Consider the following 57,126-nt stretch of genomic DNA (forward strand, 5'->3'; position numbering starts at 1 on the left):
GACCACTTCACCCGCCTGGACCCGATCAAAGCCAAGAACAACGCCATCAAGAAGCTCAACAGCCTCGGCTTCAGTGTCACCATCACCCCGGCCACCGCAGCCTGACGAACCCTACTTTCGTATTAGGTTGGGATTAAGCGGGGGAATCAGCTGCCGGGCGTGAAGGTCCAAGTCCCGGCGTGCACCCTGAAGTCCCGCGTAGGGTGCGCTGCCGGGGCGTTCCCGGCGGCAGCAGCCCCGCCTTCCGCAGCGGAAAGAACGACGGCGGCATCCGGCGTCGGTCCCTTGATTCCGTAGGTGCCGGCCTGCAGCCGGACGACGGCAGTAACTCCGGCCGGGACCGTGCAATCCAGGCGCACCAGCCCGCTGTCCCGGCTCCAGCTGACTGCCACGTCGCCGTTGCCTGCCGGAACGGTGCCGCGGGCATGCTCCAGCCGGCACCGCGGCGGTTCGATCAGGAGTTCACGGCCGCCGGCCGAGGCGTAGCGGACGCCGAGCAGGTGCTCGAGAATCTCCTTGGCCACCGAGGCAGACCAAGCATGCGACTGGCTGTAGTCCGTGCCTTCCGCCAGGTCCCAGGCCTCCCACGTGAAGGTGGCGCCGCGCTCCAGGAGCTGCGCCCATCCGGGCTGGTCCTTGGTGGTGAGCAGGTTCAGGACGGCGTCGGTGAGGCCTTGGGACAGCAGCGCCCGGACCAGCCGGTGCACCGTCAGGGGTCCCTGCCGCATGCCCATGCCGGCAATGCGCAGGGCATCGGTCCTGGCGTGGTCCGTGCCGGTGATCCCGAGCGAGAGCGGGAAGGAGGTGGCGTGCTGGGAGGCGTGGGAGCTGGGTGTGCCGTCGGCGTGGATGCCGTCCACCATCACACCGTCCACGCGGAGGCGGCTACGGATGGCCCCTGCCAGGGTGCGGGCCTGCCGGGCGTACTCGACAGCGGCATCCTCCTGCCCGGCCAGGGCGCAGAGCCGGGAGGTTGAGATGAGGGCGGAGTAGGCCTGGGCGTTGACGGTGGTCTTGGCGGCGCAGTCCATGTCGTAGCCGAAACGGCCCGGGGCCGGCCAGTCCACGATGCCGTGGAGGTAGGGGCCGGAGCCGCCGCCCAGTTGGGTGACCAGTCCCGCCGTCGGGCCCTCTGCCGGGATGTATCGCAAGGCGTAGTCCGCCGTGTCACAGAGATGCGGCAGCAGCTCCCTGACCAGTGCCAGGTCTCCCGTGCGGTGGTGGTACTCCTCGGCCCACTCCGGGATCATCAGCGAGAAGTCGGGGATGTCCCGTTTTCCGTCACCGTTGGGGTAGACGGCGTTGTAGCGGCCTTTGTCTGCTCCGTCGGTCCAGTAGCGGGCGGCCGACCAGCCGAACTCCCGGAGCGCCTGGGCGGTGTAGGCGTGTTCGCCGAAGAGGGACATGGTGGCGTAGGAGATGTTGACGGCGTCGGCCAGGAACTGGCCCTTCTCCCGGGTGGGCGTGTCCACGAACTGCTCCTGCACTCCGTAGAGCGCCGAATCCCGCAGGAGCCGGAACACGTCATTCAGTGTGGCATCGGAACTGGTGAACGTCCCCTCGCCGGGGTGCCGGCCGTGGACCACCACAGTACCCACCCTGGACAGGTCCGCGGCATCCACGCCGGGCAGCTCAAGGTACCGGAACCCCAGGTGCACCGTGGCCCGGTACTGCTGCGGCCCAGCGGCCTGGGTGTAGGGGAAGGACATGTCAGTGTTCTGGCTGGCGGTCTTGCCGGTGTCCACCCTGCCGTTGGCGCAAAGGACGTAACCCGCCCGGATCATGACGGTCCGGCCGGGGATGCCGCTGAGGAAGTCCACCTCGGGGCGGCCGGGAATGACCTGGCCGAAGTCCGCCACCAGCGTTCCGTCGTCGGCTGTCAGGAACGCCTGCGGCGCTACGAACTCTTCCGCCAGCACAGTCCGCCGCGGGTGAAGGGCCGGGAAATCGGGGCAAGGGTGGCTGCCGTAGCTCAAGGCGGGAGGCATCTGTTCGACGGCGGGCAGGGCGGCCGCGGCCAGGCCGTCCAGGTGCTCCACGGGGTCGCCCTCGTCATTGCGGTAGCCCGACTGGCGGTAGGGCGCCTCGGACGCCAGCCAATCCGGGCCGGACGCAAAGACCTCGCGCCGGCCGTCAGCATAGTCAGCACTGAGGCGGACCAGGAGGCCCGGGAGGCCGGCGGCGCGGCCCTGCCCGGGTCCGTACCAGTGCAGCAGCGCTGTCAGCGGCACCTCTACGTCCTGCGGCCCCGCCGCGGTGCCCGGCGCGCCGTCCGCAAGCCCGGTGAGCAGTCCGGTGACGTCCGCGGCGTCGTAATACCCTTCCCCGGGGTAGCCAAAGGACGTGGTGCTCAGGCATTTGATGCCGCCCAGGGAGAGCTCTGCGTGATGGTTTGCCGCCATAAAGAGACGGGCCCTGGCCACCGTGCCGGTGAGCCTGATGGTGCTGCTGAACAGCGTCCATTCGTCCGGCTGGCGGTGTGCTGTGGTGCCGGCCCAGTGGGCGAGGTTCGCACGGGCCAGGTCGGTGCCGGCGCCGAACTGATGGTCGAGCAGCAGCTCGCCGGGTTGCCCGCTGGAGGTGTCCGTGACGTGAAGCGACAGGTATTCGGCCTGGCTGCGGGGCCCCTGGTGAAGGGCCAGCCGGCCCTGCCCGCCGGGCGCTGCCGGCTCCTGCCAGGCCAGGAGCTCGATGCCGTCGACGGCCACGGTGATGGCGTCGCCGTCGTCCGTAACGTCCAGGTCCCGCCATTCCTTGGTGGACGGGCCCGCCTGGGCAGTGGCGAGGACCTCGGTGGCGGGGGCCGAAGGTACGGGAATCTCCCACTCGGCGGCCCGGCGAAGCACCAGGCCGCCGACGGCATCGAGTTCCAGCAGCAGCCCTGTCCCGGGGCCGGAGCTCCGGATGATGACACCGGCCCTGCCCATCATGGGCCGGATGCGCGCCTGCAGGCGGAAAGCGCGAAGCGGAGGGCAGGGGATGGGCAGGAATGGCGTGCCGGCTACGCGCAGCGCCCCGTCAAGGACCTCCAAAGGAGCGCGGCCGCCCGGAGCGCGGTGCAGCCAGTCCGCTCCCCAGCCGGCGTCCGAGAGGCCGGTGCTGAACTGCTGCGGTTTCGACCAGGCTCCCGGCAGGCCCGCCGCGTCCCACACCCGGACCCGCCACACGTAGTCCGCATCGTCGTCGAGCGCGGGTCCCTCATAGGCAGCAGAGACGGGGCACTCTGAAGCAATGTGGCCCGAATTCCACACCGGAGACCCTGCGGAGTCCTGCACCACGATTTCGTAGCCGGTCTGCCGGGCACGGGACGGATCCGATTCCTCGGGCTGCACAAGCTGCCAGCTGAACGAGGGGCGTGCCCCCGCCGTAAGGCAGGGGGAGAGCCCGTCCGTCAGCAGGTGGTTGGCCTGCAACTGCCCTCGTGCAGTCACGGAAGTCGCCGGCTGTGCAGTTGGGGTGCGGGGCATTCAGGAAACCGGCAGCGTGAAGACGTGCGGGGCGGTACCGGCCCAGGGGAGCCCGAGTTCGCTGAAGGTGGCGTGCTGCGCGGCGGCACGTGCCAGGGCATCCTCGATGCCGGTGAGCACAGCGTGCGCCGCATCTCCCTCGCCCTCCCACCGGAGGTACGCCTCGTCGATGGGCGCCGGCAGCGGAGCGGTCCGGATGGCTTCCAGGACGAGCATAAAAGCGCCGCTGTCCAGGAGCGGGCTGATGAGCGGAGCTCCGCTGTTGCGGTTGGCCAGCAGGTTTTCGGTCAGGTCGTCCCGGCCGAAGACTTCCTCGGAGCGGCCCCCGGCGGTTTCCACAGTGAGCCGGTCCTCCGTGTAGTGGAAGACGGCGGTGCCCTTCGATCCTTGCAGGGTCACGTAGGGTTCCACGGATTCGGTGGCGCACAGCGTCAGGGCGCAGGTGATGGGCAGCCCTGAGCTGGTGCGGATCCGGATCACCGAGGTGTCATCGGACTCGATGTCGTTTGCACGGTAAAGCTCGGTTTCAAGCGAAGCGATGTCCGCAGTAGTGCGTGCTCCCGCAATGCGAAGGGCTGTTGCGACCGCGTGCGCAAGAGGGTTGGTGGTCACGCCGTCCACCACGTCCACACCGTCGATGGTACGTTTGCCGGCCCAGCGTGACCGCTTGTAGTAAGCCCGGTCCCGAACCCAGCGGCCGGTTGCCGAGATACCCTCCAGCCTGCCGATGGTTCCGTCGGCGAGCAGCTTCCCGATCGCCTGCAGTGCGTGGGAACCCAGGCTCTGGAAACCGATCTGGACGCTGCGTCCATTGGTTTCGGCAGCGTCGCAAAGCGTGGTGAAGTCAGCGAGTGACGCGACCGGCGGCTTCTCCAGGTAGAGGTCGGCGGCGGTGGCCAGTGCTGCGAGGCCCAGCGGGGCATGGGTCTGGATGGGGGTGGCGACAATAATGAGGTCAAGCCCGCCGGTCTCCAAAAGCAATTCCGCCAGCCCCGGAAAAACGTGCGTTGTTGCGGGAACCGAACCCGGCGCAGGGGGATTGGGGTCTGCAACGGCAACAAGGTCGACGACGCCGGCCGCCTGGAGGCGCTCAAGGTTCCGCAGGTGGTGGGTGCCGAAGCCGTGGACACCTACCAGCGCCACCTTGGAAGCGGGGCCGCTGGACTGCTCCGACCCAGGCTCGCCGGCTGGCTGCGCGCTGGCTGCTGCGGAGGTAGTGAGGTCCCGGGGCTGGGTCCCGGCGACGGTGCCGGCTGGCGTTCCCATGGTGCTCCATTCCGCCCGGACAGGGCATGTGTTCCTGCAAGCGCCTTTGGGGCAAGCGCTTTCCGCTTTCCAGTGTGCGCCACGGGCAGGGCCTCAGTCCAGTTATGTAACGATTCAAAAATTAGCTTGACCTGCCCCGCGCCGGGGGTCTAGATTTTCGAGAAACCGATTACTTCCGTGATGCGGGCCACTCCGTTCCCGTTTCTGCAACGATGGAGAACCGAAGGGAGGCGTGCCATGTCAACGTCGTCGTGGAGCGCCCGCGCATACTCGTTCTTTGACACCCTCCTGTGGGTCGCTTGCCTCAATATGCTCTGGCTCGCCTTCACCGTCCTGGGACTCGGTGTCCTGGGCGTGGGCCCGGCCACGGCAGCAGCGCAGATCCTTATCCGCAAGAGGGCCAGGGGCGACACCGCACGCCTGCTGCCCGGTTTCGCCCGCGAGTACTGCCGCAATTTTGTCCGCGGCAACGCGCTGGCCCTCCCCGTCATGGGGGTCGCGGTTGCCCTCGCGATGAACTGGAACTACTTTTCCGGCTCGGGCGGCTTCCTGTCCCAACTGGCTGCCGCTGCAACCTTTGTCGGAGCCATCTTTGTTGCGGGCGCGGTGTGCTACCTGTTCCCCATGTTTGCCCGGTACGAGCTTCCCTTGGGCCAGTACTTCCTGATGTCGTCACGGTTCGCCCTCCGGCACCTCGCGGGGACAGTCATCCTGCTGTTCGTCTCCGCAGCCGCGGTGTACGCCAGCGGTGCAGTCCCTGGCCTGATCCCGTTCTTCAGCATCGGAGCCTGGCTGTACCTGACCGGGTGGCTGTGCGACCGCTTCTTTACCGCCAACGATGACTCTATGGCCGCCGTCATGGAGCAACAGCAGGCCGCGGCCACCGGCCTAACCCATAACCATGCGCTGATAGCGCGCTGAACGCCCGCCCTTAACCAAAAACTGACCTCATGCTGCCCGGGCTCAACGCTGCCCGGTGACAGCAAAAACCGACCCCGAAGAAGTGGAATAGGAACAACATGATCCGCAGAAGAATGTCCCTGGCCGCCGCCGTCGTCACTGCCACGGCGCTCACCCTGACGGCCTGCGGCGGAGGTGAAACCCAGTCCGCAGACATTTCCACCGTAAACGTTATGGCTCCCTTCCTCGAGGCGCAGCCGCCTTCCGCAGACGGCGCCGTCCAGAAGAAGCTCGAGGAGCTGACGGGCAAGGACGTCAACATCACATGGGCTCCCAACGCCTCCTACGAGGACAAGACCAACATCACGCTGGCCTCCTCCGAGATCCCGCACGTGATGGTCATCCAGGGCAAGACGCCCGGCTTCGTCAAGAACGCCGAAGCCGGTGCCTTCTGGGACCTGACGGACAAACTGGGTGAGTACCCCAACCTGAAGACCACCTTCCCGGACATCCAGCAGAACGCGAGCATCAACGGCAAGGTGTACGGCGTCTACCGCGGCCGCGCCCCCATGCGTGCTGCCGTCATGTTCCGCCAGGACTGGCTGGACAAGCTGGGGCTTGAGGCTCCCAAGACCACCGAGGACCTGTATGAGGTAGCGAAGGCATTCACCGAAAAGGATCCGGACGGCAACGGCCAGAACGACACCTGGGGCATCACCATCCCCAAGTGGGGCGCCCTGGGAACCAACAGCCCGTACGACTTCATCGAGACCTGGTACGGCGCAGGCAACCGCTGGACCGAAAAGGACGGGAAACTGATCCCGAGCTTCGAAACCGAGGAATTCCTGGAAGCCAACCGGTTCGTCAAGAAGATGGTGGACGAGAAGCTCATCAACCCGGACTTTGCCACGTTCGACCCCACCAAGTGGAACGAGCCGTTCCTGAACGGCAAGGGCGGCATCATTGTCGACGTCGACTCCCGGGTGAGCGTCCTCATCAACCTGTTCAAGCAGGCAGACCCGAGCAACTTCGAAAACAAGGTGGGCTTCGTCGGCAACCTTGAAGGCCCGGACGGCGAGCTCAACGCCCACCCCACCGACGGCTACTCCGGCTTCCTGGCAATCCCCAAGTCCAGCGTCCGGACCGAGGCTGAATTGAAGACCGTGCTGGAGTTCCTGAACACCATGAACGGCAAGGACGTGGCCGTGCTGCTCAACAACGGCATCGAAGGCGTGAACTTCAAACTGGAGGATGGCAAGGCTGCCACCATCAAGCCCGAAACCGAGGAAGCCAAAGCCGTCAACACGGACATCAAGAGCTACGCACAGCTGGGCATGAACGTTGCCGGAAACACCTTCCACCCGGTCAAGCAGGCCAGCGACTACGAACAGCAGGTTTTCGACAAGCGGACCGAAGTGATGGCCGAAGACCTCAAGAGCGCCGTCTACAACCCCGCCGCCCCGTACGTGTCCGCCACCTACGTTTCCAAGGGTGCGCAGCTGGACAACATCGTTGCCGATGCCCGGATCAAGTACCTCGCCGGCCAGATCGACGAGCAGGGCCTGAAGGACGCCATCAAGCTGTGGAACACCAGCGGCGGCGACAAGGTCAAGGAAGAGATCAACAAACTCTGGCAGGACAACAAGTAAATGACAGCCCCTGTCATTGCCACCAAAGCCGGGGAGCGGGCGCAGCCTCCTGCGTCCGCCCCCCGGAAGCGGGGCAGGTTCTCCGTCCACTTCGCGCACTACAAGTGGCTGTACCTGCTGCTGCTGCCCGGCGTGGTGTACTTCGCCATCTTCCGTTACGGCCCCATGTACGGGGTCAGCATCGCCTTCAAGGATTACGTTCCGTTCCTGGGCGTGAACGACAGCCCGTGGGTGGCGTTCCAGCATTTCCAGGACTTCTTCTCCAACCCGGACTTCCCGCGGCTGCTGGGCAACACGCTGATCCTGGCGTTCCTTAACCTTGGGATCGCGTTCCCGTTGACCATCGTCCTGGCGCTGCTGCTCAACGAGGTCCGGCTCTCGATCCTCAAGCGCACCGTGCAGACCCTCGTGTACATCCCGCACTTCCTGTCCTGGACCATTGTTGCCTCGTTGAGCTTCCTGCTTTTTGCCCTGGACTTCGGCCCGCTGTTCCTGTTCCTGAACTCGGTGATGGGCACGAACATCGACTTCCTGTCGGACCCAAACTGGTTCCGGCCGCTGATTGTGCTGCAGGAGATCTGGAAGAACACCGGCTGGGGAACCATCATCTTCCTCGCCGCGCTCGCCACCGTTGACCAGGACCAGTACGAGGCCGCCATCATCGACGGCGCCGGCCGGTTCCGCCGCGTCTGGCACATCACGCTGCCCGGCATCCGGTCCACCATCATCGTGATGCTGATCCTGGCCATCGGGCAGATGCTGAACACCGGCTTCGAGCAGATCTACCTGATGACCAACGCCCTGAACCGCTCAGCGGCCGACGTTTTCGATACCTACGTGTACTTCGTGGGCATTACCCAGGGCGCCTACAGCTACTCCACCGCCGTCGGGCTCTTCAAATCCCTGGTGGGCCTCGTGCTGATCTTCGGCACCAACGCCCTGGCCAAACGCTTCAACCAGAGCGGACTGTTCTAGCCATGAAAATCCACAACACCACCGGCGGGCGGATCTTCGACGCCGCGAACTACGTGTTCCTGTCCCTGGTCGGCATCATCACCCTGCTGCCGTTCGTCTACGTGATCGCAGGATCCTTCGCCACGGAAGCGGAAATCACCCGGCGGGCGTTCTTCGTCTGGCCGGAGCAGTTCACCCTGGGCTCCTACGAGTACATCTTCTCCACCCCCGCGTTCATCAGGGCTCTGGTCACCACTGTCCTGGTCACCGCCGTCGGCACCCTGGTCCAGCTCGCGTTCACCGTGACCATGGCCTACCCGCTGGCCAAAAAGACCCTCCGCGGACGCAAGGTCATCCTGTCCCTGGTGGTCTTCGCCATGGTGTTCTCCGGCGGCATGATCCCCACCTTCCTGCTGGTCAAGGACCTGGGCCTGCTGAACTCCTACTGGGCCCTGATCCTGCCCGCGGCGATCAACCCGTTCAGCCTGATCATCATCAAGAACTTCTTCCAGGAACTCCCGCAGGAGCTGGAGGAATCGGCCAAGATGGACGGCGCCACCGAGATCGGGATCCTCTGGCGGATCCTGCTGCCGCTGTCCAAGCCCGTCCTTGCCACATTCGCGCTGTTCTACGCCGTGGGCATCTGGAACGACTTCATGTCACCCCTGCTCTACCTCTCGGATAACTCCAAATGGACCCTGCAGATGTACCTGCGCCAGGTCACGGCAGCGTCCGACCTCCTGGGCACCGGCAACGTGGATCCCGCCTACATCCCGCCGGAGCAGGGCATCAAGTTCGCCGTCATCGTGGTGGCAACCCTGCCCATCCTGATCTTCTACCCGTTCCTGCAAAAACACTTCGCCAAAGGCATGCTCATCGGTTCCGTCAAGGGCTGACCCGCGCCCGCTTACAGAAAGCACACCATGAAAGTCCTGCTTGCCGGAGATTCCACGGTCGCCAACTGCCCCACGCACGAGTACCCCATGAGCGGCTGGGGAGCCAGACTGCCCCCGCATAGTTACACCTGGGCTGCCGTGCACAATTTCGCCAAAGGCGGCGCCAGCACTGAGTCCTTCCGCGAGGAGGGGCTCTGGGGCCAGCTTCTGGCGGAGGCAGACCATGGCGACCTGGTACTGATCCAGTTCGGCCATAACGACCAGAAGAAGCCGCACCTGGCGGCACGTACGGGCTATGCCGCCAACCTGCGCAGTATGGTGGCCGAGGTCCGTGCCCTGGGAGCGCTGCCCGTGCTGTGCACGTCGGTGGAGCGGCGGCACTTCCTGGCCGGCCCGTCGTCGGACGCTTCCTTAGAGGAGAGCCTGGAGGACTATCCGGAGGTGGTGCGGGAGATCGGCCTGGAGCTGGGGCTGCCGGTCATCGACCTGAACTCGTGGACCCGCGCGCTGTACATGCGGCTGGGGCGGGAGGAGTCGGCATCCCTCTTCTGCCACTTCGCACCGGGTGAACATGCACACTGGCCCGACGGACTGACGGACAACACCCACTTCTCCCAGCAGGGTGCAGCCGTGGTGGCTGAGCACGTTGCGGGGCAGCTTCAGGAGTTGGGGCTGGCCCCGTTGGGTTTGGCACCTACGACGGCGGGGCGCGGCTAGGTGGGAGCGGCCAGCCTGGGAACGAAGGTGCTCTACAGCAACCCGCTCAACGGTCCTGGGGACGTGGCGGACTGGGTAGGCGAAGGGCCCTTGAGCCTGGGCAACCACCGAGGGGCCCTGGAGCTGTCCGGCTCGCTGGACGACGAGGAGTTCGGCGACCACGCGCACTGGACGTTCTGGTGCCCCGAGGAGTTCCCCGACGGCATCCGGGTCAGCTGGGAATTCCTCCCCCTTGAGGAACCGGGGCTGGCCATGGTGTTTTTCGCTGCGAACGGGCATGGCGGGCGGGATCTGTTCTCCCCTGAACTCACGCCGCGTACGGGCTACTACCCGCAATACCACTCGGGGGACCTGGACGCCCTGCATGTTTCGTATTTCCGGCACAAGTACCAGTCGGAGCGGGCCTTCCGGACCTGCAACCTCCGCAAAAGCGCCGGCTTCGAGCTGGTGGCCCAGGGCGCGGACCCATTGCCGCCCACAGAGGACGCCGTGGATTTCTACCGGATGGAAGTGGTGAAGGACGGCCGTAAGGTGGCCTTCTCCATCAACGGGCTGCCGCTCCTTGACTGGCAGGATCCATCGGACAGGGTGCTGGGCGGAGGCTACTTCGGGTTCCGGCAGATGGCACCGCTCCGCGCGGCCTACCGGAACCTCGCCGTGGAAAAGATCTAGCGCCCCGTTTCGTTACTTCTGCCAGCCCAGCCAGTCGATGGCTTCCTGGGCAATAGCTGCGGGTACCGGATGCGGGCCCTAACCTAGGCGATGGCTTCCAGCGACAGCTCCTCCACGGCCGACTGAAGGGCATCCAGGTCGAACCACGCGACAGGCAGCACCTCATGGATAAAGGCATCAAAATCGAAGGGATGGCAGTGCCCGCCGTGGTTCCAGTAGAGGATCCAGAGATCGATCAGGCCAAGGTCCTTGCGCTGCAGCAGGTGTCTGGCTCTGTGCCGCAGGTCATCCATAACCAATCCTTGCTTCTGCTACCCCCGCCCCACAAGAGCAGTAAGTGTGTTTGGCGCAGACGATTTCCGGCGTGGTGTCACACGGGCAGTGAGGCGGAGGATTCCAAGGCTTTGGCGATGACCCGCTGCAGCTGCAGGGCGCTGTTTTCGGTGGATCCGCCCGCATCAATCACAGTAAATGCGGGATACCAGGGCAGCTCCGCGTAGGCCTGCCGGAACCTCTGGAGATCCTCCAGGCTTTCCTGGTCCTCGCCCCGAAGGGCAATGCGTTCATACGCCTGCTCAGCCGGGATGTCGAAGTAGACCACAGCCTGGGCCTTCGGCAGCATTCCCAGCAGGGCTTCCAGCATCCGGCGGCGGCGGATGCCCCGGGTTTTCCGCAGAGCCAGCTGGCAGTACAGATGCCGGTCCATGATGACCAGGCCGTCAAAGCGCCGTGCGCGCAGGTGGTTGAGCACGACGTTGAGAACCCTCACAGTGGTTTCGAGGATATCCGCGACCTGCACGGGAAGGGGTAGCGCGAAGCGCCGGGCCAGGCCGGCGATGGTTTTCCTCCCCGAATAATTGCCGAGCACCAGCACTGGCGTGCCGGGCAGAAGCTCCGCCACCTCGCGCGCGGCGGTGGATTTACCGGCACCATCAACTCCCAGCACAACAATGAGGGCTGATGGTCGTCTCGCGTGAAGTGTCATGTCTCTTTCATACTGGGGCGCACTGTGCCTGCGGTTCGGGAAGCCTGTGGGGAGGCTGTGAAAGCAGGGGACAGCGCCGCCAGGTCAAAGTTGGAGCAGAATAGGAGAGTCTGCACTGGGAGGGAGGCTGGGCATGGAGCCTGTAATGGTTGATGGTGGCAAAGGCACGGTGGAGTTGCGTTCCGACGGTGTCATCCACCTTATCTGGGAGCCGCGGGTCCGTATAGAACAGCATGATGCCCAGGCGGCGATGGCGGCCGTCAACGCGGTAGCAGGGGACAAGACCTACCCGATGCTCGTGGACATGGCTTCTACCGAAAATGTCACCAGGGCGGCCCGTTCGGTGTTTTCCATCCCCTGCGCCGCCAACCGGATCGCGCTGCTCGGTTCCAGTCCGGTGGACCGGATCCTGGCGAACTTCTTCCTGGGCGTCCACATCCCGCCCTGCCCCACGCGTTTCTTTACGTCCAGGACTGAATCCATGGCCTGGCTGCTGCAGGCCGGGTGATCCTTCCGGTGCAGACGCCGGTCAGTCAGCGGACGGCGCCCCCGGTGCTCTGACGGACCACCAGTTCCGGGGTGAAGACGACTGCGCGGTGCCGGGTGTGCTGGGCTTCAACCTCTTCGGCCAGGAGTTCGATGGCCGTCCTGCCCAGGGCCTCGGTTGGCTGCCGGATGGAGGAGAGGGGCACCACGGCGGAGACTGCGAAGTCGATGTCGTCATAGCCGATCAGTGCGATGTCCTCCGGGATCCGGTAGGTGTGCGTCATGGTGAGCGACTGCATCACGCCGAGCGCCAGGAGGTCGTTGGCGCAGAAGATCCCGTCGGGCAGCCCGCCGCGGTCCCGTTCCACCAGCATGTTGCCGACGCTGCGGCCGGCCAGGACAGTCTGGCCTTCCGAAACCAGCACCTCAAGAGTGGCGTCCGGTTCTTCCTTCACTGCCCGCTGGGCTCCCTGGAGGCGGTCAGCCACCTGGCGGATGGAGGTGGAGCCACCCACAAAGGCCAGCCGACGGCGGCCGGTGTCCAGCAGGTGCCTGGCAGCCAGGTAACCGCCGGCGTCGTCGTCAACGGCCACTGAGCTGAACTTCTCCTCGTCAGCCAGCCGGTCCACGAGGACCGTGGGCACGCCGCGCTCGCGGAGGAGGTCCAGCCGCTCGGTCACGTCACCCACGGGCGAAATGAGGAGGCCCTGGACGCGCTGCTCCTGGAACAGGTCGATGTAATTGGCCTCCCGGCCGGCGTCGTGGCCGCTGTCGCCCAGCAGCACGGCGCTGCCCTGGAGCGCCGCCGCATCCTCGGCGGCGCGCACCACCGAGGTGAAGAAGGGGTTTCCCACGTCCAGGACGATGAGCCCTATGGTGCGGCTGTGGCCGGCGCGGAGCTGGCGTGCCGCATCATTGCGGACGAAACCGAGTTCATCAATGGCGCGCAGTACCCGATCCTTGGTCCGCTGCGAGACTCTGTCCGGGTAGTTCAGCACATTCGAAACAGTGCCCACCGCCACGCTGGCGTGGTTGGCTACGTCCTTGATGCTGGCTGAGCGGTTCATGATTCTCCGTGCTGCTGGGCCGAGTGCAGATGCCTCCCGGTCTTGGTGAGGAACAGGTCCCGGAATGCTTGACACCTGCTCACGTTCAAGAGTACTTTGAATCGTAACAATGAAACGATTCAAAGATTTGCGAGTTCAGGAGAGTTCCAAATGAGGGTGTGCTTCCGTTCTTCGGTCCAGCCGGCGCTGATCGACGAATACCGGCGGCGGCACGCTGCCGTGTGGCCGGAGATGCTCCGGGCCCTCAAGGATGCCGGCTGGAACAACTACTCACTTTTCCTCGGCGGGGACGGGCTTCTGATCGGCTACCTGGAGTGCGACGATTTCGACGCAGCCCGGGCGCGGATGGCCCTCGCGGACGTAAACGCCCGCTGGCAGGCGGAAATGGCCAAGCTTTTCGAGGATACGGACCAGGCGCCCGATGAGGGGTTCCAGGTACTTGAGGAAGTCTTCAACCTCGACAGCCAGCTTGCGGCGGCAGAATCCGCTGCAAGCTGACACTGCAGGCCAGGCATCGTGCGCTCCAGCAGCGGGGCCACGCCGGACACTGCAACACCAACCAGACCACAGCAAGACAAGACACCGGAAAGAACCATCATGAATGACGTAGCAACGGCGCTGGGCAGGCTCGAGGAGCTTGCCATCGAGGTCCCCTCGTGGGCTTATGGAAATTCCGGTACGCGGTTCAAGGTGTTCGGCACGCCCGGCACCCCGCGCACCGTGCAGGAAAAGCTTGCGGATGCGGCGAAGGTCCACGAACTGACCGGCCTGGCTCCCACCGTTGCGCTGCACATCCCGTGGGACAAGGTTGATGACTACGCCGCCCTGAAGGAGTACGCCGCCGGGCTGGGTGTTGGCCTGGGCACCATCAACTCCAACACCTTCCAGGATGACGAATACAAGTTCGGCTCCCTGACCTCCTCCAACGAGACGGTGCGCCGCCGCGCGATCGACCACCACCTGGACTGCATCGGGATCATGCATGCCACGGGGTCGAAGGACCTGAAGATCTGGCTGGCCGACGGCACCAACTACCCCGGCCAGGATGATATCCGCGGCCGCCAGGACCGCCTCGCCGAATCCCTGCAGGAGATCTACGCCGCCCTGGGCGACGAGCAGCGCCTGGTCCTGGAGTACAAGTTCTTCGAGCCCGCTTTCTACCACACCGATGTTCCGGACTGGGGCACTTCCTACGCCCAGACCCTGGCCTTGGGTGAGAAGGCGTTTGTTTGCCTGGACACCGGCCACCACGCCCCGGGCACCAACATCGAGTTCATCGTGATGCAGTTGCTGCGCCTGGGCAAGCTTGGCTCCTTCGATTTCAACTCGCGCTTCTACGCCGACGACGACCTGATCGTGGGTGCCGCGGATCCGTTCCAGCTCTTCCGCATCATGTACGAGGTCATCCGCGGCGGCGGCTACGGCAAGGAATCGGGCGTGGCCCTCATGCTGGACCAGTGCCACAACCTGGAAGAGAAGATCCCGGGCCAGATCCGCTCGGTCCTGAACGTCCAGGAAATGACCGCCCGCGCCCTGCTGGTGGACACCGAAGCCCTCGCCGAAGCCCAGCGGACCGGCGACGTGCTGGCAGCGAACGGCATTTTCAACGATGCGTTCTACACCGACGTCCGGCCGGTCCTGGCCGAGTGGCGCGAATCCCGCGGCCTGCCCGCGGACCCGATGGCCGCCTTCAAGGCCAGCGGATACCAGAAGAAGATCAACGAGGACCGCGTTGGCGGCCAGCAAGCCGGATGGGGCGCCTAACAGCCATGAGCACGCAGAACACAGCCAACAAGACTGTTGCAGACCTGATTTCCCGTTCCAACCGCCTGGGTGCGGACAAGCGGAACACCAACTTCGCCGGCGGCAACACCTCCGCAAAGGGCACCGAGAAGGACCCGGTCACGGGCGAGGACGTCCAGCTGCTCTGGGTCAAGGGCTCCGGCGGGGACCTCGGCACGCTGAAGGCCGAAAACCTCGCGGTGCTCCGCCTGGACCGCCTGACTGCGCTGAAGAACGTCTACCCGGGCGTTGAGCGTGAAGACGAGATGGTGGCCGCGTTCGATTACTGCCTGCACGGCAAGGGCGGCGCAGCCCCGTCGATCGACACGGCCATGCACGGCCTGGTGGACGCCGCGCACGTTGACCACCTGCACCCGGACTCCGGCATCGCCATTGCGACGGCGGCGGACGGCGAGGCGCTGACCACCAAGATTTTCGGCAACAAGGTGGTCTGGGTGCCGTGGCGCCGCCCCGGGTTCCAGCTGGGTCTGGACATCGCCGCGATCAAGGAAGCGAACCCGCAGGCCATCGGCACCATCCTGGGCGGGCACGGCATTACTGCCTGGGGTGCCACCAGCGAAGAAGCAGAGCAGAACTCGCTGTGGATCATCGAACAGGCCGAGAAGTACATCAAGGACAACGGCAAGGGTGAACCCTTCGGACCCAAGCTGCCCGGCTACGCAGCCCTGCCCGAAGCAGAGCGCCGCGCCAAGGCCGCAGCCCTGGCACCGGTGATCCGCGGCCTGGCATCCACAGACAAGCCGCAGCTGGGGCACTTCAGCGATGACGCCGTCGTCCTTGACTTCCTCGAAGCCGCCGAGCACCCGCGCCTGGGAGCCCTGGGCACGTCCTGCCCGGACCACTTCCTGCGCACCAAGGTCAAGCCGCTGATCCTGGACCTGCCCGCGGACGCCTCAATCGAGGACTCCATTGCCCGGCTGCACGAACTGCACGCGGACTACCGCGAGGACTACCAGGCCTACTACGACCGCCACGCGGACGAAAACAGCCCGGCACTGCGCGGCGCGGACCCGGCCATTGTGCTGGTTCCCGGCGTGGGCATGTTCTCCTTCGGCGCCAACAAGCAGACCGCCCGGGTTGCCGGCGAGTTCTACATCAACGCCATCAACGTGATGCGCGGCGCCGAGGCGATCTCCACCTACGCCCCGATCGAGGAATCCGAGAAGTTCCGGATCGAGTACTGGGCTCTGGAGGAAGCCAAGCTGGCCCGGATGCCCAAGCCCAAGTCGCACGCCACCCGCATCGCGCTGGTCACCGGCGCCGCCTCCGGCATTGGCAAGGCCATTGCCACCCGCCTGGCCGCGGAAGGCGCCTGCGTTGTCATCGCCGACCTCAACCTGGAGAACGCCGAAAAGGTGGCCGAAGAGCTCGGCGGCCCGGACGTCGCCATCGGCGTCCAGGCAGACGTGACGGACGAAGCGCAGGTCGCAGCCGCGATCGACGCCGCTGTCCTGGCGTTCGGCGGTGTGGACCTGGTGGTCAACAACGCCGGCCTGTCCATCTCCAAGCCGCTGCTGGAAACCACCGAGAAGGACTGGGACCTGCAGCACAACGTGATGGCCAAGGGCTCCTTCCTGGTGGCCAAGGCCGCGGCGAAGGTCATGATTGCCCAGGGCCTGGGCGGGGACATCATCTACATCTCCTCGAAGAACTCCGTGTTCGCCGGACCGAACAACATCGCCTACTCCGCCACCAAGGCAGACCAGGCCCACCAGGTCCGCCTGCTCGCCGCGGAACTCGGTGAGCACGGGATCCGCGTCAACGGCATCAACCCCGACGGCGTGGTCCGCGGCTCCGGCATCTTCGCCGGCGGCTGGGGCGCCAAGCGCGCCGCCGTGTACGGCGTGGACGAGGAGAAACTGGGCGAGTACTACGCCCAGCGCACCCTGCTCAAGCGCGAAGTCCTGCCCGAGCACGTGGCCAACGCCGCCGCCGTCCTCACCAGCAACGAACTGTCCCACACCACCGGCCTGCACATCCCCGTGGACGCCGGAGTGGCCGCAGCCTTCCTGCGATGAGCACCGAACGCACCAACGAAACTGCCCCGGCCCAGGCCGGGGCAGTTTCCGCAGGCCCCGCAAAGGTTTTCGCCGCGGTCGATATTGGCGCCTCGTCCGGCCGGGTCATCCTGGGCCGGGTTAATGCCGGCGGCGAAAACGGCGTGGAGCTGGAAGTTGTCCACCGCTTTCCCAACGGCGTGGTGGAGATCGACGGCGGGCTGCGCTGGGACTTCAACGCCCTCTTCGCCGAGGTGCTCAAGGGACTCTCAGCAGCGGCCACGGTTGCCGCCGTGCAAGGTGAGCGGGTGGCCAGCATCGGCATCGACACCTGGGCCGTGGACTACGGCCTGGTCAACGCCGCCGGGGAATTGACCGCCCAGCCGTTCAGCTACCGCGACGATCGCAGCCGGACCGCTGTGGAGCCGGTGCACCGGAAGCTGGACCCTGCACGGCTGTACGGGACCACGGGTCTGCAGTTCCTGCAGTTCAACACGATCTACCAGCTGGCCAGCGAGCCGGACCTTGATGGCCTCCAGGCGCTCCTGATTCCGGACCTGATCGCGTTCCTCCTGACGGGGCAGCGAAGGACCGAGGCCACCAACGCCTCCACCACGGGCTTGTTCGACGCCGTGGCAGGGGAGTGGGCCACCGAGTTCCTCACGGCCCTGGGTTTGCGGAAGGACCTGTTCCCGCCGCTGGTCCAGCCCGGTGAAACTGTTGGCACCCTCCTGCCGGCCATTGCCGCCCAGGTGGGCCTTCCGCGGGAAACCCAAGTGGTGGCTGTCGGCTCGCACGACACAGCCTCCGCCGTCGCAGCCGTCCCCGCGAAAGCAGACGACGGAGAGGAGGATTTTGCCTATATCTCCTCCGGCACATGGTCCCTCGTGGGGCTTGAGCTGAAGCACCCGGTCCTCACCGAGGCCAGCCGGGAGGCGAACTTCACCAATGAGCGCGGTGTTGACGGCACCATCCGCTACCTCCGCAACATGGGCGGTCTGTGGCTCCTCAGTGAATGCCAGCGCACCTGGGCGGCCGAAGGATTCCAGCCCGAGCTTCCGGCTTTGCTGGAAGCCGCAGCCGCGCTGCCCCCCGGCGGGCCACAGATCAACCCGGACGACCCCTACTTCATTGCCCCGGACAACATGCCGGACCGCATCCGCTCCGCGGTCCGCCGCACCGGAGAGGTACTGTCGGACGATCCTGCCGCGATCACCCGCTGCATCATGGACAGCCTGGCCGCCGGCTACGCCCGCACCATCCGCGACGCCGAGCGGCTCGCGGACCGGTCAGTGGAGGTGGTGCATGTGGTGGGCGGCGGTTCCCAGAACCGGCTGCTCTGCCAGCTCACCGCCGATGCCACCGGCAGGAAAGTTGTTGCTGGGCCGGTGGAAGCCACTGCGCTGGGCAACGTCCTGGTGCAGGCACGTGCTGCGGGTTCCGTCACCGGCAGCCTGGGAGAACTCCGCGCCCTGGTGGTGGCCAGCAGTCCGCTACAGGTTTTTGTACCGGAGCTCTCGCGGCTGTAGGTCCTGCGCAGGCAAAGATCCAGATCCATGCCCACTACCTGACAGGACCGGATAGCCCATGCCACTCTTCGACCTTCCCCTGGCCCAGCTCCGCGGCTACGCGTCCCAGGTGACGCCGCCGGACGACTTCCGCGAATTCTGGGACACCACCATTGCGGAGGCACGGGCGCTTCCGTTGGACGCGTCCTTCGAACCGGTGGAGAACTACCTGTCGGTCATCGACACCTTCGATGTGACGTTCGCCGGTTATGGGGGCGCCGCCATCAAGGGCTGGCTGCACCTTCCCGCCAACCGGGCCGCCGGAACAAGGTTGCCGGTAGTGGTGCAGTATGTGGGCTACTCCGGCGGCCGGGGCCTGGTGAACCAGGACACGAAGTGGGCGCAGGCAGGCTACGCGCACTTCATCATGGACACCCGGGGCCAGGGCTACGGCGGCACCCTGGGGGAGACCGCCGATCCCCACGCCTCCGCCGGAGAAGTGGCCCATGCGGGCCTCATGACCAGGGGCATCGCAAGCCGGGAAGACTACTACTACCGCCGGGTGTACGTGGACGCCTTCCGGGCGGTGGAAGCCGTCCAAAGCCACCCGGAGATCGACCCGGCACAGGTGGTGCTCGCCGGCGTCAGCCAGGGCGGGGGCATCGTGGTAGCCGTTGCCGGGCTGGCGGCGGGCAGGCTCGACGGCGTGGTGGCCGCACTGCCGGACGTTCCGTTCCTGCAGGACTTCCCCCGCGCCATCGACATCACGCCGCGCGGTCCGTACCCGGAGATCGCCCAGTTCCTGGCACGCCACCGGGACCGCTGCGAGCCCGTGCTTGATGTCCTGCGTTATTTCGACGGCGTCAACCTCGCCCGCTGGGCCACGGCACCGGCCTTGTACTCCGCAGCCCAGATGGACGATATCTGCCCGCCGTCCACCGTCTTTGCCAGCTTCAATGCCTACGGCTCCGGCACCCCGGATTCATCCGGCACCGGAGCGGCCAAGGAGATTGAGGTCTACCGGTTTAACAACCACGAAGGCGGCCAGGAACACCACTGGATCCGGCAGCTGCTGTTTCTCCGCAAAATTTTGGGGTAAGTTTCTTCTGCGGGTGTGAGAAAGCGGTTTCTCACCCCGGCGGACAAGGAATCAATGAAGAAACTCAGCAGGCTCAGCGTTCTCGGCTATGGGGCCGGCGATGCGGCCAACAGCATGATCATCAGTACCGGAAACATGTTCCTGCTTGTCTATTACACCGATGTAGCGGGGATCGGCGCAGCGGCGGCAGGGACACTGCTGCTCGTTGCGCGGGTCTTCAACGCCTTCACCGACATAGCGGCCGGCCGCATCGTGGACCGTGTGCCAAGCAAGCGGTGGGGAAAATTCCGCCCTTTCCTGATGTTCGGCTTCATTCCCCTGCTGCTGAGCGTGGCGGTGTTCCACGTTCCGGACGTCGACCCGTCCCTGAAACTGCTGTACGCCTATTGCACCTACGCCTTGGTGTGTGTCGCCTACAGCATGGTCAATGTGCCCTACGGGTGCCTGGTGGGGGCCATGACCCAGGACGCCAAGGAACGCGCCAGGCTCGGTGGTGCCCGAACCATCGGCGGCCTCTCGGTGGGGGCCACCCTCGGCTTTTTCATCGCACCGCTCCTCGGTGCGGGCCAGGACATGCAGCAGATCTTTACCTGGCTGACCATCACCTTTGCCGTCGTTGGCTCACTGCTCTATTGCTTCACGGGCATAGTGTGCGTTGAGCAGGTCCCCGGCAGCGTCCCCAAAATCACCCTTCGCCAGAGCGTGGCAGCCCTCAAGGCAAACTCACCGCTGGTGATCCTTTGCGTGAGTTCCGTCCTTTTCGTTACCGGAACTTCTGCCACCGGCGCCTCCCAGTTCTACTACCTCCGGGACGTCCTGTCCCGGGTGGACCTCTTTCCCGTCATGGCCGCAGCCCAAGTGGTGATCACGCTGACGCTGGCTGTGCTGATGCCCCTTCCCGTGGCCCGATGGGGCAAGCGGGCCGTCTACAGCGTGGGCGGCGGATTCGGGGCGGTGGGCGGAGCGCTGGTCTTCCTGGCCCCCGCGGACATGCCATTGCTCGGCCTGGCGGGCCTCGTGCTGGGGCTCCTTGCTTCGGCGTCCGTCAGCATCGTAACCTGGGCCCTGATCGCCGACACCGTGGAATACGGTGAGTGGAAAACGGGAGTCCGGGTCCAGGGAATCAACTACGCGCTCCTGGCCGCCACCCGGAAGCTCGGCATGGGATTCGGGGCCGCCGTCGTCGCCTTCTCACTCGCTTGGGGCGGCTACGTTTCGGGTACTGCGGAGCAGTCTCATGCTGCCACCCTCGCCATCAGGGCCGCGGCAGGGCTGCTGCCGGGGGCCCTGGTGCTTGCCTCCGTCGGGATCATGTACTGGTACCGCCTGACCGACCAGAAGCACGCGGAGCTGGTGGCAAGCCTGTCGCGGGATGCGACGTAACAGTTTGCGGTCGCGGCGGCCCGCGGTTATGGTTCATGGCATGACAAACCGTTGGTATGCGTATTTTTCGTTGGCTCTGGAGGGGCCCGCGTCTAACTGACACGCATCCAACTTTCCTTCAGAGCCAACAGGGCAGAGATCATTCTCTGCCCTTCGCCGTTTCTCCGGCGGGTTCTGATCTGGGCCCGCTTCCCATCTGGAACAGGACCCGAACATGAGCACCGCAACAGCCCCCGCAAACTCCACCGCATCCAGCCCCCGCGGTGAAGCCACGGCCAAATCCACATCGAACCTGCGTGTCAGCGAATTCACCGCGCTGCCCACGCCGCAGGAACTCATCGCGGAACTGCCGCTGGACGCCCGGGTGGCGGACGTCGTCGAACGCGGGCGTGACGAAGTCCGCGCCATCATGGACGGTGTGGATGACCGCCTGCTGGTGATCGTGGGACCGTGCTCCATCCACGATCCCAAGGCCGGGCTGGAGTACGCGCGGCGGCTGGTCAGCCAGGCCGAGAAGCACAAGGAAGACCTGCTGATCGTGATGCGCGCCTACTTCGAAAAGCCCCGCACCACAGTGGGCTGGAAGGGCCTGATCAACGATCCGCGGCTGGACGGCAGCCACGACATGGTGACAGGCCTTCGAACGGCACGGCACTTCCTGCAGCAGGTCACCGCGCTCGGGCTCCCCACCGCCACCGAATTCCTGGAGCCCATCAGCCCGCAGTACATGGCGGACCTCATCTCCTGGGGCGCCATCGGGGCCCGCACCACCGAAAGCCAGATCCACCGGCAGCTCGCCTCCGGCCTCTCCATGCCCATCGGCTTCAAGAACGGGACCGACGGCGACCTCCAGGTTGCCATCGACGCCTGCGGTGCTGCCGCGGCGGCCCAGGCCTTCCTTGGCATTGACGGCGACGGCCGGGCCGCGCTCGTGGCCACCGCCGGAAACCCTGACACCCACGTCATCCTCCGCGGCGGACGCAAGGGGCCCAATTACTCTGCTGCCGACGTCGAGGCTGCAACAGCCAAGCTCGCCGGCAAGCAGCTGAACCCGCGCCTCATCGTTGATGCCAGCCACGCCAACAGCGGAAAGAGCCACCACCGCCAGGCAGAAGTGGCGCTGGAGATCGGGGCGCAGCTCGAGGACGGCGGCGCTTCCGCGCAGGCCATTGCCGGCATCATGCTGGAAAGCTTCCTGGTAGGCGGCGCGCAGAACCTCGATGTCGCCGAGCACGCTGCCGGCCGGTCGGAGCTGGTGTACGGGCAGAGCGTGACGGATGCCTGCATGGACTGGGACGTTTCCGTCTCGGTACTGGACCAGCTCGCCGCTTCCGCCCGCAAGCGCAGAAGGTAGGCGCCCCCCTGTGTAGTGGGGGAGCAAATAGGGGGACCGTACTACTTTCACATTGGCCACAGGAACATCTAGAGTATCTAGAAGGTGGTTGGTGGATGGCTCAGCATCGTAACACCGCATTGGCACGTACCTGGGGTCACTGTTGTCCATCCGTCAGCAAAGGAAAATAGGGAAATGTCGGCAGAACAGAACTTCTCCAACGCGAAGTTCCTGACCGTGGCAGAAGTAGCCCAGGTCATGCGCGTCTCCAAAATGACTGTCTACCGGCTGGTGCACTCCGGCGAGATGCCGGCAGTGCGGTTCGGCCGCTCCTACCGGGTACCCGAAGCCGCCGTTGAGCAGTACCTCAAGGGTGCCGTGGTGGACGGCCACACCGAAACCGCCTGATTCCTTTCGTCCCTTCGCCGTGTTTTCGCCGGTCGAAGCCGCACCGGTCAGAAGCGGCTCCGGATAAGCGGTACCCTGTTAAGGAACGTTTTACGTCATTGTAAGAATCTGTCAGTTGTTCAGTTCGTAGCTCTGTCCACGAACACTTTCCATCAGACAGGTACTGCATCTAGTTTGTAAGGAACTTTCGTGGGTTCAGTTATTAAGAAGCGTCGCAAGCGTATGGCCAAGAAGAAGCACCGCAAGCTGCTTCGCAAGACTCGTCACCAGCGCCGCAACAAGAAGTAGAGATACTTCGAACAGCGTAGAAATGCCCGTCGCCTTCCGAGGTGGCGGGCATTTTGTTTTTGCCCGGTGCCTGGTGGGCCCGGCGTCGGTTATGCCCGGGGGCCCCGGATGCGGGCGAAGCCTTTCCAGAGTCCGTAGACCGCGCCGCCGGCGGTGGCTGCCTTGAGGCCGAAGGTGGCGGCGCGGCGGCCGGCCCGGAAGTCGTAGACCGGCCAGTTGTTGTCGCGGGCGTGGCGGCGGAGGCGGGCGTCCGGGTTGATGGCCACCGGATGGCCCACCAGGGTAAGCAGCGGAATGTCGTTAAAGGAGTCGCTGTAGGCCCAGCAACGCTTCAGGTCCAGCTCCTCGGCATCCGCCACTGCCTGGACAGCCACTGCTTTGGCGGAGCCATGCAGGATGTCTCCCACCAGGCGGCCGGTGTACATGCCTTCCGAGATCTCCCCGACAGTCCCCAGCGCTCCCGTGAGTCCCAGCCGGGTGGAGATCACGGTGGCAACTTCTATGGGGGTCGCAGTGACCAGCCACACCCGGCGGCCCACCCGCAGGTGCTGCTCGGCCAAGGCTTTGGCGCCCGGCCAGATCCGTGAGGCGATCATCTCGTCGTAGACCTCTTCACCGAGGGCCTTGACGTCGTCAACCGTGATGCCTGCGGCCAGGGTCAGCGCGGAGTCGCGGACAGCGTGGACGTCGTCCATGTTTTCACCGCGGGCCACGAATTTGAACTGCTTCCAGGCGAACCCGGCAGCCTGGCCCATGGTGAAGGCTCCGCGCTGGTGCATCTTGCGGGCAACATGGAAGAGGCTGGCACCGCGCATGAGGGTGTTGTCCACATCGAAGAAGGCCGCCTCGCCGGGTTGCGGGGCCGCAACCGGCTTGGTGACTACGGCGACGTACTTCTCCTCGGGCATGATGTTGAGTCTAGTCAATCCAGTCAGTGGACACGGTCGGCGTCGCGGGGCACAGTCAACGGGGCTACGGTTAAGTCATGGCAACACCGCACGTCGTCCTGATCACCAAAGCTGACTGCCACCTGTGCGAAGAGGCGCGCGACGCCGTCGGCCGGGTTACTGCCTCCCTGGGCCTTGAGTGGACGGAAGAGCTGGTGGATCACCAGCCGGAACTGCGGGACCGCTATGCCGAGGAGATTCCGGTGGTTTTGGTGGATGGCGTGCAGCGCGACTTCTGGAAGATCGATGAGGTCCGGCTGGAACGGGTGCTTCAGCGGGCCATGGCAGAGTAGGGGAGCAGCACCGGTGACCGCGCTTGCTTTGTGGCCGGCTGCTTTGTTGGCATCGGCCGGAGGGCTCTAGAGTGGAGTCACAACGCGATGCGAGGGAGGGGCTGGTGGCTTCGCTGGATTCAACTCCCCAGGCTGTCCCGGATCTTCCGGGTACCACTGGCACGCCAGCCAAGCAGATTCCGCCCGCAGCGGTGGCCCGGCTGACGCTCTATCTGCGTGCCCTGAACACTCTGCTAGCCGAGGGAGTGGAGCGGGTTTCCTCCGAATCCCTCGCCGAAGCCTCAGGCGTCAGTTCCGCCACACTGCGCAAGGACCTGTCCCATGTGGGCTCCTACGGTACCCGCGGTGTTGGCTACGAAGTGCAGTACTTGAGCCGCCACATCGCTGCAGCACTCGGGCTGACGCACGACTGGAAGGTTGCCATCGTCGGTGCCGGCAACCTCGGCAAGGCCCTGGCGCGGTACGGCGGATTCGAATCCCGCGGGTTCGACGTCGTGGCCATTTTCGACGCCGACCAGATGGTGGTGGGCAACGAGGTGGGGTGGCTGCGCGTCAGCGATGTAGCCGACCTGGAAACAGTGCTGCACCGGACCGGAGCGAACATGGTGGTGCTGGCGCTTCCGGCGGCCGTGGCACAGGAGGTCTGCGACCGCGTGGTGGCCGCGGGCGTCCGCAGCGTCCTGAGCTTCGCCCCCGTGATGCTCCAGGTGCCGGAGGGAGTCAACCTCCGCAAGGTGGACATGGCCACCGAACTGCAGATCCTGGCCTACCACGCACAGCGGGCGCAGGCCCCGGGGCAGACCGCCTAGATTTCTCCGGCGGTTCCGGGACCCACGCCCGCAAGTGTGGGAAGTGCGTAAATCTACCGGCCGTAGGGGTTGCCCATGCCGCCACCGTAAGGGTTGGCGAAGGGCTGCTGCTTCCGGAAGTACGGGGCAGCAGCCGGCAGGTACAGCAGGACGATGGCGGCGATCCCCAGGAGGGTGCCGATGGTTCCAATGCTGGGAGGACCGAAGAGGCCGAAGATGGACAGTGCAGCGAACACGGTACCCAGGATGCGCGCCCAGTTCTTGCCCTTGCGGACAAAGAATGCCACCAGTAGGTAGAGCCCTGCGCCGAGGATGGCGAAAACCACCAGGGTGCCGGCGATGACGCCCTTGATGTCCTCGTACGTGACGCCCGCTCCGCTGCCCTCCATCTGCTGCTCAAAGGTCTGGCGGAATACCGGATCGTCCAGCTGCGTGAGCCCGGTGAGCATGGAGATGACGAAGATGGCGGCCGAGGCGATCAGCAGCCAGAACGAGATGTTGACCAGCTGCGGCACCCCGTTGCTGCCCGTGGGCTGCGGCTGCTCCGAAGGGTACTGCGCGTACGGGGACTGGCCGTAAGGCTGCTGACCGTACGGCTGCTGGCCAAAGCCAGGAGCCTGCGGCGCGTTCTGGCCATACTGTGGAGTGTTTTGCCCGTACTGCGGAGCGCCGGACTGGCCGTACTGCGGCGGGTTCTGCCCGTACTGCGGCGGGTTCTGTCCGTACTGCGGGGCGTTTTCCCCGTAGCGCGGCTGCTGGTTGCCCTGCTCGGGATCGTTGGGCACGGGAGGCGGGACGGGAGGATTACTCATGAGCTGTCCTTTGGCATGTCGGGTTCTGGTAGGCTGCCGGGTTTCGGTCCTGTGCCCTACCCCCAGCATGGCTTAAGTCCACCGTACCCCCGGACCGGCGGCAGATGGGTCATTCCAGGGAGGTATTCCGCCCCCGGTTCGGCGGTTGCCCGGCGATGCCTTGCTAACCCTTGTTCCCCCGCGCCGCAAACCACGCCTGCGAGTTCGGCAGCCAGAGCAGGACCGTTGCCGCGAGGCTGATCAGGAAGCCCGCCCAGTTGCCGCCCTGGCCAACACGCATGGCCAGGTTGACCAAAGCGAGGACCAGGGTGACGCCCGTCAGGACTGTGAGGGCCAGCCGTGCCCACTGCCTGCCCTCTTTCATCTTGAGGGCAAAGACGATCTGGGCAGCTCCGACGGCCGCCGCCAGCAGCATCAGCAACAGAACCAGCGCAGCCGCACCGGGCGCCGCCGCGAAAAGCACCAGTGAGGCCAGCATGCCCAGCAGCCCGCCCAGGAGGCCAAGGATGCCGCCCAGGAACCAAATCCAGAACGAGACCTTGAGCTCGGTGGGAAGTCCCGCCACCGAGAACATGCCGGCAAAACCGTTGCGGGGCCTCGTGCTGTCAAAGTTGCTCATGGCCATCACTGTAGCCCTGCACTGGCGCCGGCACGGCGAGGCTCAGTGCGCAGGGACTGCCCCGGCGCACTGAGCTACGGATTCACTGCGCAGGCCGGACGGCGAACGCCAATTACGACAGAACCCCGGCTCCGACGTGAAAGCCGGTGCCGGGGTTCCGGCGGAAAGGATGGTTACGCTGCGGGGGCGATGAAGGCGAGTTCGAGGTTGATGGCAACCTTGTCGCTCACCAGGACGCCGCCGGTCTCGAGGACAGCGTTCCAGGTCAGGCCGAAGTCCTTGCGGCTGATGGTGGTTTCAGCGGAGACACCGGCGCGGGTGTTGCCGAACGGGTCCACGGCCACACCGTTGAACTCGGTGTCCAGGGTGACCGGGCGGGTGACACCCTTAATGGTCAGGTCGCCCGTCAGTTCGTAGCTGTTGCCCTTGGCCACCAGGCCGTTGGAGACGAAGGACATCTCGGGGAACTTCTCCACGTCGAAGAAGTCCTCGCCCTTGACGTGGCCGTCGCGGTTGGCATCGCCGGAGTCGAAGCTGGCGGTGTTGATGGTGGCGTTGATCCGGGAATCCGCCACGTCCTCGCTCAGTTCCAGGGTTGCTGCCGCTTCCTTGAACTGGCCGCGGACCTTGCTGATGCCTGCGTGGCGAACGGTGAAGCCGATCTCGCTGTGGGAGTTGTCGAGGGTCCAGGTGCCGGTGGTGACGTCTGCGGGAAGTGCCATGATGTTGCTCCTTTGGGGTATTACCTGTTGACGGTGGTGCCGTTGAACCTTCATCGGTTGAAGTCTCAACTAACTGCTGCATCTACTATAAACATGCATATGCATCTTTTGTTCCCGGCTTCGGAACATTTCTTCATAAATTTAAGTTCTACTGGATGTAGAAGATTTCGGATCGAACGCCATCTTTGAGAAACTGGTAAACATGCCCCAAGCCACTGTCCATCTGCTCCGCCACGGCGAGGTCCATAATCCTGACGGCGTTTTGTACGGAAGGCTGCCCGAATTCCACCTCTCCGAGCTGGGACAGGAGATGGCACAAACGCTCGCTGAGCACTTCCGGCAGCGCGCCGAAAACGGGGCCCGTATCACCTACCTGGCCGCCTCCCCACTGGACCGTGCGCAGGAAACCGCGCGGCCGACGTCGGAAGCCCTGCACCTGCAAATCCACACGGAAGAGCGGATCATCGAGGCAGAGAACTACTTCGAGGGCATGAAGGTCAGCAAGGCGGAACTGCGCAGGCCCAAGCACTGGCCGCGGCTGGTCAACCCCCTCCGTCCATCCTGGGGCGAGCCGTACAAGCAGCAGGCGGCAAGGGTTATGGCAGCGGCGCAGGAGGCACGTCTCCGCGCCATCGAGCTGGCCGACGGCGACTTCGGACCAGAGGGGCCCGAAGCGATTATGGTCAGCCACCAGCTTCCCATCTGGGCCACCCGCCTGAGCGCGGAAGGCAGGCCCCTGTGGCACGATCCGCGAAAGCGCGAGTGCACACTCACCTCCATTACGTCGCTGGTGTTCGACGACGACGGCACACTGGTGCGCGTCGCGTACAGCGAACCTGCGGCGTCCCTTCTTCCCGGTGCAGCCAGCACCCCTGGAGCCTGAAAGTGACTGACAGTTTGATCGAAAAGGGCCGGCCCGACATGCCCATCACCTCCCGCCGAAGCGCCCTTGCTGCCGGTGGCCTGGCGCTGGCCGCGATCACCCTTGGCCTTTCGGCCTGCGCCCAGGAGGATGACCTGGCTCGACAAGCGAGGGCAGGGGACAACAAGAACTACATTGCCGGGGATGGTTCAGTTACGGAGTTTGCGGCGAACGACCGCAAGGAGCCTGTGGAGATCAGCGGCGCGCTCTTCAATGGTGGCGCAGTGACGCCTGCCGATTTCGTGGGCAAAGTCACAGTCGTTAATTTCTGGTACGCGGCCTGCGCACCGTGCCGTGTTGAGGCCCCCATCCTCGAAGAACTTCACCAGGAATTCAAGCCCCAGGGCGTCCAGTTCTACGGCGTTAACCTGCGGGACGAAAAAGCTGCGGCCGAAGCCTTTGAGAAGTCCTTCGGCCTGACCTACCCGAGCCTCGATGACAAGGACGGCGGGGTCCTGTTGTCCGTTGCCGGGCTGGTACCGCCCGGCGCCGTCCCTACTACTTTGGTGCTGGACAAGCAGGCCCGGGTCGCCGCCCGTGTTCTAGGCGAGGTCCAGAAGGGCACCCTCAAAGCCCTCATCGCTGCCGCCGTGGCAGAGTAGCGCGGACCCGTGAACAGCCCCTTCGCCGAAGCCATCCTCAACGGCTCGCTCCTCCTCGCCATTCCGGTGGCGCTGCTGGCCGGACTGGTCTCCTTCCTGTCCCCATGCGTCCTGCCGCTGGTTCCCGGCTACCTGGGATACGTCACTGGGTTGTCAGGGGTTGACCTGCAGAAGCAGAAGCGCGGCCGGATGCTGGTGGGAATTGGGCTGTTCGTGCTGGGCTTCTCCGTGATTTTCGTCCTCCTCGGCGGAGCGTTCGGCCAGCTGGGCACCCTGATCACCGGCTCGCAGAATGCCTGGATTACCCAGGTCCTGGGCATCCCGGTCATCATCATGGGCGTGGTGTTTATGGGCGCCTTCAGCTGGTTGCAGCGGGACGCCAAGATCCATGCCAAGCCGCCGCCGGGCCTGTGGGGGGCGCCGCTCCTGGGCCTCACTTTCGGCCTCGGCTGGGCGCCCTGCATCGGGCCCACCTACTCGGCGGTCCAGCTCCTGAGCCTTTCCGGTGGCTCGTCCGCGGCCAAGGGCGCATTCCTGGCCTTCGTGTACAGCCTGGGTCTGGGCATCCCCTTCCTCCTGATCGCCCTGGCACTGCGCCGGGGAATGGGCGTGATGGCTTTCTTCCGCAAGCACCGCCTGGCCATCCAGCGCACCGGCGGCGGCGTCCTGGTGGTCCTCGGGCTGCTGATGGCCAGTGGCGTCTGGGGCGCCTGGGTGACCGGGCTGCAGTACTGGTTCCAAAACGATGTGAAGTTGCCGATCTGATGAGCGAGCGCGTGAACGTAGACAAGAAATCGTCCGATCCGGTCGCTGCAGCCAAGGCGGAAGCTACGCTGCCTGCGCTGGGGCCGATAGGCATGCTCCGTTGGGCCTGGACCCAACTGACCAGCATGCGTACCGCACTGTTCCTGCTGCTGCTCCTCGCCGTCGCGGCGGTCCCGGGCTCGCTGTTCCCGCAGCGCCCGGCCAACCCGTCCGTGGTCACCCAGTACATCAAGGACAACCCGAATTACGGCAAGCTGCTGGACACCCTGCAGCTGTACGATGTCTACTCCTCGGCCTGGTTCTCGGCCATCTACCTGCTGCTGTTCATCTCCCTTATCGGCTGTGTGGTGCCGAGGGCCATCGCCCACTACAAGGCGATGCGCTCCCAGCCTCCGCGCACCCCCAAACGGCTGTCCCGGCTCCCCGAATACGGCACCCTGGTCATTCCGGCCGACGCCGGGATCCCGGCGTCGGAGGCCATCACCGGTGCCGCCGGGGTGCTGAAGAAGCGCGGCTACCGCGTGGAGGTTCGAGACAGCGGGGGCGGGCGTCCCTCTTTGGGTGCTGAGCGGGGGTTCCTCAAGGAGTTGGGAAACCTCCTCTTCCACGTCTCCCTGATCGGGGTGCTGGTGTGCGTCGCCATAGGTGGGCTGTTTGGTTTCCGCGGACAGAAAATTCTGGTCGAGGGTGACACTTTCGTTAACACCTTGGTGGGTTACGATAATTTTTCCCCCGGAACAAACTTCCAGCCCTCCTGGTTGGAGCCGTTCACGATCACGCTGGACAAGTTCGAGGTGCGTTTTGACCGCGAGTCCACGAGGCAGTTCGGCCAGCCCATCGATTTTACAGCGAGGATGACGACCCGTGAGGGCCCGGGAGCCGCACCGGAATCGAAAGTACTTAAGGTCAACGAACCGCTGTACTTTGGTGAAGCCGGCATCTTCCTGGTTGGAAACGGATACGCGCCGGTCATCACAGTTCGGGACGGAAACGGTGACACGGCCTTCAGCGGCCCCGTTGTCTCCATTCCCAATGATGCTGTTTACACCTCCAGCGTCGTCCTCAAGGTTCCCGACGCGCGCCCGCAGCAGCTTGGCTTCGCAGGATTCTTCCTCCCATCGGCAGTGAAGAACGACCAAGGAGTCTCGTATAGCTTCGACCCCGACCCCTTTAATCCGCAACTGAGCCTGAACTCCTATATGGGGGATCTGGGGCTCGACGGCGGTGTGCCGCAGAACGTCTATAACCTGGATGTAAGCAACCTGACCCAACTTAACGGCCGCGAGCTGCCGGCCGGAGGCATCACTCTCTCCCCCGGAGGCACGTATACGCTGCCTGACGGAAAAGGAACGGTCAGCTTCGACGGGCTTAAGCGCTATGTCGGAGTGGATATCAGAACGACGCCGGGGCAGTCCGGAGTGTTGGTCTTTTCCCTCCTTGCGGTGGCCGGGCTCATGCTGTCCCTGTACGTTAACCGTCGTCGGGTGTGGGTACGCACAGGAACCCACGAGGACGGCCGCACCATGGTGGAGTACGGGCTCCTGGCTCGGGGCGAAGACCACCGGCTCGCGGGTGAAGCGGAGGCCGTGCGGAAGCTGCTGTCCGCGGAATGGCAGCTCACCGCAGATGCCGCCGCAGGACATCACGTCTCCGGCCGCAGCAGATCACAGCAAACTCCCAGCAGCCCCCGGGATAATGACCCAGTCCCTGCCACAACTTCAGTGAGCACCCCAGCCGGCCCCTCAGGGCCCGAAAAGGACCAGTAATGCAGTTTGGACTCAACGAAACCATGGGGCAGTACAGCGAGCTCTTTATGCTGCTCGCTGCAGGCACGTACACGGTGGCCTTCATAGCTTTCGCCTGGGACCTGGCCAAGAGCAGCAAGGCCCTGCGCGCCATCGACCTCAAGGCCGCGCAGGCGGAAGACCCGGCCCGGGTGCCGGTGGGTGCCCGGGCGGGAGCCCGCAGCGAGTCCCACCTCCCCGGGCCGGCGGGCAGGGCTGAACGGCCGTCGTCGTCCGCCTCCCCGTCAGCAGGGAACGGGGCCGGGGGAGCCATCACCGCCGACGGCGACATGAAGTACGCTGCCGGAACGCGCGCTCCCGCCCGGGTGGCCGTAGCCCTGACGGTCCTGGGTGCGCTGATCCATGGCGCCGGGGTGCTGACTCGCGCGCTGGGCGCGGGCCGGGTGCCCTGGGGCAACATGTACGAGTTCCTCACTACCGGCGCCTTCGTTGCCGCTGCCGTGTTCCTGCTGGTGCTGATCCGCCGCGACCTGCGCTTCCTCGGCACGTTCGTAGTGGGCCTGGTCATTGTTATGCTGGTGGCCGCTTCCGTGGCGTACTGGACGCCCGTTGGCCACCTGGTTCCGGCCCTGCAGAGTTACTGGCTGATCATCCATGTGTCCATCGCCGTGCTCTCCTCGGCCCTGTTCACGCTGACGTTCGCGATGTCGGCGTTGCAGCTGGTCCAGGCGCGCCGGCTGAAGACCGTTGCCGCCGGCGGTACGGACAGGCTCGGCTTTATGCGCCTGGTGCCGTCAGCGCTGAGCCTGGAGAACCTTTCCTACCGCATCAACGCCATCGCGTTCATCGGATGGACCTTCACCCTGATGTTCGGTGCCATCTGGGCTGAGAAAGCCTGGGGCCGGTTCTGGGGCTGGGACACCAAGGAAGTGTGGACGTTCGTCATCTGGGTTGTCTATGCAGGCTACCTGCACGCCCGCGCAACCCGGGGCTGGACCGGAACGCGGGCCGCGTGGTTGTCGATCGTTGGCTATCTTTGCGTGGTCTTCAACTTCACCATCGTGAACCAGTTCTTTAACGGGCTTCACTCGTATTCGGGCCTCTGAGCAGGGGTTTCTCCCTAATACCCGCGGCACCGCGGGCAAATAACAAATCGGTGTAGCAATGGGGGTGTTCGCGGTCCCGGCCGTGATGCTACCTTGGTGACGTGCGCCCGTGATGAAGCTTGCAGGCGACCACGAGTTTTACCGAGGTACCCATGAGCTACGTTCTCGCCATTGATGTGGGGACCAGTTTCACGGCGGCCGCTGTTGTCCGGTTTCATGACGGAGCCACGCCGGTTCCGGAGTGCCTGCCGCTGGGCCTTCGTGGATCAGCTGTGCCATCTGTGGTGTACTACCCGGAGGAAGGCCCCGTCCTCGTGGGGGAGGCCGCGGAGCGCCGGGGGCTCGATTCCCCTGGGCGCGTAGTTCGTGAGTTCAAGCGGCGGGTGGGCGATGCCGTGCCCATCTCGGTAGGCATGCGGTCCCTCCCGGCCGAGGACGTCTTCGCCACCATGGCCCGCTGGGTGGCAGACCGGGCAACTGAGCGCGAGGCTGAGCCGCCGTCGGAAATCATCCTGACCCATCCCGCCGCATGGGGCACCCACCGGACCTCCCTCATAAAGGATGCCCTTGCCGCAACCGGCCTTGGGAAAGTCACACTGCTGACCGAACCGGAAGCAGCCGCCCTGCACTACGCCTCGCAGGTGCGGGTGGAGGCCGGCAGCACCATCGCCGTCTACGACCTCGGTGGCGGGACCTTCGATACTGCTGTCCTTCGCAAGACTGCCAGCAACCGCTTCGAACTGCTGGGGCGGCCGGAGGGCTTTGAAGACCTGGGCGGCGCCGACTTTGATGCCGCCCTTTTCCGTTTCGTAGCTGAAAACACAGGTGGGGCCCTGGCAGAGCTGGACACTGCCGAGCCTGGAGTGCTCGCCGCGCTGGCCCGGCTGCGGCGGGAGTGCGTGGAAGCCAAGGAAGCGCTCTCCTCCGACAGCGAGGCGAACATCTCCGTGCTCCTGCCGGGCATCCAGCAGCAGGTCCGCCTGGTCCGCCCCGAATTCGAAGCACTGATCGAGGACCACATTCGGGACACGGTGGACGCGCTGGAACAATCGCTGGGGCAGCTGGAGCTGGAGCCCCCGGATCTCACCGCTGTGTTGCTCATCGGCGGATCATCCCGGATCCCCCTCGTTGCACAGCTGATCTCAGAGCAGCTTGACAGGCCCATCGCCGTGGATGCCGACCCCAAATCGTCAATCTGCCTGGGCGCCGCCGTTTCCGCAGTGCTGGGGCAACCAGCCCCCACTGAGGCTTCTGCCACGGTGGATCCCGGTTTAGCCGGCACACGCGGCGAAAGCCCACAAAGTCCTGCCCAGAAAAGTGGGCACATTCCTGTTCGGGTGATCCCCTGGTCACGAAACGACACGACGGCGCCACGTTCCGCCACGGCAGCGGCCCGCGGGCCAGGCTCCAGGGAGAGGGGAGGAGCGCACGCGCCGAAACCGAGGGTGCGGCTCACTGCTATCGCGGCTACCGCTGCCTTATTCACGGTTCTTAGCGCCACCGCTGCCCAAAGCCCGGAAGGCTTCAGCGGCCTGACCTCCGTGTTCGTCCCGCCGGCCGGAGCTTCGGACTCCTTGGAGACACTTCCGCCCACAGGAACCGGTGGCAGTGGGACCGGCCCCGCAGCCGCAGCTGCGGGGGATGCCCGGCTGCCAGTGACAGGCATCGAGGCCAGCACGAAGCAGGGTGGTTCCTCCCAGGCGGCGGCTCTCGGGTTGGAGGCCGGGCCCACCAGCAGGTTGTCGGCTGTTGCGGCTATTGACAATGGTGTTTCCGCGGAAACCTCAGCCGGCGGCGCAGCGCCGGCTGCCGTCGCCGAGGGCAACGGGGCAACGGTAACTGCGCCAGAGGCCGGAGGTACAACGACCACACCCTCGGGCACGGTGACCGCCGGCGAAACGCCGCCCGGCAGCCCGTCCGAAACGCTGCCCGGCAGCCCGCCCGAAACGCTGCCCGGCAGCCCGTCCGAAACGCTGCCCGGCAGCCCGTCCGGAACGCCGTCCGAAAACTCATCCGGCAGCCAGACCGGAACGCCGACCGGCAGCCAGACCGGAACGGCCGGCAGCCAGACCGGAACGGCGTCCGGCAGCCCGACCGGAACGGCGACCGGAACGCCGACCGGCACCTCGACCGGAACGGCAAGTGCGACTTCTACAGACAAAGCAATGACGGCGCCGCCGGTAACGGACGGTTCGCCTTCGCCGACGGTTCAGAATTCGCCCTCGCCAACGGTTGGCGAGTCCCCGTCGCCATTGTTGGAGGGGTTCCCGGACGCCGATCAGTCCTTCACGGCCTCGGCCACTACCACGACGCCGGCGGCCTAAGATGGTCAGCTATCAGTCGCACGTACAAAAGCCCGCTTTTCGTCATCCGGAGCAGGAGCCCCAAGGACCTGCACCCCACAGTGCAGAGCTCATGGCCAGCCAACTCGAGGGCGAGAATGGGGCCGTCCGGGAACTGCTGTTGGCGTTGTCGGTAGGTTTTGCCCTGCCGGGACCGCTGCCCGCCGAGCTGCAGCGCAGGATCGACGGCGACGGGGCGGGCAGCCTTGATGCCCTGATACAACGGGCAGAGTCCTCTGGTCTCCTGACTCCTGACGGAACTGTCGCAGGCCCTGTGCAGCACGAGTTGCTCACTGTCGCCCCCACAACCAAGGTGCACGCCCTTCAGCGGGAGCTCGTGACGGTATACGCGGCGAACGGCCAGCCGTTGGGAGATCTCGCCCGGGAGTTAGCCCGAGCCGGACTTGCCGATACGCGCGTGGCAGCGGAACTGGAGCGTTCCGGCGACAAGGCCCTTGAGCACGATCCCGGATTGGCGTACCAGCTTTACGATGAAGCCCTGCTGGCCGGCAGCGACGAGAAAGCCACCGCGGCGCGGCGTGCCCAGGCCGCCGCAGCCAACGGCGACCTTGACGCCGCCGCCCGCATTGTGGACACCCTCCTGGTACAAAAGGATCCCCCGGACGTGCGCCGTGCCGCCGACGTTGCTGCCGCCGTCTGGGCCCAGAGGGGCATGCTGGGCCGTGGGGCCGACGTCTACCGTTGGCTGGGACCCTCCCGGCTGGGCCCATCCGGACCCCTTGCTGCCGTTGCCCTGATTGGCTCCGGCAACCGGGCCGACGCGGAAGCTTTGTTCCGCGCCGACGCACCACCGGCGTCCCCGACGCTGCTCGCAACCACCCTTGCGCAAACCGGCAAAGGCATCCTCCAATCGCTTGCCGGCGACTCCCATCAGGGCCTTCAGATGCTCATCCATGCCTCGGACATGCTCAACGCAGCGGGTACTGTACTTCCCCTGCCCGAGACGCCGGCTGCGCTGGCAGCCCTCATGGCCCTGCACAACGGGGAGCCGAACCTGGCGGAAACAATTTGCCGGTCAGCAGCTGCCTCTGGTCAGGGGGGCGATGCAGCCAAGCCAAGGCTGTTCCTGCTGAAAGCATGGTCAGCGATGATGCAGGACCGGCTCGACGACGCCCGGCTCTCCATCAATGAGGCATCGAAGGCGAACCACTGGCCGCTGGTGCCGCGGGACGAGTTCCTTTGTTCGGCATTGGAAGTGGGCATTGCCCGCCGTAACGGTGATGTTCCCGGGCTCATCAAAGCCTGGGAACGGGCGCGTGAAGCGACGCTCCACACAGCCGTAGACCTGTACAGCCTTCTCCCGTGGGGCGAGCTGATGATTGCAGCCGCCCGCCTTCGGGAGGGCCGCAGGGTCAGCCCTTACCTTGATGAGGCATGGAACTTGCTGGAGCGCCTCGGAGATCCGCCGCTGTGGGCCGTACCATTCCACTGGTCCGCAGTCCAGGCAGCCCTTCTGAACGAACGGCCCGCCGACCTGGCACCGCATGCCGCGGCTTTGGCCCGCGCCGCAGGGCAAAGCCACCTCGCCGCCGTGTTCGCGGCGGCCGGGAGAGCCTGGGTAACCGTGCTGGCCGAGCGGTTCCATCCTGACGATGTCGAGACGGCGGCACGGGGCCTGGGCGGCGTGGGAATGCGTTGGGAAGGAGCCAGGCTTGCCGGCCACGCGGCAGCCCGGTCCGATGACCGCAAAGACATGGTGCGCCTGCTGTCCTGCGCCCGGGATCTTCACCCGCAGGCCAGTTCGGCTGGCACGGGTGCATCCGTGCCGGCCGAATCCCGCAATGCTCCCCCCGCTGATACGGGTAACGCGATGCACCCGGATGGCGCAGGGCTTAGCGAGCGGGAAAAGGAAGTCGCCAGGCTGGTACTTGACGGCAAGACGTACCGTGAAATTGGCGAAGCCATCTACATCTCCCCCCGGACCGCGGAGCACCACATCGCCCGGATGCGGCGCCGGCTGGGTGCTGAAAACCGCTCGGATCTGCTGGCTAAGCTGCGGGTTGCCTTGGGCCCGGAAAGTCAAGCCCATGACTAGCCCCTAACGCCCCAAAGAGGGTCGGCGCCGGTTCCCCACCAAGGCGGCCACCGGTTAGGGGAACCCCCCGATGCCCCGTCCCCGGCAGCAACAGTACGTTTGATCCAGGCTCGACATCCAGGCCGGAGAATCGGACACCAGAAAAGATTTGAGGACCAGCACATGACAGTCGCAAAGGATGTCGTCCAGTTCCTAATGAACCTCTTCGGCGACCGCCAGGCGGCGCAGGACTTCCTGGATGATCCCGAAGGCGTTCTGGAGACCCACGGCCTGGGGGGTGTCCGCTCCGCGGATGTTGATGCCGCAATGCCAGTCGTCCTGGACTACGCTCCCATCAGCGTCAATGCATCCCGCTTCGACCAGCACTACAACGCCGGCGGCAACGACGCCAGTACGGGCCATGCCGGCGGTGGCTGGACCCCGCCTCCCGGTGCCGGCGGGCACGACGACCACGGACACGCGGTCGAGCAGCTTCAGCACGTAGTAGCCAATTACGCCTACCCTTCGGCAGGAGATGACCGCAGCGCCGTCCTGGACCAGTCCGTGAGCCAAAACATCTGGGCGGATGGCGACGTTGAGCAATGGTTCGACAGCGGATCGCTTGCCTTCGACGGCCCTGCCCCCGGTGTTGGAGGCGACATGGGCTTCGCCGATGCCAGGATCGACAACCTGTTCGACTTTGACGTTGCCACTGATGCCCCTGTGGAGAATGCGGGCCCCCCCACCAACCCATCCATCGCCATCAGCGATTCCTTTAGCGAGGACACGGCCGCATACTTCGATAACGAGCCCAACTTCACCCACGAAGACCCGGTCCTGGGTGATGTCGACGACGCCGCTGACGCTGAGGAGGCGGAGGACCACTTGGAGTTTGATTCCTAGGAACCCGTCAAGGTGCTATAACCGATCTGAGGCATAACGCAAAGGACAGGCTGTGGCAGAAACTGGACCGGCAAACCCATCAACACCGGTGACGGGTGGGCAGCTGATCCAACTTGTGGAGCACGGCCTTCAACTCGTCGGCACTGGAGACCGGGAGGATCTGCGGAAACGCCTGGACCTGACCTTGGGGAGGCTCAAGGATCCCAGCATCCGGGTCATCGTGGTGGGCGAGTTTAAGCAGGGCAAGAGCAAGCTCATCAATGCCTTGGTCGGCGCACCGGCCTGCCCTGTCGATGACGACATTGCTACCTCCGTGCCCACCGTTGTTCGCTACGGGGATCCGGCGTCGGCCGCGGTCCTAACCCCCAAAGCAGACGCGGACCCTGGCGACAACGGCAACGCCGAACGCCAGCCAATCCCCATCGCCGAGCTCCCGGCCTATGTTTCCGAAAAGGGAAACCCCGGGAACAGCAGGAAACTCCTGGCTGCCGAAATATGCCTGCCCCGCAAGATCCTGGCCGGTGGGCTTAGTGTCATCGATTCACCCGGTGTGGGGGGCATGGGGTCCGCCCACACCCTGGCCACCCTCACGGCGCTGCCCACGGCTGATGCGTTGCTCCTGGTTTCTGACGCCTCGCAGGAGTACACCGAACCGGAGCTGCGCTTCCTCCGCCAGGCCATGCGGATCACCCCCAACGTTGTGGGGGTCCTGACCAAAACCGACCTTTACCCGGACTGGCGGCGGGTGGAAGAGACAGACCGGTTCCACCTCGGCACGGTCGCCCCCGATATTCCGCTGTTTCCCGTGTCCTCCGACCTCCGCCTCGAAGCAGCACGCCTGCAGGACAGTGAACTGAACGTTGAATCGGGCTTTCCTGAATTGATTGCCTACCTTCGCAACGGGATCGTGGGGCAGGCGCAGCGCCTCCAGCGCCGCTCGGTCAGCCAGGACCTGCTGGGTGTCACTGTAAACCTGCGCCTTTCCCTGCAATCTGAGCTTGCAGCACTCGAGAACCCTGAAGGCACGCCCCAGATGATAGCGGAGCTGGAGCTGGCAAAGGCAGAGGCGGATGACCTGAGGAAACGCTCTGCACGCTGGCAAATCACGCTCAACGACGGCGTCAGCGACCTTATCGCGGACATGGAGTACGATCTCCGAAACCGCCTTCGCCAGGTCCAACGGGAAGCCGAAACCGCCATTGAGCAGGAGGACCCGGGACCCGTCTGGGCCGATTTTTCACAGTGGCTGGAGGAATGTGTTGCCGCCGCCATTTCTGACACCTTCGTCTTGACCAGCGAGCGGGCGGAATGGCTGGCTGCCCAGGTGGCTGAGCACTTCGCGGCAGAGGAAGCGCGGTTGCCGGTGATGCACGCTTCCAATTCGGCAGACCTGCTAATTCCCATGGATGCGATGCCGGGGATGGATTCAGGACACGTGAATCCGGTGCAAAAGGTGCTGATCGGCATGCGCGGGTCCTACGGCGGGGTGCTTATGTTCGGGCTCCTGACCGGGATCTTCGGTATGGCACTGATCAACCCGCTCTCTTTGGGCGCCGGCCTACTGCTGGGACGCAAGGCCTACCGCGAAGACAAGGAAGCGCGGCTCAAACGCCGTCAGGTTGAAGCGAAGGCCCTGGTCAGGCGGCAGCTCGACGACGTTACCTTCCAGGTTGGCAAGCAACTGAAGGACCGGCTGCGTCTGGTGCAGCGCACCATCCGCGACCACTTCACCGAGATAGCGGACGAGCATCACCGCTCCCTCGCCGATTCTGTGTCGGCGGCACAGAAGGCCGCCAACACCTACGCCTTGGAAAAGGACGCCCGCATCAGGGCTATCAAGGCCGAGCTCAAGAAGGTGGATGCCCTCTACCGCGCCGCGGAGGCAGTTGCTGCAGAAGTATCGGACGCCGCCAACAGGACTCCTGAGGGCGCACAATGAATCGCTCAACTATTGCCGGAGCCGTGGACCTGGTTCAGGAGGCGTTGAAAGTCTACGGCGATGATCCCGCAAGCGCCGCCGTTCTCGAAGGATTTGCCCGCAGGCTCGCGGAGCCGCTGCGCATTGCGATTGCCGGCATGGTGAAAGCCGGCAAGTCCACCCTGCTCAACGCGATTATCGGCGAGGAGATAGCGCCCACAGACACGGGCGAGTGTACCCGGATCATCACCTGGTATCGGCACGGGCACACTCCCCGGATCACCTTGTATCCCCTGGACGGCAAGCCCCGGACTTTGCCGCTCAAACGCGTGGACGGCCGGCTTGTGTTCGTGCTGGGGGAGGTGCAGGCCAGGGATGTGGAACGGCTGGACGTGGAATGGCCGTCGCCGGCGCTGCGGAACATGACCCTGATCGATACCCCCGGCATCGCTTCGCTGTCTGAAGATGTGTCTGCCCGATCCACCACCTTCCTGGCCCCTGGGGATTCGCAGTCGGAAGCGGACGCGATCATTTACCTGATGCGCCACATGCACGCCGCGGACCTACGGTTCCTCGAATCCTTCCGGGACACGGAAGCGGGACGCTCGGGCACGGTCAATGCAATCGCGGTCCTCGCGAGGGCCGATGAAGTGGGTGGCGGCCGCATCGATTCGCTGCTTTCCGCAGGAGAAATTGCGGACAGGTACCGTCATGACCATAACCTGCGGAAGCTCGCTCTGGGAGTGGTGCCGGTGGCAGGCCTCCTCGCCCAGAGCGCCCGGACGATGCGGCAGCAGGACTTCGCAGCACTTCAACTGCTGGCGGGACTGGACCGTGCCGACCGCGAAAAGATGCTGCTCTCGGCTGACAGGTTCCTTCGGTCCACCAGGCCGGAAGGGCTGAGCGCGGAGTCCAGGGCCTCCCTGCTGGGGAGATACGGGCTGTTCGGCATCCGGCTGGCTGTCGTCCTGATCCCGAATGGATTCAACGAACCTACCCCGCTGGCGCACGAGCTCGCGAGGCGCAGCGGCCTGGATCCGTTGCTGGACCTGTTGGACCGCCAGTTCCAGGCGCGTGCCGAGGCGTTGAAGGCACGGACGGCCCTGGTGGGGGTGGAATCCCTGCTGCGCGCTTCCCCCCGCCCTGGGACCGGGCACCTGGCCGCAGAACTGGAGCGGCTTCAGGCCAACGCGCATGAGTTCAGGGAACTGAGGCTGCTCGCTACACTGCGGACCACGGGCGTGCCGCTCAGCCCCGAACTGGCTGCGGAGGCCGAGGGCCTGGTCGGCGGCTGGGGCGCAGCGTCATACGCGCGGCTGGGGCTGGATGCAGACACAACGCCGGGCGAGCTCGCTGATGCGGCCCGCCGCCATCTGGTTCGATGGCGTGCCGTGGCCGAGAACCCGCTGACGGACCGTTCAGCCCTTGATGCCTGCCGGGTAGTCGTTCGCAGTTGCGAGGGTGTGCTGGCGGAATCGTCGGCCCGCCAACGCCAGCCAGCCTAACAACCCGCCTGACAACGGCGGAGCCCGCCAACTGCTCGTCAGCGAAGCGCCCTACTTCAGGCCGTCGTTATCGTGTTCGTCGGTCTCGTGCTTGTCCTTGCCGCTGCCCTTGCCGTCGTCCTTCGCCTTGGCATCCATGTCATCCTTGAGCTTCTTGAGGCGCTCTGCTTCTGCCTGGTTGCGGCGGCGGGCTTCGAGGTTGCGGAGGAAGTCCGGGTCATCGTCAGGCGCGGTGGGATGCCGCTGGCTCTGCTGCCGGGGGGAGCTGCCACGGGGCCGGCCGATCAGGAGCCAGAGAATGGCACCGACCACTGGCAGGACGATCATGACCACGATCCAGGCTGGCTTGGAGATCCCTCGGGTGAGGCGTCCATCAGTGCGGATCACATCCACGAGGCCATACACGAAGATGACGAGGACTGCGACGGCCAAAGCCACACGGAGGAGCATGCCATTAAGTCTATCGTCAGGAGGCGCAGGGGCCCTGGGCGGAAGGCGGCTAAACTTGAATAGTGGCCCTTTTGAAATATTCCCTGATCCGCCTGGCTCTATTCGCGCCCCTGTTTGTGGTTTTTATGCTCCTTCAGCTGGGCGTGCTGATGTCCGTGATCTGTGCAGCACTGATCGCTTTCGCCGTGAGCTACCTCTTCTTCCAAAAGCAGCGGGACGAGGCCGCCGCGGTGATCCACCAGCGTTTCTCGGGCAAGGCCAAGCCAATCCGCTCAGCCAATGAAGTCCGGGACGCCCACGCGGAGGATACCCTCCTGGACGCCAACCCGGACATCGCCATCAGCAATGACGCGAAGGACCCCAAGCGCAGCAGTTCGTAGCGCAAGCCCCCGGCGGCAAAAAGCCCAGCAGCCCCGGCAGTCCTAAAAGCCGTGGCTCAGCACCAAACCCAGTGAAAACAGCAGGCTGTAACCGAGGTTGATCAGGCCGGTCTGCTTCAGGACCGGGATCAGGCTCTTGCGCTTACGGCCGTTGATCATCAGCCACGCCGGCATGAGGCAGGCCGGAATCAGCAGCAGGACGATCAGCATCCACGGCCGCCCGGGGGCCAGGATCACCACCAGCATGATGGCTACGGCGAGCATCAGCACGTAGCTCTCCCGCGCGTGCTTGTCGCCGAGCCGCACCGCGAGGGTCTTCTTGCCGGCCTGCATGTCGGTGGGGATATCGCGGACGTTGTTGGCCATCAGGAGCGCGGTGGCGATCAGCCCCGTGCCGATCGCGCCGATAATGGCCGGCAGGTTGATCTGCCCGGCCTGCGTGTAGGTAGTGCCCAGTGTGGCCACCAGCCCGAAGAACACAAACACAAAAACGTCGCCCAGGCCCATGTAGCCGTACGGGTTCTTGCCTCCGGTGTAGCCCCAGGCCGCCATCACGCAGCCGAGCCCCACCAGGATCAGCCACCAGCTCTGCGTGATTACCACCAGGATCAGCCCGAAAACCATGGCGGCGGCAAACGCACCAAAGGCGGCACGCTTCACGTGCTCGGGGCTGGCAGCGCCCGAGCCCACCAGGCGGAGCGGGCCCACGCGGTCGTCGTCCGTGCCGCGGATACCGTCGGAATAGTCGTTCGCGAAGTTCACGCCCACCTGGAGCAGGAGGGCTACCAGCGCCGCGAGGATGGCGTTGAAGAGCAGGAACGAATCCATCTCATAGGCGGCGGCGGAGCCGATCAGCACCGGCGCAATCGCGGCCGGCAGTGTTCGGAGTCGGGCGCCTTGGATCCATTGTGCGGCTGTGGCCACGGTCAGTACCTCGCGTTGTTTGGGGAAGGCGGCAGGATGGGGGCCCGCCGGGGTGGTGCAGGTCTACTTTACTTTCCCTGGTGGAGGGCGTTGAGTTCGGCGGCCATGGCCAGGCGATCCGGCTTGCCGTTTGGCAGCATCAGCAGGGAGGACGCCGCAAGGACTGTTTTCGGGGCAAGGATGCCCAGCGTCCGGTGCCACTCCTGTTCAAGGACGACGGCGTGGTCCCCGGTCCCTCCGGTGCCGGCTGGCTCCCCGGTCCCTCCGGTGCCGGCTGGCTGCGGGGACGCTGCGGTCCCTTCAGGCGGGGTGGCCAACGCCACATAAGCTGCCACGGCCTGGCCCCATTCCGCGGACGGGACACCGGCCACAAAAGCGGCGGCGACGGCGTCGGACTTTTCCAGTTCCTCCTGCACGTGCGCGGCCGAAACCTTGATCCCGCCGGTGATGATCACGTCGTCGGCGCGGCCCAGGACGGTGAGCCGGCCTTCGTCGTCAATGCTGCCGAGGTCGCTGGTGCGGTACCAGCGCACGCCGTCCTCCTCAAAGAAGGTGCTCCCGGCTTCATCCGGTGCTTCCAGGTAGCCCGCGGCGATCGTGTCGCCGCCCAGCAGGATGCGGCCGTCCTCTTCAATGCGCACGGACACCCCTTCCAGCGGGAAGCCGTCATAGACGCAGCCGCCGCAGGACTCGGCCGAACCGTAGGTGGTGATGACCCGGACGCCGGCATCCCTCGCGGCTGCCAGCAGCGAGGCTGGGGCGGGCGCGCCGCCCAGCAGCACGGCGTTGAAGCGCCGCAGGACCGCGAGGGTCTCCGGGGACGGCGCGTCAAGCAACCGTTGCAGCTGGGTGGGGACCAGCGAGGTGAAGCGGATCTTGTCGGTCAGCTCCTGCGCCGCGGCCGTAAAGGCAACGGGCGTAAACCCGCCGGACATGTCCATCACCCAGGGGCGCGTGCCCGCGAACAGCGAACGTACCAGGACCTGGATTCCGGCCACGTACTGGACGGGTAGTGCCAGCAGCCACTGGCCCTCGCCCTTGAGGGCCAGGGCCGTAGCCATCGAGGAAGCGGCCAGGGATTCCACCGTCAGGACCGTGGCCTTGGGGGCGCCGGTGGAACCGGAGGTGCGCACCACGGCAACGGCGTCGTCGCAGCCGGGCGTTTCCAGGTGGCCCACTACCAGGGCACCGTCTTCACCGACGGAAAGTTCGACGGCGGGGCCCTCGCCGTGAAGGGCGGCTGCCAGCGCCTTCAGCGCCGGGTCGATGTCCAGCACGCCGCTTCCGGGTGTGCCTGCTCCGAGGGATCCGGTGTTCAGGGTTTCGCTACCTTGGGGTTCGGTGTTCATCGAGCGTCCTGCCTTAGAAGTAGTGCGGGAAGCTGGACCAGTCCGGGTCGCGTTTTTCCAGGAACGCTTCCTTGCCCTCCACCGCTTCGTCCGTCATGTACGCCAGCCGGGTGGCTTCGCCGGCGAATACTTGCTGGCCCGCCAGGCCGTCGTCCGCGAGGTTGAAGGCGAACTTGAGCATCCGGATTGCCTGGGGCGACTGCCGGGCGATATCGGCGGCGTACTCCAGGGCAACCTCTTCGAGGCGTTCATGGTCCACAGCTTCATTGACGGCACCCATCCGAACCATGTCCTCGGCGGAATATTCGCGGGCGAGGAAGAAGATCTCCCGGGCAGCCTTTTGCCCGATCTGGCGCGCCAGCAGGGCCGAGCCGTACCCGGCGTCGAAGCTTCCCACCGTTGCGTCCGTCTGCTTAAACCTGCCGAACTGGCGGGAAGCGATGGTGAGGTCTGAGACCACGTGCAGGGAGTGCCCGCCGCCGGCCGCCCAGCCGTTGACGACGGCGATGACCACCTTGGGCATGGTGCGCATCAGCCGCTGGACTTCCAGGATGTGGAGCCGCCCGGCCCGTGCGGGATCGATGCTCTCCTGGGTCTCGCCGTCAGCGTATCGGTACCCGTCCCGGCCCCTGATGCGCTGGTCCCCGCCCGAGCAGAAGGAATGGCCACCATCCTTGGGGGAGGGGCCGTTTCCGGTGAGCAGCACCGTGGCGACATCCGGGGACATCCGGGCGTGGTCCATCGCCCGGTACAGTTCATCGACTGTGCCGGGCCGGAAGGCATTCCGGACCTCGGGGCGGTTGAAGGCGATCCGCACCGTGGGCAGGTCGCGCACCCAGCCGCCGTCGGAATCCCGCTCCACCTGCCGGTGGTAGGTCATGTCCTGGAAGTCGTCGAAGCCGGACACAACACGCCAGCGGGTGGGATCGAAGACGTCGGACACCGAGGCGGGGATTTGGTTGCTCACCGTCCAAGTCTAGTAATCGGGGTCAGCTGATGCAGAACTCGTTGCCCTCGGGGTCCGCCATGGTGTGCCACGAATGTGGCCCCTGGCTGGCGCTCCACAGGAAAGTGGCGCCCCGGGCCTCGAGTTCCCGGCGCACCTCGTCCTTGTCCCGCCCTGCCAGGTCAAGGTCCCAGTGCACGCGGTTCTTGACGGTCTTGCCTTCGGGGGCCGTCTGGAACAGGAGCCGCCTGGCCGGTGCTTTTGCCTCAAGTTCCTCCGGTGGGCGGATCGCACAGCCTTCCCGCCACACCAGCTTGCCGTTGTGCACTGTTGTCTGGTCCTCGGTGGCGAACCCTTGCTCGATCATGGAGCGGATGAAGCCCTCGTCCTGCGGTTCCACCGCCCACTCGAGCGACTCGGCCCACCAGTCAGCCAGGTAGTGCGGATCCCTGCAGTCGATGACAATCTGGATGTTCAGTCCCATCCCACCAAGGTACGGTGGCAGGTGCTCCTACGGTAGGTGCTGCCGGTTTGCACGGGCGTGGACCGGAGGCCTTCGTAGGGGTAAAAAGTACTCTTGACATATTGTCATGACATAGGTCACAGTTGGGGCGGAAAGGCTTTTCCCCCTACGGCGTGCTGCCGGCGGAAGGCCCACTTTCAGCAAAGGTCCAGCCAGGGCCGGGAGCAAAGAGAGACAGGACAGAGCATTGTCAGAGAAGACAGCAATCTCCAGCATCAGCCGCCGGCAGTTCGGGCTGACGGCATTCGGACTCTCGGCTCTGGCCGCAGGACTCACCGCCTGCGGCAGCGGCGGAGGTACGTCCGAAGGGGGTTCCAAGACCCTCCAGCTGGTCCTCTCCGGTGACACCAACCAGGGCGGCGCGTTCGCGGCCGCGGCCAAGAAGTACCAGGAAGCAACAGGCATCACCATCGAGGTTGTGGATGTTCCGACAGCAGACATCACCACCAAGCTGAAGAACGCCGCCACCGCCAATGACCTGCCTGCCCTGGCCCGCGTCACCAGCATCGATCCGCTGTGGGTCAACCAGCTCCAGGACCTTTCGGACATCGCCAAGTCCCGCGGCATCGACGGGAACTTCCTGCAGGAATCCCCGGACGGAATCATTCCCGCGATTCCTTCCGACCTCACCGCCGTGGGCCTGTTCATCAACAAGAGCCTGTTCGAGAAGGCCGGTGTCAGCTTCCCCACCGCCATCGAACAGACCTGGACCTGGGACGAATTTGTTGCAGCCGTCAACGAGGTACGCGAGAAGGCAGGCGCCAAGTACGGTGTGGTCATGGACCGCTCCGGCCACCGCCTCCGCGCCATGATGTACGAATTCGGCAGCACCGCCTTCGCGAAGGAAGGCGACAAGTACGCTGCCGACGACAAAGCCGTGGAGACCCTCGAGTACTTCGCCAGGATCAACGACGACCAGACCATGCCCAAATCCGTCTGGCTCAGCGGCGAGGACGGCAATGCGATGTTCAAGAGCGGCCAGGTGGCCGCGTACTACTCCGGAAGCTGGCAGGTTGCCGACTTCAACAAAAACATCAAGGACTTCGAGTGGCTGTCCGTGCCGCTGCCCAAGAAGGAAGTCAACGCCACCAATCTCGGCGGCGGCTTTATGGTCGCCTTCAAGGACACCGGGCAGGACGAGGAGGCCAAGAAGTTCATCGACTGGTTCTACGACGACGCCAACTACACCGAGTTCGCGAAGCTGGGCGGTTACCTGCCGGTGAAGGACCTCAAGGTTGAGTACCCCTTCCAGCAGGCCTCCTTCGAGCTGTACCAGAAGCAGATTGCCGGTAATGAGGCCAAGGGTGACAACGCCATCAAGCGCGTTGTGTCCGAGGCTTACGCGGAGACCCCGTTCTCCGGCGACCCCCTGCGCGAGGAGACCGTCAAGATGCTCTCCGGCAGCCAGGACGCGAAAACCACGGTGGACAACATCGTGAAGCTCTACAACGGCGCCTGATCAGTGGCCAATCCAACCATGAGCACCACAGTGGCGTCGGGAACGCCCGGGGCGGGTGCCGTCCGGAGCAAATCCCAGCAGAAACGCCGGAACCGGTACGTCATTGCACCGCTGGTCCTGATCGGCGTCAACGTGGTGCTCTTCCTGGTGTTCTTTGTGTGGCCCGGGGCGCTGGGGCTGCTGTATTCCTTCACCGACTACCGCGGCGTGGGCAGGCTGAACTTCATTGGCCTGGCAAACTTCCAGAAGCTCTTCGCCGACGGCACGTTCTATGCGGCGCTGGGCAGGACCTTTGTGTACACCGTCCTGTCCGTGCCGCTGGTGTACGTGTGCTCCCTCGGAGTGGCGGCGCTGCTGGTCAGCAAGGCTGTACGGGGGCGCACCGCCGCCAAGATTGTGATCTTCCTGCCCTGGTTGATCTCGCCGATCGTGGTGGGTGTTATCTGGAAGTGGATGTTCGGGCAGGACTTCGGGTTCGTCAACTTTGTCATCGCCACCCTGGGCGGCAGTCCGGTGCCGTGGTCCAGCAACGGCAACCTGGCCCTGGCGGTGGTCATCTTCGCCTCCGCCTGGGGCGGGACGGCGTTCAACATGCTGCTGTTTATCGCGGCACTGAAGAACATCCCCGAGGCCCTGCTGGAGGCAGCCGAGCTGGACGGGGCCAACGCGTGGCAGCGATTCCTGAACGTCACCCTGCCCGGCATCGCGCCGACGTCGTTCATGGTTATCCTGCTCTCCACCATCCACGCCATGAAGGAATTCGCCATGATCCAGGCGCTGACCAACGGCGGCCCGGGCACGGAAAACACGTTGATCGTCCAGTACATCTACAAGACCGGCTTTGAGCAGTCCAAGGTGGGCTACGCGAGCGCTGCCTCCATGGTGCTGATGGTGGTCCTGCTGGCGATCGCACTCATCCAGCTGCGGTTCAACCGGAAGAAGGCCTGACCATGGCAACTGCTGCAAACCTGCCTCCCGTCATTGCGGAGGAATCAGCGCTGGGCGCCGAGAAAGTCGAGGCCGCCAGGGGCCAGCGCGGCAACCGGGAGGGCCGGGCCAAGCTGTCCGTTCCCTTGACCCTGCTGATGTGGCTCATCGCGGCGATCTATGCGCTGCCGCTCCTGTGGTTCCTGCTCAGCTCCTTCAAGCCGGGCAGCGAACTCTTCAGCTACCCGCTGTCCATGATCCCGCGGGAGTGGACCTTCCAGGGGTTTGTGGACGCCTGGGAGCGCGTGGACTTTGCGCAGTACTTCCTGAACACCGCCACGGTGGCGATCGTCACCACCGTGCTCACCGTGTTCTTCAGCGCCTGCACGGGCTACGCGCTGGCCAAGTACAACAACAAGGGCACCAGGCTGTTCTTCGTCTGCATCCTGGCCACCACCATGCTCCCCACCGAGGTGATCCTGAACCCCACGTTCTCGGTGATCCGGGACCTGGGCCTGTACAACTCGCTGGCGGGCATCATCGTGCCATCCGTGCTCACCGCCACGGGCGTGTTTATGTTCCGGCAGTTCTTCCTCACGGTTCCCGATGACCTGCTGCACTCGGCCCGCATCGACGGCGCAAGCGAACTGGCCATTTTCTTCCGGATCATGCTGCCGCTGTCCCGGCCCATCCTGTTTACGCTGGCCATCTTCTCGTTCCAGTGGCGCTGGAATGACTACATCTGGCCGCTGATCGTGCTGAACGATCCCAAGTGGTACACCCTCCAGGTGGCGCTGCGGAGCATTGTGGGGGCGGAAAACATCGACTGGCCGGTGCTCCTGGGCGCCTCCGTGATCTCCATCCTGCCGCTGGTCCTGGTGTTCTTCGTCTTCCAGAAGTACGTGCTCAACGCTGACGTCAGCGCCGGCTTGAAGGATTAGGGCGTCCCGCCCTCTGTTGGCGGGACCCGTGAAAGGTAACTATTTTGCACACAGCTCCGGCCGACGTCGTCTTCCTGGACCGGGTGGTGGAGGCGGCGGACCAGCACGTCCAGGCGATGCTGGAAACCCACCACGCTGAGTCCTCCGCCCTGCCACACCGAGCCGCCATGGCTCGGCTGCTGGCGCTGGTCACGGTCCTCACTGAGCCCGGCTCCGCCTTTTCCGGCGGGGACCGGCTTCGGGAGCCGATGGCCACGTGCCTGGACCGGCTCGAACTGCTGCAGGGACCCACCGGCCTGTTTGACGGGACCAACCTTTGCTCACCACCGGATTCCGCCTTCACGTTGAATGACGTGTGCCTGGCGCTGCGCCTGATCCGGGCCCTGGACGCTCCGGTTCCGGTGCTGGCGGAGGTGGACGCACGGCTCAGCGGCATTGTTGCCAGGGCCACGAATGCCATGGTCTCCGGTGGGGTCCACACCCCCAACCACCGCTGGGAGCTGTGTGCTGCGCTCGCCCAGATGAACCAGCTGCAGCCCAGACAGGACATCGCCCACCGGATCGACGAATGGCTGGCAGAGGGGATCGACCAGCTGCCGGACGGGATGTACTCGGAGCGCAGCCCGCTCTACGCCACAGCCGTCACCAACCCCTCCCTGATCACCATCGCGGACAGTTTCGGCCGGCCGGAGCTGCTGGACCATGTCCGCCGGAACCTCACGGCCTTCCTGCCGTTGTTCAACCCGGACGGCAGCGTGGAATCGGTGTTCTCGCGGCGCCAGGACCAGTGGCTGGCCTTCCACGGCGCCCCGTTCCTGCCCCTGTACCGGCGGCTGGCCAACCAGGACGGCAACAAGGACTTCGCCGCGGCGGCAGCCTGGCTTGGAACCCTGCCGCTGGACGAGCCCGCCAAGCTGCTCGCCCTGGCAAAGCTAGACCCCTGGCTGGGGGAGGCGCTGCCCGGCGACGCTGTCCCCGAAGCCCGTCCATGGCCGTCGGACGTTCCCTTGGTCCAGTCCGGGTGCGGCGCGCCGGAACTGCCCGCGGCACTCGCCCCGGCGCAGGCGTCGCTGGCGAGCTGCGGCCTCCACCGATTCCGGAGCGGGGCGTCCGTCACCACCGTGTTTGGCGGCTGCGACGACCTGGTTCCCGGTGTGGTGTCCGGGCTGGCCAGCAACCCCACGTTCCTCCGTTTCGGCAACGGCGACGCCCTGCTCGACGGCGTCCGGCTGTCCCGCAGCTTCTTCGACCTGGGCCCCTTCCGCAGCCAGCACACGGTCAGCAACGGCAACACCGTGGCACTCTCCGAGACAGTGGCGGCCAACTTCTACCTGCCCCTTCCCGCCGAAAAACGGCGGACGGACGGCATCTACGCGCTGGAGCATGAGGGCAGGTTCAGTGCCGGCATGGACTTCAGCAGCCGGCCCACGGTGGTGCACCGGCTGGACACGGAGATTGTGGTGGAGGTCCAGGGCGACCGGACGCGCCTGACCGTCGGGTTCCACGGCGCCGACACCTCCTTTGCCCTGGAACTCACCTTCCGGCCCGGGGGAGTGCTCGAGGGCGTGCTGCCGCTGGGTTCACCTGACGCCTTCCAACTGGTGGAGGGAACGGGGCGCTACCGGGTGGGTTCGGACGTCATCGAATTCGGTTCCGGCCTTCCTGCGGATCCGGATACACCACCGGCCTACAATCCCGGCGAGAACTACAGGTACCTTGCCGGGACGAATGCTTCAGAGGGCATAAAGGTGTTCATCACCGGCAGGACCAAGGGCAGGCAGGTCTTTACGCTGCGAGCCCTCAGCCAGCAGTCCTCCTAGGTGGCGCCGGGGATGACTGCTCAGGCCGGGACCTGCTGGAGCTGTTCGTAGAATTCCGGCGGAATGGCGTAGATGAACACCACCGCCAGCAGGTTCTTTCCAGCATGGACAAAGTAGGAGAACATCAGGTTCCTGCCGGTCCAGACGTAGGCGAACACCAGCGTTGCCCCCATGGCCAGATAGGGAAGCAGGACCGGGAGCGTGAGGGCTTCGCGGCCCACCAGGTGCAGGGCGGCGAACAGGACCACGGACAACACGCAGCACACCCAGATGTTTACCCGCCGGCTCAGCTTGCCGATCAGCAGGTGGCGGAAGATGAATTCCTCCACGAACGGGCCCACCACCACCAGCAGCGGGACCATCAGCCACGCCGGGACCTGCTGCATCAAGGCCTGAAGTCCAGCCTGGTTCTCGGAGGTCTCTGCACTGCCGCTGGCCGCCACCACAATGGCGGAGAGGATCATCATGGCAATCACGGCGGCCGGGACCATCAGCAATGTGAACCACGGGCGGGTGGCCAGTACCCGCAAGTCACGGCCCGCCACCCGTCGCGCGGCAACGATGGCGAGTATGCCCACGACGGCATAGAAGAGCAGGTTCATCGCGTAGGAGGCGGCGGCAGGAGTGGGTGCCACCTGCCGCAGGACAGGAGCGATCAGTGGCCCGGCCAGGACGAAAAAACCTGCAAGGCCTACGTAAAGGACCGCAGCGATGAAATCCAGGGGCGAAAACCGGTACAGCTGTGGCTGTGGTGCGGGTGGTATGCGGTGTGCGCTGGCCATGGTTTCAGCCTAGCTTCCCCCGGCCTCCCGGCTGGCGTTCCCGGGGGAATCGTGCTTCGCCCAGGATGTTCGGTATGCCTAAATTTTCGTTTCGGTGCGTCAAGTAGCCGCCCGAACCCGCCCACTGCAGCGGGTCACGTCCCTCGCCGCCGCGACAGCCGCCGTCGTGCTTTCCCTGCTGCTGACCGCCTGCGTAGGGGGTGCCGCCGGAAACAGCAGCGACAGCAAGCCCGTGGTGCTGACACGCCTACCTGCTGACTGACCGCTTCTCACGGCTGCTGGTCGTTGCCCCCCGTGATCTCCGCTGTGTGCTCCCTCGCCGGCATCTACCTCTTCAGCCCGGGCAGGGGCTGATCGGCACCCGGCTGGCGAAGGCCCGCCGAAGGAAAGCCGCAGCGCTCGCCACTGCTTGACGGGGCGCCCGGGGGCAGGCAGGCTGGAGCGATGAAGTCCTAACCCGGCAGGCCGGCCACGCCGGACTGTTCCCCACAATCCAAGGCCGCCGTCGAGCACCGGATGAACCCGGGTCAGCTCCGGCGCCCACACTGCGGAACTTTTGCGAGGACTTCCCTTGACTGAACACATCAACCTCTCGGACGTCACCCACGGTTACGGCGACCGGTTACTGCTCGACGGCGTCAACCTGGTGATCGCTGCCGGCGAGCATGCAGCGGTGGTCGGCGAGAACGGTGCCGGCAAATCGACCCTGCTGCGGATCCTGGCCGGCCTCGAACAGCCCCAGGAAGGGACTGCCACTCTCCACGGCCGGGTGGGCTACCTGGCCCAAACCCATGGGCTGCCCGAGTCCTTGACAGTGGGAGGGGCCATCGACGCATCCCTCGCATCGCTACGAAACCTTGAAGCAGAGCTGGACCGGCTCGAGGCCGGGCTGGCCGACGCAGAGGAGAGCGACCTGGAAGCCTACGGCAGGCTCCTGACGGAGTATCAGCTGCGCGAAGGATACGCTGCGGAATCCCGGGTGGAGGCCGCGCTGGACCGGCTGGGCCTGGGCGGCCTGGACCGCAGCCGTGCCCTCGGATCGCTTTCCGGCGGGGAACAGGAACGCGTGGCGCTGGCCTGTGTCCTGGCCGACCCCGCGGACATCCTGCTCCTCGATGAACCGACCAACCATCTGGACGCCCGCGGAACAGCGTGGCTGGAGGACCGGCTGGCGGCCCACCGGGGCACTGTGGTGGTGGTTTCCCATGACCGCATGCTGCTGCGCAAGGTGGCAGCCAATGTCATTGAGGTGGATGCCGAGCGCCGTACCGTCACCCGTTATGGCAACGGGTACGACGGCTACCTCCGCGAGAAAGCCGCTGAACGCCAGCGCTGGATCCAGCAGTACCACGGCTGGCTGCACGCCATGGAGGACGAAAAGCGGCAGGCAGAGACCGTTGCCGGGACCATGGGGTACGGCCGCAAGCGGGACGGCGACAAGATGGGCTTCGATTTCAAGGCCGGTACGTGGCAGAAAGCCGCCAGCAGCCAGGTCCGGAACGCGCAGGAACGGTTGCGGCGGCTGGAAGCCAGCCCGGTGGAGCAGCCGCCGATGCCCCTGCGGCTGGCCGCTCCGGAGTCTTTGCACGCTGCGCCGTCCGGCGAAGATCCGGCTGCGCCGCTGGCCGCCCATGGAGTCAGTGTTCCCGGCCGGCTTCGAGCCACGGACTTCCAGGCCGGCCTCGGCCAGAAGGTCCTTATCACCGGGCCCAACGGCGCCGGCAAGTCCACACTGTTGTCCGTGCTGGCGGGAACTTTGACTCCCAGCGAAGGACGGGTGACCCGGCCTGAACGGGTGGGCTACCTGCAACAGGAACTGGAGCTGCCGCAACGGCCTTCGCTCCGGCTGCTGCCGGCCTTCGCGTCAGGGCTGGGCGGGAACATCGATGAGCACGCCGAGGCGCTCCTGCGGTTGGGCCTGTTCCGCACCAGCGAGTTCCATGTTCCCGTTGGCAGCCTGTCCGCGGGACAGCAGCGGCGGCTCGCGCTTGCCCGGCTGCTCCTGGGCGGCTACAGCACTTTGATTGTGGACGAGCCCACCAACCACCTGGCGCCGGTTCTGGTGGAACAGCTTGAGGCCGCGCTCGCAACCTTCACCGGAACCCTGGTGATGGTCAGCCACGACCGGGCCCTCCGGGAGTGGTTTGCCAGGTGCAAGCGTGATGCAGCGAACGGCGGGAACGGCGGGAATGGCGGGAGCACCGGCGGTGGCGCCGTGAGCGGGCGCTGGATCCGCTACTCCATGGATAAGGGCGTCCTCGCTAAAGCGTGATGTGAGTCTTGGGGTCGCGGCTGCCTTCGCCGATTCGACGGTTCCGCGCCCGCTCGACGTTGGCCGCCGTCGAACCCGCAGGGAACCGTCGAATCGGCAGGGGGCGGAGCCGGACGGCGGAGACGGGCCAGGCAGCGCCGGCGCGAAGGCCCCGACGATGGTGAGAATTGCTTCAAGAGATGGTTACCGGGCAACCGGCGGCCGGAAACATCGGCGGCGGATGATGGGCGCATGCCAGTCGTTCCGCCGGCCGAAAGGATCTGTCCGTGATCACCAAGAACCTTTTCCTCCAGGGCATCTACCCCTTCAAAGGCGCAGGGCTGGAAAAACCGGCCCCAATCCACAGCGAACTGTCCCATTACGTCCCGGACGGGGTGATAAACCAGACCCTCTACTTTCGTGGCGGCAACTCCAGCAGTGAACTGGTCACGGTGGTCCTGGTGCGTAACGGCGTACCCATGCGCTACTTCCCCATCGGAGCGAAGAGCGATGTCCATGTGCCGCTCCGCGTTGTCGAGGACATCGAGGGCGGCTCGGTGATCGAGCTCCATCTGGCGGCCCCCGAGGGCATTGAGGGTTCGGTTGTTGTTGATCTGGGCATGGTGGAGCACTGATGACCAGCGTGGTGGACCGCCCCCAAGGCAGGCACGCAACCACCCCGCCGCGCCGCCGCCTGGTGGTGATCGGCAATGGCATGGCAGGCGCCAGGGCAGTGGAGGAGATCCTTGCCCGGGGAGGCGCCGGCCAGTTCACCATAACAATGTTCGGTGATGAGCCGTACGGGAACTACAACCGCATCATGCTCAGCCACGTCCTTTCCGGCGAGGAAAGCCATGCCGACATCTTCCTGAACTCCCTGTCCTGGTACCGGGAGAACAACATCACCCTCCACGCCGGGGTCAGGGCCGAACGGATTGACAAATTCACCCGGCACGTCTTCTCCAGCGACGGGAGGGTCACCCCCTACGATGTCCTGATCATCGCCACCGGAAGCCGCTCCCACATGCCGCCGATGGACGGGCTCCACACGCCCGGCGGCTCCATAAAGCAGGGCGTTTTCGGCTTCCGTACCATCGATGACACCCAGCGGATGGTGGCCCATGCCCAGCAGGAGCATCACCGCCGCGCCGTGGTGATCGGCGGCGGGCTCCTGGGGCTCGAGGCGGCCTGCGGCCTGCGCAGCCACGGGTTAGATGTGGAGGTGGTCCATTCCGGCGGGCACCTGATGAACGCGCAGATGGGGCCCGACGGCGGCGCGGTGCTCCGCAGGAGCGTGGAGGCACTTGGCATCGGGGTGCATACGGGCAGCCGAACCACTGCCCTACTCGGCACCGACCGGGTCACCGGTATCAGCCTCCGCGATCAGCCGGACATCAGCTGCGACATGGTGGTGGTTGCGGCCGGAATCCGTCCCAACGTGGACCTGGCGGTGCTCAGCGCGCTGCCGGTGGAACGGGCCATTGTGGTGGATGACAGGCTGCGGGTGCAGGACGAGGAGGACATCTACGCCGTGGGGGAGTGCGTCCAGCACCGCGGCGAGGTGTACGGCCTGGTGGCACCGCTGTGGGAACAGGCCGTGGTCCTGGCGAACCACGTCACAGGAGCGGACACCAGCGCCGCCTACCTCGGCTCCCGGACAGCCACCAAGCTCAAGGTGGCGGGCGTGGAAGTGGCTTCCATGGGCCTGCACGGGCCGGAACGCGACAGCGACGAACATATCGTCTTTTCAGAACCCAGCCGGGGCGTCTTCAAGTCCATTGTGGTCCGGGACAACAAGATGGTGGGCGCCACCCTCCTGGGTGACAGCCGCAAGGTGGCATTCCTGACCCAGGCCTACGACCGCGGCCTGCCGCTCCCGCAGGAGCGGCACAGCCTGCTGTTTGATCTGGGCACCCCGGACGGCGATGTAGGCGTGGCCGAACTCGACGACGACGCGCAGGTCTGCAACTGCAACGGCGTCAACAAGAAGGCGCTGGTGGGAGCGGTGAAGGGCGGCTGCGCCACAGTGGCCGGTGCGATGGACGCCACCCGTGCAGGCAAAGGCTGTGGCTCCTGCAAGCTGCTGGTGCAGCAGGTGGTGGAATGGGCGGCTGGCGGTGCCGTGGAGGAGGACCCGGCCGCCAGCTACTACGTCCCGGGTATCCCACTGGACAAGCCGGCGCTCATGGACGAGATCCGGAAGCGCGGGCTGCGCTCCGTCTCCCAGGTGTTCCAGGCCCTGGCCCCCGGCAGCCTCGAGGACGCCAAATCCAAGCTGGGGCTCGCCTCGCTGCTGAAAATGATGCTGGCCGGGCAATACATCGACGAACGCGACGCCCGGTTCATTAACGACCGGGTGCACGCCAACATCCAGCGCGATGGCACGTTCTCCGTGGTGCCGCAGATGAAGGGCGGCGTGACGAGCGTTCAGCAGCTTCGCCGCATCGCTGATGTGGCCGAAAAGCACAACGTCCCGCTGATCAAACTCACCGGCGGCCAGCGCATCGACCTGCTGGGCATTCCCAAGGAGGACCTGCCGCAGGTGTGGGCGGACCTGGACATGCCCTCCGGCTACGCGTACGGCAAAAGCTTCCGCACGGTCAAGACCTGCGTTGGTAAGGACTTTTGCCGCTACGGCACAGGGGACTCAACAAAACTGGGCATCGAGATTGAATCCCGCTTCCAGGGCATCGAGTCGCCGGCCAAACTGAAACTCGCCGTGTCCGGCTGCCCGCGCAACTGCGCGGAATCGCTGGTGAAGGATGTTGGCGTCGTGGCGGTGGAAGGCGGCCGTTGGGAGATCTATGTGGGCGGAGCGGCAGGCGCCCACATCCGCAAGGGCGACCTGCTGGCGACTGTAGACGATCCGGAGCAGGTGAAGGTCCTCACCGGCCGGTTTATGCAGTACTACCGTGAGCAGGCCAACTGGCTGGAACGTACCTACGCCTATGTACCGCGGGTGGGCATCGAACATCTGCGAGCGGTGGTTGTTGAGGATTCCGAAGGAATTGCAGCGCGGCTGGACACCGCCATGCAGGCCTCCGTAGACAATTACGTGGACCCCTGGAGCGAGCGCAAAGATCCTCTGACGCCCGGTCAGTTCAGGACGTCGCTTCCCCTGACGGTCCTTCCCCAAGTGCCGGTTCAATGAACAGCGCCGAGGCACATGGGAGCCCAGCCTTTCATCTCCTTGGTCCCGTTGACCAGATTCCGTTGGGTGAGGGCAGGGCTTTTGCGGTGGAGGGCGAACAGGTGGCAGTCTTCCGGCTCCGGGACGGCGCACTGCGCGCGCTCGCCGCCGTCTGCCCGCACCGCGGTGGGCCGATTGCGGACGGCACCATTGACCGGCAAGTGGTGATCTGCCCTTTACACCAGCATGCGTTTGACCTGGCGACCGGCTGCTCAACCAGCGGGCAGGAACCGCTGCGCAGCTACAACGTGACGTTGGACG

At 65.3% G+C, this 57,126-nt stretch carries 53 protein-coding genes (1 of these 53 cut by a window edge); 38 read left to right on the forward strand and 15 right to left on the reverse strand.

All coding sequences use genetic code 11. The features are described from left to right. Window positions 1–146: 146 nt before the first annotated feature. Window positions 147–3,431 carry a family 78 glycoside hydrolase catalytic domain gene (locus M8J71_RS21955; protein WP_256249970.1) on the reverse strand — a complete coding sequence of 1,095 codons (3,285 nt, stop codon included), beginning with the start codon at window positions 3,429–3,431 and terminating at the stop codon, window positions 147–149. Window positions 3,432–3,467: 36 nt separating this feature from the next. Continuing rightward, window positions 3,468–4,733 (reverse strand): Gfo/Idh/MocA family protein, encoded by a 1,266-nt coding sequence (locus tag M8J71_RS21960; protein WP_256249971.1) that lies wholly within the window; start codon window positions 4,731–4,733, stop codon window positions 3,468–3,470. Between the two features lie 237 nt (window positions 4,734–4,970). On the opposite strand from M8J71_RS21960, the gene M8J71_RS21965 reads away from it, so the two are divergent. The 6 genes from M8J71_RS21965 to M8J71_RS21990 all read left to right on the forward strand — a co-directional run bounded on the left by M8J71_RS21965 (window position 4,971) and on the right by M8J71_RS21990 (window position 10,521). Then, on the forward strand, window positions 4,971–5,654 hold the full coding sequence (locus M8J71_RS21965) for a YesL family protein (protein WP_256249972.1): 684 nt from the start codon (window positions 4,971–4,973) through the stop codon (window positions 5,652–5,654). Window positions 5,655–5,752: 98 nt separating this feature from the next. Next, the gene (locus M8J71_RS21970) at window positions 5,753–7,282 is read left to right on the forward strand and encodes an extracellular solute-binding protein (RefSeq protein WP_256249973.1); all 1,530 of its coding nucleotides are present in this window, start codon (window positions 5,753–5,755) and stop codon (window positions 7,280–7,282) included. Then, on the forward strand, window positions 7,283–8,257 hold the full coding sequence (locus M8J71_RS21975) for an ABC transporter permease (protein WP_256249974.1): 975 nt from the start codon (window positions 7,283–7,285) through the stop codon (window positions 8,255–8,257). It begins immediately after the preceding gene. A 2-nt stretch (window positions 8,258–8,259) separates the two neighbouring features. Next, window positions 8,260–9,132, forward strand: a complete 873-nt coding sequence (locus tag M8J71_RS21980) for a carbohydrate ABC transporter permease (protein WP_256249975.1) — start codon at window positions 8,260–8,262, stop codon at window positions 9,130–9,132. 27 nt (window positions 9,133–9,159) lie between these two features. Next, window positions 9,160–9,849 (forward strand): rhamnogalacturonan acetylesterase, encoded by a 690-nt coding sequence (locus tag M8J71_RS21985; protein ID WP_256249976.1) that lies wholly within the window; start codon window positions 9,160–9,162, stop codon window positions 9,847–9,849. A 27-nt stretch (window positions 9,850–9,876) separates the two neighbouring features. After that, window positions 9,877–10,521 carry a DUF1961 family protein gene (locus M8J71_RS21990; RefSeq protein WP_256249977.1) on the forward strand — a complete coding sequence of 215 codons (645 nt, stop codon included), beginning with the start codon at window positions 9,877–9,879 and terminating at the stop codon, window positions 10,519–10,521. 83 nt (window positions 10,522–10,604) lie between these two features. On the opposite strand, the gene M8J71_RS21995 is transcribed toward M8J71_RS21990, so the two are convergent. Both M8J71_RS21995 and M8J71_RS22000 read right to left on the reverse strand, forming a co-directional pair. Next, window positions 10,605–10,814, reverse strand: coding sequence for a hypothetical protein (locus M8J71_RS21995; RefSeq protein ID WP_256249978.1), 210 nt, complete (start codon window positions 10,812–10,814; stop codon window positions 10,605–10,607). Between the two features lie 77 nt (window positions 10,815–10,891). Beyond that, complete coding sequence (locus M8J71_RS22000; RefSeq protein ID WP_256249979.1) at window positions 10,892–11,506, reverse strand: AAA family ATPase; 615 nt, start codon at window positions 11,504–11,506, stop codon at window positions 10,892–10,894. Window positions 11,507–11,639: 133 nt separating this feature from the next. On the opposite strand from M8J71_RS22000, the gene M8J71_RS22005 reads away from it, so the two are divergent. Next, window positions 11,640–12,014 (forward strand): DUF7793 family protein, encoded by a 375-nt coding sequence (locus M8J71_RS22005; protein WP_256249980.1) that lies wholly within the window; start codon window positions 11,640–11,642, stop codon window positions 12,012–12,014. Between the two features lie 25 nt (window positions 12,015–12,039). Here M8J71_RS22005 and M8J71_RS22010 read toward each other — a convergent pair whose 3' ends face one another. Continuing rightward, on the reverse strand, window positions 12,040–13,059 hold the full coding sequence (locus tag M8J71_RS22010) for a LacI family DNA-binding transcriptional regulator (RefSeq protein WP_256249982.1): 1,020 nt from the start codon (window positions 13,057–13,059) through the stop codon (window positions 12,040–12,042). A 150-nt stretch (window positions 13,060–13,209) separates the two neighbouring features. Between M8J71_RS22010 and M8J71_RS22015 the strand changes: the two genes are divergently transcribed. The 9 genes from M8J71_RS22015 (at window position 13,210) to M8J71_RS22055 (ending at window position 22,878) form a co-directional block, all read left to right on the forward strand. Further along, window positions 13,210–13,557, forward strand: coding sequence for an L-rhamnose mutarotase (locus M8J71_RS22015; RefSeq protein WP_256249983.1), 348 nt, complete (start codon window positions 13,210–13,212; stop codon window positions 13,555–13,557). 99 nt (window positions 13,558–13,656) lie between these two features. Further along, a complete protein-coding gene (rhaI, locus tag M8J71_RS22020; protein ID WP_256249984.1) occupies window positions 13,657–14,823 on the forward strand; it encodes an L-rhamnose isomerase in 1,167 nt (388 codons plus the stop codon). Between the two features lie 5 nt (window positions 14,824–14,828). Next, window positions 14,829–16,880, forward strand: a complete 2,052-nt coding sequence (locus tag M8J71_RS22025; RefSeq protein WP_256249985.1) for a bifunctional aldolase/short-chain dehydrogenase — start codon at window positions 14,829–14,831, stop codon at window positions 16,878–16,880. Then, window positions 16,877–18,388, forward strand: coding sequence for a rhamnulokinase (locus M8J71_RS22030; RefSeq protein ID WP_256249987.1), 1,512 nt, complete (start codon window positions 16,877–16,879; stop codon window positions 18,386–18,388). The genes M8J71_RS22025 and M8J71_RS22030 overlap by 4 nt, the downstream gene beginning before the upstream one ends. 58 nt (window positions 18,389–18,446) lie before the next feature. After that, window positions 18,447–19,466: an acetylxylan esterase gene (locus M8J71_RS22035; protein ID WP_256249988.1), complete on the forward strand. Its 1,020-nt coding sequence runs from the start codon at window positions 18,447–18,449 to the stop codon at window positions 19,464–19,466. Window positions 19,467–19,520: 54 nt separating this feature from the next. Then, window positions 19,521–20,849, forward strand: coding sequence for a glycoside-pentoside-hexuronide (GPH):cation symporter (locus tag M8J71_RS22040; RefSeq protein ID WP_256249989.1), 1,329 nt, complete (start codon window positions 19,521–19,523; stop codon window positions 20,847–20,849). Between the two features lie 214 nt (window positions 20,850–21,063). Further along, the gene (locus tag M8J71_RS22045) at window positions 21,064–22,203 is read left to right on the forward strand and encodes a 3-deoxy-7-phosphoheptulonate synthase (protein ID WP_256249990.1); all 1,140 of its coding nucleotides are present in this window, start codon (window positions 21,064–21,066) and stop codon (window positions 22,201–22,203) included. A gap of 174 nt (window positions 22,204–22,377) precedes the next feature. After that, window positions 22,378–22,590, forward strand: a complete 213-nt coding sequence (locus M8J71_RS22050; protein WP_163166742.1) for a helix-turn-helix domain-containing protein — start codon at window positions 22,378–22,380, stop codon at window positions 22,588–22,590. 189 nt (window positions 22,591–22,779) lie between these two features. Next, window positions 22,780–22,878 carry a 30S ribosomal protein bS22 gene (locus tag M8J71_RS22055; protein WP_003792170.1) on the forward strand — a complete coding sequence of 33 codons (99 nt, stop codon included), beginning with the start codon at window positions 22,780–22,782 and terminating at the stop codon, window positions 22,876–22,878. 89 nt (window positions 22,879–22,967) lie between these two features. On the opposite strand, the gene M8J71_RS22060 is transcribed toward M8J71_RS22055, so the two are convergent. Beyond that, window positions 22,968–23,786: an HAD family hydrolase gene (locus M8J71_RS22060; protein ID WP_256249993.1), complete on the reverse strand. Its 819-nt coding sequence runs from the start codon at window positions 23,784–23,786 to the stop codon at window positions 22,968–22,970. A 77-nt stretch (window positions 23,787–23,863) separates the two neighbouring features. On the opposite strand from M8J71_RS22060, the gene M8J71_RS22065 reads away from it, so the two are divergent. Together M8J71_RS22065 and M8J71_RS22070 are read left to right on the forward strand one after the other, a co-directional pair. Further along, window positions 23,864–24,118 (forward strand): glutaredoxin family protein, encoded by a 255-nt coding sequence (locus M8J71_RS22065; protein WP_256249995.1) that lies wholly within the window; start codon window positions 23,864–23,866, stop codon window positions 24,116–24,118. A 104-nt stretch (window positions 24,119–24,222) separates the two neighbouring features. After that, complete coding sequence (locus M8J71_RS22070; protein ID WP_256249996.1) at window positions 24,223–24,927, forward strand: redox-sensing transcriptional repressor Rex; 705 nt, start codon at window positions 24,223–24,225, stop codon at window positions 24,925–24,927. Between the two features lie 53 nt (window positions 24,928–24,980). Here the strand turns inward: M8J71_RS22070 and M8J71_RS22075 are convergent, their stop codons facing one another. The 3 genes from M8J71_RS22075 to M8J71_RS22085 all read right to left on the reverse strand — a co-directional run bounded on the left by M8J71_RS22075 (window position 24,981) and on the right by M8J71_RS22085 (window position 27,080). Continuing rightward, window positions 24,981–25,739: a Yip1 family protein gene (locus M8J71_RS22075; RefSeq protein WP_256249997.1), complete on the reverse strand. Its 759-nt coding sequence runs from the start codon at window positions 25,737–25,739 to the stop codon at window positions 24,981–24,983. Between the two features lie 163 nt (window positions 25,740–25,902). Then, the gene (locus tag M8J71_RS22080; protein ID WP_256249998.1) at window positions 25,903–26,358 is read right to left on the reverse strand and encodes a hypothetical protein; all 456 of its coding nucleotides are present in this window, start codon (window positions 26,356–26,358) and stop codon (window positions 25,903–25,905) included. Between the two features lie 173 nt (window positions 26,359–26,531). After that, window positions 26,532–27,080: a YceI family protein gene (locus tag M8J71_RS22085; RefSeq protein ID WP_256249999.1), complete on the reverse strand. Its 549-nt coding sequence runs from the start codon at window positions 27,078–27,080 to the stop codon at window positions 26,532–26,534. A gap of 202 nt (window positions 27,081–27,282) precedes the next feature. Between M8J71_RS22085 and M8J71_RS22090 the strand changes: the two genes are divergently transcribed. The 10 genes from M8J71_RS22090 to M8J71_RS22135 all read left to right on the forward strand — a co-directional run bounded on the left by M8J71_RS22090 (window position 27,283) and on the right by M8J71_RS22135 (window position 40,923). Beyond that, window positions 27,283–27,963: a histidine phosphatase family protein gene (locus tag M8J71_RS22090; protein WP_256250000.1), complete on the forward strand. Its 681-nt coding sequence runs from the start codon at window positions 27,283–27,285 to the stop codon at window positions 27,961–27,963. Window positions 27,964–28,001: 38 nt separating this feature from the next. Further along, complete coding sequence (locus tag M8J71_RS22095; RefSeq protein WP_256250103.1) at window positions 28,002–28,604, forward strand: TlpA family protein disulfide reductase; 603 nt, start codon at window positions 28,002–28,004, stop codon at window positions 28,602–28,604. A gap of 9 nt (window positions 28,605–28,613) precedes the next feature. Beyond that, window positions 28,614–29,369, forward strand: a complete 756-nt coding sequence (locus tag M8J71_RS22100) for a cytochrome c biogenesis CcdA family protein (RefSeq protein WP_256250001.1) — start codon at window positions 28,614–28,616, stop codon at window positions 29,367–29,369. Beyond that, window positions 29,369–31,135: a cytochrome c biogenesis protein ResB gene (resB, locus tag M8J71_RS22105; RefSeq protein WP_256250002.1), complete on the forward strand. Its 1,767-nt coding sequence runs from the start codon at window positions 29,369–29,371 to the stop codon at window positions 31,133–31,135. Before M8J71_RS22100 ends, resB begins: the two co-directional genes overlap by 1 nt. Further along, complete coding sequence (ccsB, locus tag M8J71_RS22110; RefSeq protein WP_256250003.1) at window positions 31,135–32,220, forward strand: c-type cytochrome biogenesis protein CcsB; 1,086 nt, start codon at window positions 31,135–31,137, stop codon at window positions 32,218–32,220. Before resB ends, ccsB begins: the two co-directional genes overlap by 1 nt. Before the next feature lie 152 nt (window positions 32,221–32,372). Next, window positions 32,373–34,544, forward strand: a complete 2,172-nt coding sequence (locus M8J71_RS22115) for an Hsp70 family protein (protein ID WP_256250004.1) — start codon at window positions 32,373–32,375, stop codon at window positions 34,542–34,544. Window position 34,545: 1 nt separating this feature from the next. Next, window positions 34,546–36,618 carry a helix-turn-helix transcriptional regulator gene (locus M8J71_RS22120; protein WP_374114884.1) on the forward strand — a complete coding sequence of 691 codons (2,073 nt, stop codon included), beginning with the start codon at window positions 34,546–34,548 and terminating at the stop codon, window positions 36,616–36,618. A gap of 162 nt (window positions 36,619–36,780) precedes the next feature. Next, a complete protein-coding gene (locus tag M8J71_RS22125) occupies window positions 36,781–37,500 on the forward strand; it encodes an IniB N-terminal domain-containing protein (RefSeq protein WP_256250006.1) in 720 nt (239 codons plus the stop codon). Between the two features lie 52 nt (window positions 37,501–37,552). Continuing rightward, a complete protein-coding gene (locus M8J71_RS22130) occupies window positions 37,553–39,439 on the forward strand; it encodes a dynamin family protein (protein WP_256250008.1) in 1,887 nt (628 codons plus the stop codon). Beyond that, complete coding sequence (locus M8J71_RS22135) at window positions 39,436–40,923, forward strand: dynamin family protein (protein ID WP_256250010.1); 1,488 nt, start codon at window positions 39,436–39,438, stop codon at window positions 40,921–40,923. The genes M8J71_RS22130 and M8J71_RS22135 overlap by 4 nt, the downstream gene beginning before the upstream one ends. 51 nt (window positions 40,924–40,974) lie before the next feature. On the opposite strand, the gene M8J71_RS22140 is transcribed toward M8J71_RS22135, so the two are convergent. Then, window positions 40,975–41,373 (reverse strand): PLD nuclease N-terminal domain-containing protein, encoded by a 399-nt coding sequence (locus M8J71_RS22140; protein ID WP_256250011.1) that lies wholly within the window; start codon window positions 41,371–41,373, stop codon window positions 40,975–40,977. Window positions 41,374–41,435: 62 nt separating this feature from the next. Between M8J71_RS22140 and M8J71_RS22145 the strand changes: the two genes are divergently transcribed. Next, window positions 41,436–41,753, forward strand: a complete 318-nt coding sequence (locus M8J71_RS22145) for a DUF4229 domain-containing protein (RefSeq protein ID WP_256250012.1) — start codon at window positions 41,436–41,438, stop codon at window positions 41,751–41,753. 42 nt (window positions 41,754–41,795) lie between these two features. On the opposite strand, the gene M8J71_RS22150 is transcribed toward M8J71_RS22145, so the two are convergent. From M8J71_RS22150 to M8J71_RS22165, 4 genes are all read right to left on the reverse strand, one after another. After that, on the reverse strand, window positions 41,796–42,677 hold the full coding sequence (locus tag M8J71_RS22150; RefSeq protein ID WP_163166710.1) for a 1,4-dihydroxy-2-naphthoate polyprenyltransferase: 882 nt from the start codon (window positions 42,675–42,677) through the stop codon (window positions 41,796–41,798). 68 nt (window positions 42,678–42,745) lie between these two features. Further along, entirely contained in the window at window positions 42,746–43,951 is a 1,206-nt protein-coding gene (locus M8J71_RS22155; RefSeq protein WP_256250105.1) for an AMP-binding protein, read from the reverse strand. 88 nt (window positions 43,952–44,039) lie between these two features. Beyond that, window positions 44,040–44,993, reverse strand: a complete 954-nt coding sequence (locus M8J71_RS22160; RefSeq protein ID WP_256250013.1) for a 1,4-dihydroxy-2-naphthoyl-CoA synthase — start codon at window positions 44,991–44,993, stop codon at window positions 44,040–44,042. 22 nt (window positions 44,994–45,015) lie between these two features. Continuing rightward, window positions 45,016–45,456 carry a VOC family protein gene (locus M8J71_RS22165; protein ID WP_256250015.1) on the reverse strand — a complete coding sequence of 147 codons (441 nt, stop codon included), beginning with the start codon at window positions 45,454–45,456 and terminating at the stop codon, window positions 45,016–45,018. A gap of 226 nt (window positions 45,457–45,682) precedes the next feature. Here M8J71_RS22165 and M8J71_RS22170 point away from each other — a divergent pair, with 226 nt between their 5' ends. Genes M8J71_RS22170 through M8J71_RS22185 form a run of 4 tightly spaced genes read left to right on the forward strand, consistent with a single transcriptional unit; the run spans window position 45,683 to window position 50,642 of the window. Next, window positions 45,683–46,954 (forward strand): ABC transporter substrate-binding protein, encoded by a 1,272-nt coding sequence (locus M8J71_RS22170; RefSeq protein WP_163166704.1) that lies wholly within the window; start codon window positions 45,683–45,685, stop codon window positions 46,952–46,954. An 18-nt stretch (window positions 46,955–46,972) separates the two neighbouring features. After that, window positions 46,973–47,902 (forward strand): carbohydrate ABC transporter permease, encoded by a 930-nt coding sequence (locus M8J71_RS22175; protein WP_256250017.1) that lies wholly within the window; start codon window positions 46,973–46,975, stop codon window positions 47,900–47,902. Between the two features lie 2 nt (window positions 47,903–47,904). Continuing rightward, the gene (locus M8J71_RS22180) at window positions 47,905–48,822 is read left to right on the forward strand and encodes a carbohydrate ABC transporter permease (protein WP_256250018.1); all 918 of its coding nucleotides are present in this window, start codon (window positions 47,905–47,907) and stop codon (window positions 48,820–48,822) included. Between the two features lie 44 nt (window positions 48,823–48,866). Continuing rightward, window positions 48,867–50,642 (forward strand): hypothetical protein, encoded by a 1,776-nt coding sequence (locus M8J71_RS22185; RefSeq protein ID WP_256250019.1) that lies wholly within the window; start codon window positions 48,867–48,869, stop codon window positions 50,640–50,642. Between the two features lie 20 nt (window positions 50,643–50,662). On the opposite strand, the gene M8J71_RS22190 is transcribed toward M8J71_RS22185, so the two are convergent. Then, window positions 50,663–51,424, reverse strand: a complete 762-nt coding sequence (locus tag M8J71_RS22190) for a CPBP family intramembrane glutamic endopeptidase (protein WP_256250021.1) — start codon at window positions 51,422–51,424, stop codon at window positions 50,663–50,665. 94 nt (window positions 51,425–51,518) lie between these two features. Here M8J71_RS22190 and M8J71_RS22195 point away from each other — a divergent pair, with 94 nt between their 5' ends. The 5 genes from M8J71_RS22195 to M8J71_RS22215 all read left to right on the forward strand — a co-directional run. Continuing rightward, window positions 51,519–51,686: a hypothetical protein gene (locus tag M8J71_RS22195; RefSeq protein ID WP_256250022.1), complete on the forward strand. Its 168-nt coding sequence runs from the start codon at window positions 51,519–51,521 to the stop codon at window positions 51,684–51,686. 309 nt (window positions 51,687–51,995) lie between these two features. Then, window positions 51,996–53,696, forward strand: a complete 1,701-nt coding sequence (abc-f, locus tag M8J71_RS22200) for a ribosomal protection-like ABC-F family protein (RefSeq protein ID WP_256250023.1) — start codon at window positions 51,996–51,998, stop codon at window positions 53,694–53,696. A gap of 266 nt (window positions 53,697–53,962) precedes the next feature. Beyond that, a complete protein-coding gene (locus M8J71_RS22205; RefSeq protein ID WP_256250024.1) occupies window positions 53,963–54,310 on the forward strand; it encodes a molybdopterin oxidoreductase in 348 nt (115 codons plus the stop codon). Next, window positions 54,310–56,826, forward strand: coding sequence for a nitrite reductase large subunit NirB (gene nirB, locus M8J71_RS22210; RefSeq protein ID WP_256250025.1), 2,517 nt, complete (start codon window positions 54,310–54,312; stop codon window positions 56,824–56,826). Before M8J71_RS22205 ends, nirB begins: the two co-directional genes overlap by 1 nt. Next, a protein-coding gene (locus M8J71_RS22215; RefSeq protein WP_256250026.1) for a Rieske (2Fe-2S) protein crosses the window boundary here: on the forward strand, window positions 56,823–57,126 show its 5' portion. 35 nt of this gene lie beyond the right edge of the window; 304 of the gene's 339 nt are visible here — the first part of the coding sequence; the start codon lies at window positions 56,823–56,825; its stop codon lies off the right edge, out of view. The genes nirB and M8J71_RS22215 overlap by 4 nt, the downstream gene beginning before the upstream one ends.

This window comes from Pseudarthrobacter sp. R1 (assembly GCF_024494415.1).
GTDB lineage: Bacteria > Actinomycetota > Actinomycetes > Actinomycetales > Micrococcaceae > Arthrobacter.

Coding starts and splice junctions, on each gene's coding strand:
- M8J71_RS21960 (WP_256249971.1), bottom strand. CDS start 4,733: ATGGGAACGCCAGCCGGCACCGTCGCCGGGACCCAGCCCCGGGACCTC.
- M8J71_RS21965 (WP_256249972.1), top strand. CDS start 4,971: ATGTCAACGTCGTCGTGGAGCGCCCGCGCATACTCGTTCTTTGACACC.
- M8J71_RS21970 (WP_256249973.1), top strand. CDS start 5,753: ATGATCCGCAGAAGAATGTCCCTGGCCGCCGCCGTCGTCACTGCCACG.
- M8J71_RS21975 (WP_256249974.1), top strand. CDS start 7,283: ATGACAGCCCCTGTCATTGCCACCAAAGCCGGGGAGCGGGCGCAGCCT.
- M8J71_RS21980 (WP_256249975.1), top strand. CDS start 8,260: ATGAAAATCCACAACACCACCGGCGGGCGGATCTTCGACGCCGCGAAC.
- M8J71_RS21985 (WP_256249976.1), top strand. CDS start 9,160: ATGAAAGTCCTGCTTGCCGGAGATTCCACGGTCGCCAACTGCCCCACG.
- M8J71_RS21995 (WP_256249978.1), bottom strand. CDS start 10,814: ATGGATGACCTGCGGCACAGAGCCAGACACCTGCTGCAGCGCAAGGAC.
- M8J71_RS22000 (WP_256249979.1), bottom strand. CDS start 11,506: ATGACACTTCACGCGAGACGACCATCAGCCCTCATTGTTGTGCTGGGA.
- M8J71_RS22005 (WP_256249980.1), top strand. CDS start 11,640: ATGGAGCCTGTAATGGTTGATGGTGGCAAAGGCACGGTGGAGTTGCGT.
- M8J71_RS22010 (WP_256249982.1), bottom strand. CDS start 13,059: ATGAACCGCTCAGCCAGCATCAAGGACGTAGCCAACCACGCCAGCGTG.
- M8J71_RS22015 (WP_256249983.1), top strand. CDS start 13,210: ATGAGGGTGTGCTTCCGTTCTTCGGTCCAGCCGGCGCTGATCGACGAA.
- rhaI (WP_256249984.1), top strand. CDS start 13,657: ATGAATGACGTAGCAACGGCGCTGGGCAGGCTCGAGGAGCTTGCCATC.
- M8J71_RS22025 (WP_256249985.1), top strand. CDS start 14,829: ATGAGCACGCAGAACACAGCCAACAAGACTGTTGCAGACCTGATTTCC.
- M8J71_RS22030 (WP_256249987.1), top strand. CDS start 16,877: ATGAGCACCGAACGCACCAACGAAACTGCCCCGGCCCAGGCCGGGGCA.
- M8J71_RS22035 (WP_256249988.1), top strand. CDS start 18,447: ATGCCACTCTTCGACCTTCCCCTGGCCCAGCTCCGCGGCTACGCGTCC.
- M8J71_RS22040 (WP_256249989.1), top strand. CDS start 19,521: ATGAAGAAACTCAGCAGGCTCAGCGTTCTCGGCTATGGGGCCGGCGAT.
- M8J71_RS22045 (WP_256249990.1), top strand. CDS start 21,064: ATGAGCACCGCAACAGCCCCCGCAAACTCCACCGCATCCAGCCCCCGC.
- M8J71_RS22050 (WP_163166742.1), top strand. CDS start 22,378: ATGTCGGCAGAACAGAACTTCTCCAACGCGAAGTTCCTGACCGTGGCA.
- M8J71_RS22060 (WP_256249993.1), bottom strand. CDS start 23,786: ATGCCCGAGGAGAAGTACGTCGCCGTAGTCACCAAGCCGGTTGCGGCC.
- M8J71_RS22065 (WP_256249995.1), top strand. CDS start 23,864: ATGGCAACACCGCACGTCGTCCTGATCACCAAAGCTGACTGCCACCTG.
- M8J71_RS22075 (WP_256249997.1), bottom strand. CDS start 25,739: ATGAGTAATCCTCCCGTCCCGCCTCCCGTGCCCAACGATCCCGAGCAG.
- M8J71_RS22080 (WP_256249998.1), bottom strand. CDS start 26,358: ATGAGCAACTTTGACAGCACGAGGCCCCGCAACGGTTTTGCCGGCATG.
- M8J71_RS22085 (WP_256249999.1), bottom strand. CDS start 27,080: ATGGCACTTCCCGCAGACGTCACCACCGGCACCTGGACCCTCGACAAC.
- M8J71_RS22090 (WP_256250000.1), top strand. CDS start 27,283: ATGCCCCAAGCCACTGTCCATCTGCTCCGCCACGGCGAGGTCCATAAT.
- M8J71_RS22095 (WP_256250103.1), top strand. CDS start 28,002: ATGCCCATCACCTCCCGCCGAAGCGCCCTTGCTGCCGGTGGCCTGGCG.
- resB (WP_256250002.1), top strand. CDS start 29,369: ATGAGCGAGCGCGTGAACGTAGACAAGAAATCGTCCGATCCGGTCGCT.
- ccsB (WP_256250003.1), top strand. CDS start 31,135: ATGCAGTTTGGACTCAACGAAACCATGGGGCAGTACAGCGAGCTCTTT.
- M8J71_RS22115 (WP_256250004.1), top strand. CDS start 32,373: ATGAGCTACGTTCTCGCCATTGATGTGGGGACCAGTTTCACGGCGGCC.
- M8J71_RS22120 (WP_374114884.1), top strand. CDS start 34,546: ATGGTCAGCTATCAGTCGCACGTACAAAAGCCCGCTTTTCGTCATCCG.
- M8J71_RS22125 (WP_256250006.1), top strand. CDS start 36,781: ATGACAGTCGCAAAGGATGTCGTCCAGTTCCTAATGAACCTCTTCGGC.
- M8J71_RS22135 (WP_256250010.1), top strand. CDS start 39,436: ATGAATCGCTCAACTATTGCCGGAGCCGTGGACCTGGTTCAGGAGGCG.
- M8J71_RS22140 (WP_256250011.1), bottom strand. CDS start 41,373: ATGCTCCTCCGTGTGGCTTTGGCCGTCGCAGTCCTCGTCATCTTCGTG.
- M8J71_RS22165 (WP_256250015.1), bottom strand. CDS start 45,456: ATGGGACTGAACATCCAGATTGTCATCGACTGCAGGGATCCGCACTAC.
- M8J71_RS22175 (WP_256250017.1), top strand. CDS start 46,973: ATGAGCACCACAGTGGCGTCGGGAACGCCCGGGGCGGGTGCCGTCCGG.
- M8J71_RS22180 (WP_256250018.1), top strand. CDS start 47,905: ATGGCAACTGCTGCAAACCTGCCTCCCGTCATTGCGGAGGAATCAGCG.
- M8J71_RS22190 (WP_256250021.1), bottom strand. CDS start 51,424: ATGGCCAGCGCACACCGCATACCACCCGCACCACAGCCACAGCTGTAC.
- nirB (WP_256250025.1), top strand. CDS start 54,310: ATGACCAGCGTGGTGGACCGCCCCCAAGGCAGGCACGCAACCACCCCG.